Origin of the sequence: Morganella psychrotolerans (assembly GCF_001676055.1) — a bacterium.
GTDB classification, from domain to species: Bacteria; Pseudomonadota; Gammaproteobacteria; order Enterobacterales; family Enterobacteriaceae; genus Morganella; species Morganella psychrotolerans_B.
Window position 1 is genome coordinate 57672 of the sequence record NZ_LZEX01000005.1, and the last position, 57671, is coordinate 115342.

General features: G+C 48.8%; 55 protein-coding genes and 3 pseudogenes (2 of these 58 cut by a window edge). 38 read left to right on the top strand and 20 right to left on the bottom strand.

Annotated features, from left to right (window positions below):
- The 3 genes from AYY17_RS22130 to AYY17_RS05930 form a co-directional block, all read right to left on the bottom strand.
- Positions 1-529: the 5' end (the start) of a TonB-dependent receptor plug domain-containing protein gene (locus tag AYY17_RS22130; protein WP_235845301.1), read on the bottom strand. It extends 1367 nt beyond the left edge of the window; only the first 529 of its 1896 coding nucleotides appear in the window; it begins with the start codon at positions 527-529; its stop codon lies off the left edge, out of view.
- A gap of 47 nt (positions 530-576) precedes the next feature.
- On the bottom strand, positions 577-1935 hold the full coding sequence (locus AYY17_RS05925) for a surface lipoprotein assembly modifier (protein ID WP_067422171.1): 1359 nt from the start codon (positions 1933-1935) through the stop codon (positions 577-579).
- 174 nt (positions 1936-2109) lie between these two features.
- The gene (locus AYY17_RS05930; RefSeq protein WP_067422173.1) at positions 2110-2895 is read right to left on the bottom strand and encodes a Slam-dependent surface lipoprotein; all 786 of its coding nucleotides are present in this window, start codon (positions 2893-2895) and stop codon (positions 2110-2112) included.
- A 532-nt stretch (positions 2896-3427) separates the two neighbouring features.
- Between AYY17_RS05930 and AYY17_RS05935 the strand changes: the two genes are divergently transcribed.
- Both AYY17_RS05935 and AYY17_RS05940 read left to right on the top strand, forming a co-directional pair.
- Entirely contained in the window at positions 3428-3784 is a 357-nt protein-coding gene (locus tag AYY17_RS05935) for a hypothetical protein (RefSeq protein ID WP_235845302.1), read from the top strand.
- Between the two features lie 80 nt (positions 3785-3864).
- On the top strand, positions 3865-4629 hold the full coding sequence (locus tag AYY17_RS05940) for an N-acetyltransferase (RefSeq protein ID WP_067422275.1): 765 nt from the start codon (positions 3865-3867) through the stop codon (positions 4627-4629).
- Here AYY17_RS05940 and fdhD read toward each other — a convergent pair whose 3' ends face one another.
- Positions 4630-5460: a formate dehydrogenase accessory sulfurtransferase FdhD gene (gene fdhD / locus AYY17_RS05945; RefSeq protein WP_067422177.1), complete on the bottom strand. Its 831-nt coding sequence runs from the start codon at positions 5458-5460 to the stop codon at positions 4630-4632.
- A gap of 167 nt (positions 5461-5627) precedes the next feature.
- Between fdhD and fdnG the strand changes: the two genes are divergently transcribed.
- The 9 genes and pseudogenes from fdnG (at position 5628) to AYY17_RS22510 (ending at position 15987) form a co-directional block, all read left to right on the top strand.
- The gene (fdnG, locus tag AYY17_RS05955) at positions 5628-8675 is read left to right on the top strand and encodes a formate dehydrogenase-N subunit alpha (RefSeq protein WP_156656654.1); all 3048 of its coding nucleotides are present in this window, start codon (positions 5628-5630) and stop codon (positions 8673-8675) included.
- An 11-nt stretch (positions 8676-8686) separates the two neighbouring features.
- On the top strand, positions 8687-9628 hold the full coding sequence (fdxH, locus tag AYY17_RS05960; RefSeq protein WP_067399370.1) for a formate dehydrogenase subunit beta: 942 nt from the start codon (positions 8687-8689) through the stop codon (positions 9626-9628).
- A complete protein-coding gene (gene fdoI, locus AYY17_RS05965; RefSeq protein ID WP_067422181.1) occupies positions 9628-10278 on the top strand; it encodes a formate dehydrogenase cytochrome b556 subunit in 651 nt (216 codons plus the stop codon). The genes fdxH and fdoI overlap by 1 nt, the downstream gene beginning before the upstream one ends.
- Positions 10279-10608: 330 nt before the next feature.
- The gene (gene fdhE, locus AYY17_RS05970; protein WP_067422183.1) at positions 10609-11535 is read left to right on the top strand and encodes a formate dehydrogenase accessory protein FdhE; all 927 of its coding nucleotides are present in this window, start codon (positions 10609-10611) and stop codon (positions 11533-11535) included.
- A 33-nt stretch (positions 11536-11568) separates the two neighbouring features.
- On the top strand, positions 11569-12951 hold the full coding sequence (gene selA / locus AYY17_RS05975) for an L-seryl-tRNA(Sec) selenium transferase (protein ID WP_067422185.1): 1383 nt from the start codon (positions 11569-11571) through the stop codon (positions 12949-12951).
- A pseudogene (gene selB / locus AYY17_RS05980) lies at positions 12948-14811 on the top strand (selenocysteine-specific translation elongation factor). The gene selA and the pseudogene selB overlap by 4 nt, the downstream one beginning before the upstream one ends.
- A 25-nt stretch (positions 14812-14836) precedes the next feature.
- Positions 14837-15040: a hypothetical protein gene (locus tag AYY17_RS05985; RefSeq protein WP_067422187.1), complete on the top strand. Its 204-nt coding sequence runs from the start codon at positions 14837-14839 to the stop codon at positions 15038-15040.
- 46 nt (positions 15041-15086) lie between these two features.
- Positions 15087-15698 (top strand): GT-D fold domain-containing glycosyltransferase, encoded by a 612-nt coding sequence (locus tag AYY17_RS22505; RefSeq protein WP_268873000.1) that lies wholly within the window; start codon positions 15087-15089, stop codon positions 15696-15698.
- On the top strand, positions 15685-15987 hold the full coding sequence (locus tag AYY17_RS22510; RefSeq protein WP_162271102.1) for a GT-D fold domain-containing glycosyltransferase: 303 nt from the start codon (positions 15685-15687) through the stop codon (positions 15985-15987). The genes AYY17_RS22505 and AYY17_RS22510 overlap by 14 nt, the downstream gene beginning before the upstream one ends.
- 53 nt (positions 15988-16040) lie before the next feature.
- On the opposite strand, the gene AYY17_RS06000 is transcribed toward AYY17_RS22510, so the two are convergent.
- Together AYY17_RS06000 and AYY17_RS06005 are read right to left on the bottom strand one after the other, a co-directional pair.
- Positions 16041-16469 carry a TOBE domain-containing protein gene (locus AYY17_RS06000; protein ID WP_067422190.1) on the bottom strand — a complete coding sequence of 143 codons (429 nt, stop codon included), beginning with the start codon at positions 16467-16469 and terminating at the stop codon, positions 16041-16043.
- Positions 16470-16508: 39 nt separating this feature from the next.
- Positions 16509-17168 carry a helix-turn-helix transcriptional regulator gene (locus AYY17_RS06005; protein ID WP_067422192.1) on the bottom strand — a complete coding sequence of 220 codons (660 nt, stop codon included), beginning with the start codon at positions 17166-17168 and terminating at the stop codon, positions 16509-16511.
- Positions 17169-17257: 89 nt separating this feature from the next.
- Here AYY17_RS06005 and AYY17_RS06010 point away from each other — a divergent pair, with 89 nt between their 5' ends.
- The 3 genes from AYY17_RS06010 (at position 17258) to AYY17_RS06020 (ending at position 20690) form a co-directional block, all read left to right on the top strand.
- Entirely contained in the window at positions 17258-18664 is a 1407-nt protein-coding gene (locus tag AYY17_RS06010; protein ID WP_067422194.1) for an MFS transporter, read from the top strand.
- A 103-nt stretch (positions 18665-18767) separates the two neighbouring features.
- On the top strand, positions 18768-19727 hold the full coding sequence (gene accA, locus AYY17_RS06015) for an acetyl-CoA carboxylase carboxyl transferase subunit alpha (protein ID WP_067422196.1): 960 nt from the start codon (positions 18768-18770) through the stop codon (positions 19725-19727).
- 63 nt (positions 19728-19790) lie between these two features.
- Positions 19791-20690, top strand: a complete 900-nt coding sequence (locus AYY17_RS06020; RefSeq protein ID WP_067422198.1) for a LysR family transcriptional regulator — start codon at positions 19791-19793, stop codon at positions 20688-20690.
- Between the two features lie 73 nt (positions 20691-20763).
- Here AYY17_RS06020 and AYY17_RS06025 read toward each other — a convergent pair whose 3' ends face one another.
- Complete coding sequence (locus tag AYY17_RS06025) at positions 20764-21138, bottom strand: DUF411 domain-containing protein (RefSeq protein ID WP_235845303.1); 375 nt, start codon at positions 21136-21138, stop codon at positions 20764-20766.
- A 199-nt stretch (positions 21139-21337) separates the two neighbouring features.
- On the opposite strand from AYY17_RS06025, the gene AYY17_RS06030 reads away from it, so the two are divergent.
- The 5 genes from AYY17_RS06030 (at position 21338) to AYY17_RS06050 (ending at position 27001) form a co-directional block, all read left to right on the top strand.
- Positions 21338-22708: an MFS transporter gene (locus tag AYY17_RS06030; protein ID WP_067422200.1), complete on the top strand. Its 1371-nt coding sequence runs from the start codon at positions 21338-21340 to the stop codon at positions 22706-22708.
- Between the two features lie 16 nt (positions 22709-22724).
- On the top strand, positions 22725-23627 hold the full coding sequence (locus AYY17_RS06035; RefSeq protein WP_067422201.1) for a LysR family transcriptional regulator: 903 nt from the start codon (positions 22725-22727) through the stop codon (positions 23625-23627).
- Between the two features lie 34 nt (positions 23628-23661).
- A complete protein-coding gene (locus tag AYY17_RS06040) occupies positions 23662-24102 on the top strand; it encodes a hypothetical protein (protein WP_067422278.1) in 441 nt (146 codons plus the stop codon).
- Between the two features lie 117 nt (positions 24103-24219).
- Positions 24220-25212, top strand: coding sequence for a dicarboxylate transporter/tellurite-resistance protein TehA (gene tehA, locus AYY17_RS06045; RefSeq protein WP_067422203.1), 993 nt, complete (start codon positions 24220-24222; stop codon positions 25210-25212).
- Positions 25213-25600: 388 nt separating this feature from the next.
- Positions 25601-27001, top strand: a complete 1401-nt coding sequence (locus AYY17_RS06050; RefSeq protein WP_067422205.1) for a nucleobase:cation symporter-2 family protein — start codon at positions 25601-25603, stop codon at positions 26999-27001.
- Between the two features lie 81 nt (positions 27002-27082).
- Here AYY17_RS06050 and dinD read toward each other — a convergent pair whose 3' ends face one another.
- Complete coding sequence (gene dinD / locus AYY17_RS06055) at positions 27083-27907, bottom strand: DNA damage-inducible protein D (RefSeq protein WP_067422207.1); 825 nt, start codon at positions 27905-27907, stop codon at positions 27083-27085.
- 212 nt (positions 27908-28119) lie between these two features.
- Entirely contained in the window at positions 28120-28983 is an 864-nt protein-coding gene (locus tag AYY17_RS06060; protein ID WP_067422209.1) for a YicC/YloC family endoribonuclease, read from the bottom strand.
- A gap of 125 nt (positions 28984-29108) precedes the next feature.
- Here AYY17_RS06060 and rph point away from each other — a divergent pair, with 125 nt between their 5' ends.
- Together rph and pyrE are read left to right on the top strand one after the other, a co-directional pair.
- Positions 29109-29837, top strand: coding sequence for a ribonuclease PH (gene rph, locus AYY17_RS06065; protein WP_067369108.1), 729 nt, complete (start codon positions 29109-29111; stop codon positions 29835-29837).
- A gap of 80 nt (positions 29838-29917) precedes the next feature.
- Complete coding sequence (gene pyrE, locus AYY17_RS06070) at positions 29918-30565, top strand: orotate phosphoribosyltransferase (protein WP_067422211.1); 648 nt, start codon at positions 29918-29920, stop codon at positions 30563-30565.
- A 128-nt stretch (positions 30566-30693) separates the two neighbouring features.
- Here the strand turns inward: pyrE and slmA are convergent, their stop codons facing one another.
- The 3 genes from slmA to coaBC all read right to left on the bottom strand — a co-directional run bounded on the left by slmA (position 30694) and on the right by coaBC (position 33047).
- A complete protein-coding gene (gene slmA, locus AYY17_RS06075) occupies positions 30694-31287 on the bottom strand; it encodes a nucleoid occlusion factor SlmA (protein ID WP_067399426.1) in 594 nt (197 codons plus the stop codon).
- Between the two features lie 109 nt (positions 31288-31396).
- Positions 31397-31855, bottom strand: a complete 459-nt coding sequence (gene dut / locus AYY17_RS06080) for a dUTP diphosphatase (protein WP_067422213.1) — start codon at positions 31853-31855, stop codon at positions 31397-31399.
- Positions 31833-33047, bottom strand: coding sequence for a bifunctional phosphopantothenoylcysteine decarboxylase/phosphopantothenate--cysteine ligase CoaBC (gene coaBC, locus AYY17_RS06085; protein ID WP_067422215.1), 1215 nt, complete (start codon positions 33045-33047; stop codon positions 31833-31835). The genes dut and coaBC overlap by 23 nt, the downstream gene beginning before the upstream one ends.
- A 200-nt stretch (positions 33048-33247) precedes the next feature.
- Here coaBC and radC point away from each other — a divergent pair, with 200 nt between their 5' ends.
- The 7 genes from radC to mutM all read left to right on the top strand — a co-directional run bounded on the left by radC (position 33248) and on the right by mutM (position 39471).
- Entirely contained in the window at positions 33248-33922 is a 675-nt protein-coding gene (radC, locus tag AYY17_RS06090) for a RadC family protein (RefSeq protein ID WP_067422217.1), read from the top strand.
- A gap of 247 nt (positions 33923-34169) precedes the next feature.
- On the top strand, positions 34170-34406 hold the full coding sequence (gene rpmB, locus AYY17_RS06095; RefSeq protein ID WP_067399438.1) for a 50S ribosomal protein L28: 237 nt from the start codon (positions 34170-34172) through the stop codon (positions 34404-34406).
- A gap of 11 nt (positions 34407-34417) precedes the next feature.
- Entirely contained in the window at positions 34418-34585 is a 168-nt protein-coding gene (gene rpmG, locus AYY17_RS06100; RefSeq protein ID WP_067369117.1) for a 50S ribosomal protein L33, read from the top strand.
- Positions 34586-34819: 234 nt separating this feature from the next.
- On the top strand, positions 34820-35920 hold the full coding sequence (locus tag AYY17_RS06105; protein ID WP_067422219.1) for a glycosyltransferase family 4 protein: 1101 nt from the start codon (positions 34820-34822) through the stop codon (positions 35918-35920).
- 399 nt (positions 35921-36319) lie between these two features.
- Positions 36320-37444 (top strand): glycosyltransferase family 4 protein, encoded by a 1125-nt coding sequence (locus tag AYY17_RS06110; protein ID WP_067422221.1) that lies wholly within the window; start codon positions 36320-36322, stop codon positions 37442-37444.
- Positions 37445-37449: 5 nt separating this feature from the next.
- Entirely contained in the window at positions 37450-38625 is a 1176-nt protein-coding gene (locus tag AYY17_RS06115) for a glycosyltransferase (RefSeq protein ID WP_067422223.1), read from the top strand.
- Between the two features lie 36 nt (positions 38626-38661).
- A complete protein-coding gene (gene mutM / locus AYY17_RS06120; protein WP_067422225.1) occupies positions 38662-39471 on the top strand; it encodes a bifunctional DNA-formamidopyrimidine glycosylase/DNA-(apurinic or apyrimidinic site) lyase in 810 nt (269 codons plus the stop codon).
- On the opposite strand, the gene coaD is transcribed toward mutM, so the two are convergent.
- Genes coaD through waaA form a run of 3 tightly spaced genes read right to left on the bottom strand, consistent with a single transcriptional unit; the run spans position 39472 to position 42010 of the window.
- Positions 39472-39957, bottom strand: coding sequence for a pantetheine-phosphate adenylyltransferase (gene coaD, locus AYY17_RS06125; protein WP_067369131.1), 486 nt, complete (start codon positions 39955-39957; stop codon positions 39472-39474). It lies immediately after the preceding gene.
- Complete coding sequence (locus AYY17_RS06130) at positions 39954-40733, bottom strand: glycosyltransferase family 2 protein (protein ID WP_067422227.1); 780 nt, start codon at positions 40731-40733, stop codon at positions 39954-39956. The genes coaD and AYY17_RS06130 overlap by 4 nt, the downstream gene beginning before the upstream one ends.
- The gene (gene waaA / locus AYY17_RS06135) at positions 40733-42010 is read right to left on the bottom strand and encodes a lipid IV(A) 3-deoxy-D-manno-octulosonic acid transferase (RefSeq protein WP_067399535.1); all 1278 of its coding nucleotides are present in this window, start codon (positions 42008-42010) and stop codon (positions 40733-40735) included. Before waaA ends, AYY17_RS06130 begins: the two co-directional genes overlap by 1 nt.
- Before the next feature lie 225 nt (positions 42011-42235).
- On the opposite strand from waaA, the gene rfaQ reads away from it, so the two are divergent.
- From rfaQ to AYY17_RS06155, 4 genes are read left to right on the top strand one after another with little or no spacing between them, the layout of a single operon-like run.
- Positions 42236-43309, top strand: coding sequence for a putative lipopolysaccharide heptosyltransferase III (gene rfaQ, locus AYY17_RS06140; protein ID WP_067422229.1), 1074 nt, complete (start codon positions 42236-42238; stop codon positions 43307-43309).
- The gene (locus AYY17_RS06145) at positions 43306-44439 is read left to right on the top strand and encodes a glycosyltransferase family 4 protein (protein ID WP_067422231.1); all 1134 of its coding nucleotides are present in this window, start codon (positions 43306-43308) and stop codon (positions 44437-44439) included. The genes rfaQ and AYY17_RS06145 overlap by 4 nt, the downstream gene beginning before the upstream one ends.
- Entirely contained in the window at positions 44436-45557 is a 1122-nt protein-coding gene (locus AYY17_RS06150; protein ID WP_067422233.1) for a glycosyltransferase, read from the top strand. The genes AYY17_RS06145 and AYY17_RS06150 overlap by 4 nt, the downstream gene beginning before the upstream one ends.
- Positions 45558-45568: 11 nt before the next feature.
- Positions 45569-46546 (top strand): polysaccharide deacetylase family protein, encoded by a 978-nt coding sequence (locus AYY17_RS06155; RefSeq protein ID WP_067422236.1) that lies wholly within the window; start codon positions 45569-45571, stop codon positions 46544-46546.
- Here the strand turns inward: AYY17_RS06155 and rfaC are convergent.
- The 3 genes and pseudogenes from rfaC to rfaD form a co-directional block, all read right to left on the bottom strand.
- Positions 46543-47521 (bottom strand): annotated as a pseudogene (gene rfaC / locus AYY17_RS06160) (lipopolysaccharide heptosyltransferase RfaC). The gene AYY17_RS06155 and the pseudogene rfaC overlap by 4 nt on opposite strands.
- Positions 47506-48567 carry an ADP-heptose--LPS heptosyltransferase RfaF gene (gene rfaF, locus AYY17_RS06165; protein WP_067422239.1) on the bottom strand — a complete coding sequence of 354 codons (1062 nt, stop codon included), beginning with the start codon at positions 48565-48567 and terminating at the stop codon, positions 47506-47508. The pseudogene rfaC and the gene rfaF overlap by 16 nt, the downstream one beginning before the upstream one ends.
- Before the next feature lie 10 nt (positions 48568-48577).
- Positions 48578-49516 carry an ADP-glyceromanno-heptose 6-epimerase gene (rfaD, locus tag AYY17_RS06170; RefSeq protein WP_067422241.1) on the bottom strand — a complete coding sequence of 313 codons (939 nt, stop codon included), beginning with the start codon at positions 49514-49516 and terminating at the stop codon, positions 48578-48580.
- A gap of 259 nt (positions 49517-49775) precedes the next feature.
- On the opposite strand from rfaD, the gene AYY17_RS06175 reads away from it, so the two are divergent.
- The 4 genes from AYY17_RS06175 to AYY17_RS21510 all read left to right on the top strand — a co-directional run bounded on the left by AYY17_RS06175 (position 49776) and on the right by AYY17_RS21510 (position 54210).
- Complete coding sequence (locus AYY17_RS06175; protein ID WP_067422243.1) at positions 49776-51335, top strand: phosphoethanolamine transferase; 1560 nt, start codon at positions 49776-49778, stop codon at positions 51333-51335.
- A gap of 24 nt (positions 51336-51359) precedes the next feature.
- Complete coding sequence (locus AYY17_RS06180; RefSeq protein ID WP_067422245.1) at positions 51360-52295, top strand: hypothetical protein; 936 nt, start codon at positions 51360-51362, stop codon at positions 52293-52295.
- 24 nt (positions 52296-52319) lie between these two features.
- Complete coding sequence (locus tag AYY17_RS06185) at positions 52320-53300, top strand: hypothetical protein (protein WP_067422247.1); 981 nt, start codon at positions 52320-52322, stop codon at positions 53298-53300.
- 322 nt (positions 53301-53622) lie between these two features.
- Positions 53623-54210 carry a hypothetical protein gene (locus AYY17_RS21510; RefSeq protein ID WP_156656656.1) on the top strand — a complete coding sequence of 196 codons (588 nt, stop codon included), beginning with the start codon at positions 53623-53625 and terminating at the stop codon, positions 54208-54210.
- 213 nt (positions 54211-54423) lie between these two features.
- Here AYY17_RS21510 and AYY17_RS06195 read toward each other — a convergent pair.
- Together AYY17_RS06195 and envC are read right to left on the bottom strand one after the other, a co-directional pair.
- Positions 54424-55335 (bottom strand): annotated as a pseudogene (locus AYY17_RS06195) (divergent polysaccharide deacetylase family protein); the annotation flags it as partial.
- A gap of 33 nt (positions 55336-55368) precedes the next feature.
- The gene (gene envC, locus AYY17_RS06200) at positions 55369-56652 is read right to left on the bottom strand and encodes a murein hydrolase activator EnvC (protein ID WP_067422251.1); all 1284 of its coding nucleotides are present in this window, start codon (positions 56650-56652) and stop codon (positions 55369-55371) included.
- Positions 56653-57044: 392 nt separating this feature from the next.
- Here envC and AYY17_RS06205 point away from each other — a divergent pair, with 392 nt between their 5' ends.
- Positions 57045-57482: a rhodanese-like domain-containing protein gene (locus AYY17_RS06205; RefSeq protein WP_067422253.1), complete on the top strand. Its 438-nt coding sequence runs from the start codon at positions 57045-57047 to the stop codon at positions 57480-57482.
- 72 nt (positions 57483-57554) lie between these two features.
- Positions 57555-57671 carry the beginning of a protein-export chaperone SecB gene (gene secB / locus AYY17_RS06210; protein WP_067422255.1) on the top strand. Its footprint extends 363 nt past the window's final position, so the window shows 117 of its 480 coding nt (coding positions 1-117); it begins with the start codon at positions 57555-57557; the stop codon falls past the right edge of the window.

A 57671-nucleotide genomic window follows, 5' to 3' on the forward strand; every position in this document is an offset into this window, starting at 1 on the left:
CATCATTGATGGACAGTGTTTTCATGGCAACGCCGCCACCTACTGAGCTTTTCAGATGCGGATTAAGAGACGGACCTTTCTCTATTTCAATTTCACTGATAAGCATCGGGTCAAGGTAATTGCGGTTATTGGCACCGTTATACCCCCGGTAGACGGTTACCGCCTGCTCAGTGCCGTCGATAGTGACCGGAACACGTCCCGGCCCCTGTATACCACGGATATTTACATCCAGTGCATTGCCGTTACGGGCGTCGCCACTGAATACGCCGTTGGCACCTTTGAGAATATCGGCAGCAGAGGTACCTTTATAGCGCTCAATCTCTTCTTTAGTGAGGATCAGCGTGGAGACATTTTTGTCATAGATTTTGTCTTTGGCGCTGTCTGCTGCCGACTGTTCATTGCGGAGTGTAATTTCGCCCAGTTGCTGATTTTTTTCCTGAGCAGTAAATCCTGACTGCGGCATCAGTAAGACCGGCAGCAGTAATGTGAGTTTTTTACAGGGTTTATATGATGATGAATGCGAAGACATGACAATTCCCGGATAATAAGAAATAAAATACAAAAAAGAAAATGCAGTTAAAAAAGCCGTTCAAAACGCAGCATGATTTCAGTTTGCCGGTAGGTATAAAGCCACGGGATAGTGCTGTGGTTCCGGGTATGAATAAGAGAAAGCTGTGGTGAAATCTGTCCGGATGACGGCGGATAGAAGGCGAGTGTTGTACTGTACTGTTGTGAACGATCCTCCCTGGCGTGACGGTGTAGAGGGTGTATATGGTTGTAGCGTTTGCGGCTGTATACCGCATGGACAGACTGAGAAAAAAAGGGATGCCACAGATGGCTTAAACCGGCATGCAGTGCGGCCGTCCGGTAGTGTTTATAAGGGTCGTTTTTCAGGTGAACGGTAGCTTCCCCCTGCAGGTACAGTGTGGTAGCCGGGTGCGGACGCCAGGTAATCTGCGGCATCAGCTGATATTCTGTGCCGTTGTGTGAATGCAGCCTGGGCTGAAAGTGGTGTCGTTTTAGTGCCGCCCGCCCGCTCAGTGACCAGTGCGGGCTGAGTTGCTGATGCAGGTAAGTGTGTAACCCGTAATTGGCGGAGAAGCGTGTTCCGGCGGAGAAATGTTGTTCAAATACCGGTGTCAGTTGCCACAGGGTGTGACGATCCTGGTAGTGATATCCCGCTTTGGCGGTCATTGCCAGGGTATTTGGAACCTGATTGACGGCATCATAACGGGTGGCGGTATGGTAGTGCTGAGTCAGAAAATGAGAGCCGGTCAGCGCGGTGAGTTTGCGCAGATCCCAGTCACTGCGCCACTGCAATACGGCGTGAGGTTTTTGTGTAACCAGATTGGCATAGCAGGAGCCGTCCGGGTTGTAATGCAGGCAGTGTGCTCCGGGGTCAGGTGTCTGATAATAGTTATTATTGTAATGGCTGCCTGCGCTGAGCATAAGTGACCAGCTTAGCGCCCGGGACAGCTCGGTAATGGTACGGGTAATCTCCGGGTAGTGCGGGGATGTCACCGGCAGACGCTGGCTGAGTACCCTGAACAGTGAGAGTGCATTGCCGGTCTGGCGATCAGCCCGGTAGCTGCGGGCGAGCTCCAGCTGTGCGGTAAAAAAGTGAGGCTTTTGTTCCAGGATGGCTTGATATAACAAGATAGCCAGCCTGGGGCGCTGGTTCAAATACGCCAGCTTTGCCTGACTGAATAATATCAGTAAAGGATCAGCCTGATTTTCTTTCTGATAGGCGGATAAATAATGATAGATATTTTTCAGGTTATTTTGTTTCAGCGATAAATATAAATATTTTGCAGTAGTATCCCGGTTGATTATCGTTGTGTTTTGTTTGTTTGCCGATATAGATGCAGAAAATAAAAAAGAAATTAATAATAAGAATAAATTAAATCCGTAAAGTAACTTTATCTGCAACGACATAATAATATCCGGTAAGTATCAGGAACAGATACTCTGTTCCTGATAAAATGGTATACCCGTATTCATTCAAACTGCAGGTTCGTTGGCAGCACTCAGCCAGCCGGGTCACATACTAATGTATGCTCCTTGCCGCCTGCCTGAATCTTGAATGACGTTGGGTATATCAATAATGAATTACGACTTGGTGCCGCCGAACGCGATATTCTTCGCTTTATCATCACTGAACTCGGCATAGCCTGCTAACTGCTGTGCATCATCACCGAAGAAATGACCCTGAGAGGTTCCGTTAGTGGCCGGTGTATCTGTACCTGCACCCACGTTACTGACAGAGGCGGTTCCGTCAAATGCTGAACCGGTGATAACACCACTCATGCTGTAGTTAAGCGCCGTTGTGCTGAGAGCGCCGGTAAAGGTATTGGCATCAAAATCTGTACTGAGTGTGCCGCTGACCTGTTCACCGCTGTTGTACTGGCTGAGTCCTTTAATGCTGTATTGCGCGGTTCCCTCTGATGGCATAACCCCGGTGATATCTTTGCCGGCGTAATAGACCATATGGGAATCATCACTGAAATCAGTACCGGAAACCCATTCGCCGTAATAGACATCGGCATCAGCCACTTTGGCAAAATTAAAGGAACCCATATTCCCGTGTGATTGTGGAACCGAAGTGATAACTGAAACGCCGTTCTCATTTGGGGCGGCACGGTTTGGTCCCTGAAGTCCGGCAAAGCTTACCTTAGTACCGTCGTACAGTGCGGAATAGCCAATTCCCGGCTCACCGCCCGGTGACGGGTGACCACGTCCGCTGGAAGCTTCAGTTACACCAACAATGATATGCCCCCCTGTAACCGGGTTTACTGAGCTGCCATAACCGGCTTCAGCCTGTGCCTGTACTGCAGAAAATGCAGCGCAAAGGGTGACGAGTGTTGCCAGTGGGGTTTTAATATGTAATATCTTCATAACCTTACTCCTTGTCGTGGGATAAATTACATTGTTGATTCATTGCATAAAATGCATTTCCGGTGTTATTTCCGGAAGACGAATCAACGATAAAGGAGAAGTTTTTATCTGTAAATGAGAATTATTATCACCTGTTGCGTGTGGAATAATTTGATTTGAATGCTAATTAAATAACGGATTAAAAAATAACTCTTTTTTATTTTTATGACAGTTTTGTTTCAAAAAAATAAATGAAAATTTGTGATGCTTATTCAGGTTTGTTTATCATTGAAACCAGGTAATTAATTCGGCTATACAATTTAAAGGATTTTATTATTACTGTTTATTATCGAAATATATGATTCAAATGAAATAGTAATGCATTTAATTAATCTCTGTTATTCGGTTTGATTTTCTATTCATACATCATACTGTTTCGTATCATCCGGAAAATAAAGATAACCTTATGATTTATAATGCGATAAAAATATTGATATCGGCGATGCTTATTCTTACCAGTGGATTTTCGGCAGCAAACTGGCCTCAGACCAGTATGAATTCTGAACATTATCAGGTGATTACGCTGACACCGGATATGCCGGTGCCCGGGTCGGCAGATAATGACCCTCAGACACAGGGAATACGCCTGATTGGCTTGCGTCCGAAAGTGTCCGGAAGTTCGGAGTATGTTGAAGTGACCCGTCAATTTTCACCCGGAGCCACAAAGCACATCAGTTATAAAGGGCGGAAATACCGGGTGGTCGGGGATATTCACCGGGTGGATGAATTATCTGACAGCGGTAAGTGGGATAAAGGGCAATCTGTCGTGGTGGAGGAGTATTACGAGATTCTCGACAGCCGTGGAAAACGTACCGGTAAGGGGTTTCTGTTTTCCCGGCGCGGAGAGTGAAAAATACAAAGGTAACGTTAATTATTTCTGCTGAAAAACCGTTAATATATCCGCAGAAAACTATATCAGCGGAGAGTAACATGTCGTCAGTCCGGATCCTCAGTGTTGCGCAGTGTGATGAAGCATTGATGGACAGTGCAGAAGCACTGGTTGCGGAGCAATGGCCGTTATTTATGTTGTACAGCCCTGTCACAGAGCGTCACTGGGATGCATTATATAATAAGAAAAACATACCTTTTCAGCATGTTGCTGTCGCTGTGATTGCCGGCAAGCCGCAGGTCGTCGGGTTGCTGAGTGCCATTGCATTTTATTTTCCGGATAACGCGCCACTGACCGATTTGCCGGATGGCGGGTGGGATGCGGTCTTAACGCAGGGTGCGACAGAAACCCGTGAGCCGACATTTGTTTGTGCGCTGGCCGCCACTGTTGACCCGGATTTTCGCGGACGCGGCATTCCGGCACAGCTTATCAATGCACTGAAAACCGCGGTGATTGATGCGGGGCTGAAAGGGCTGGTGGTGCCTGTTCGTCCGACACGCAAAGCACAGTATCCGTTGCAGGATTTTACGGAGTATTGTCAGTGGCTGACCCCGCAGGGAGAGCCGTTTGACCCGTGGATCCGCACTCATGTCCGCCTTGGCGGTCAGATTATCAAACCGACGTTATGTTCAATGACCATTGCGGCCTCCGCAGAAACCTGGTCTGAATGGACCGGGATGACATTTATGCATGCCGGTCAGTATATTGTGCCGGGTGCTTTGGTGCCTGTTGAGGCAGACCCGGCGGCAGATCGGGTGGTATATCGTGAACCGAATCTGTGGATATATCATCCGTTGTCTGAATAATCAGTCGCGTAAACGTTCCGGGTGGGTATAAATGGTTGCCCGCCCTTTTTTACAGAAACCCACCAGTGTCAGGCGGCAGCGTTTGGCGGTTTCAATCGCCAGGGTTGTCGGGGCGGAGACGGCAAATAAAATTTCTGCCCCGCACTGCGCACTTTTTTGCACCATTTCATAACTGGCACGGCTGGAAACCAGCACCGCACCCTGTGTCCACTGTGCTTTTGCCCGTATCCCCAGTAATTTATCCAGCGCCACATGGCGACCCACATCTTCACATCCGCCCAGTAATTCACCTTCCGGTGAGATCCAGCCGGCAGCATGTGTACAGCCGGTCATTTTTCCGATTTCCTGAACCTGCGGCAACTGATTGAGCGAATCGTCGAGATGGCTCAGTGAAAATGTCTGAGTAAAATCAAGCTGTGTGACAGGGCGGAAAATCTCACTGATTTGCTCTGTGCCGCAGATACCGCATCCGGTACGCCCGGCCATATTACGGCGGCGATCTTTCAGTCCGGCAAAACGGCGTGACGATAATTCGACGTGGATCTCAAACCCGCCGTGGCAGGCATCCATAATATCAATACCGCGAATTTCATTGGCTGACTCAATGATCCCTTCGGAAAGTGAGAAGCCAATGGCGAAATCATCGAGGTTTTTCGGGCTGGCCATCATCACAACATGAGAAATGCCGTTATAGACCAGCGCAACCGGTGTTTCTTCTGCAACCCAGTCATCCTCGCAGTGTCCGATGGTTGTTTTTTGTTGCACACTTGTGAGGTGCGCACCACGAATTAGACATTTATGTAACGAATTTATGGAATCAATGTCATCCATCAGATGAATTCCCGTAATTAATAATACATAATAATAGTATGGGTAAAAATTTTACACCATCCTGCAGGCAATGAACCTGATCGCACCATCGTGTGCGGATAAAAAAAGAAAGTTCGCTGTTTTATATTTTACAGCGACATAAGAGCAATGTAACAGAGGAGATCCCCATGCAAGTCAGCAGAAGGCAGTTCTTTAAGATCTGCGCTGGCGGTATGGCGGGAACGACAGCAGCGGCACTGGGCTTCGCCCCGTCAGTCGCTATTGCCGGCTCACGTCAATATAAGCTTTTGCGCGCGCGTGAAACCCGAAATACCTGCACATACTGTTCTGTCGGTTGCGGGCTGTTAATGTACAGTCTGGGCGACGGAGCAAAAAACGCCAAAGAATCTATTTTCCACATTGAAGGTGACCCGGATCATCCGGTTAACCGTGGTGCGCTGTGCCCGAAAGGCGCGGGGCTTATTGACTTTATTCACAGTGAAAGCCGTCTTAAATACCCTGAGGTTCGTGAAGCGGGTACTAACGAGTGGAAGCGTATTTCGTGGAATGAGGCGTTTGATCGCATCGCACGATTGATTAAAGACGACCGCGATAACAACTTTATTGAAAAAAACAGCGATGGCGTCACCGTCAACCGCTGGTTAACCACCGGGATGCTGTGTGCGTCTGCCGCCAGTAATGAAACCGGTTTTGTCACCCAGAAATTTTCCCGCGCCCTCGGCATGCTTGCCGTGGATAACCAGGCGCGTGTCTGACACGGACCAACGGTAGCAAGTCTTGCTCCAACGTTTGGTCGCGGTGCGATGACCAACCACTGGGTTGATATTAAAAATGCCAACCTTGTTGTTGTTATGGGCGGAAACGCCGCTGAAGCGCATCCGGTGGGATTCCGCTGGGCGATGGAAGCTAAAATTCATAACAATGCCAAACTGATCGTGATTGACCCGCGCTTTACCCGTACGGCGGCGGTGGCTGATTTCTATACGCCAATCCGTTCAGGTACTGATATTGCGTTCCTGTCAGGTGTGATTAAGTACCTGATGGAAAATGAGAAAATTAACCGTGAATATGTTGAGGCGTATACTAACGCCAGCCTTATCGTGCGTGAAGATTATGCATTCGATAACGGGCTTTTCAGTGGTTATGACGCAGAAAAACGTCGGTATGATAAAACCACCTGGAACTACGAGCTGGATGAAAACGGATTTGCGAAACGTGATACCACGTTACAGGATCCGCGCTGTGTCTGGAATCTGCTGAAAGAGCACGTCAGCCGCTATACGCCGGATGTGGTCACCAATATCTGCGGAACGCCGAAAGAGGACTTCCTGAAAGTCTGTGAATATATCGGCGAAACCAGCGCGAAAGACAAAACAGCCTCTTTCCTGTATGCACTGGGCTGGACACAGCACACAGTTGGTGCACAGAACATCCGTACCATGGCGATGATCCAGTTGCTGCTGGGGAATATGGGGATGCTGGGCGGCGGTGTGAATGCGCTGCGCGGTCACTCGAATATTCAGGGATTAACAGATCTCGGTCTGTTGTCACAGAGCCTGCCGGGCTATCTGACGTTACCGTCTGATAAACAAACAACCATTGAAACCTATCTGGCGGCGAACACGCCGAAGCCGACGGTCCCGGGTCAGGTGAACTACTGGGGCAATTATCCGAAGTTCTTTGTCAGCCTGATGAAAACATTTTACGGCGACAAAGCGCAGAAAGAGAACAGTTGGGGCTTTGACTGGCTACCTAAGTGGGATCAGGGTTATGACGTTCTGCGTTATTTCGAGATGATGGATAAAGGGGAAGTCAACGGCTATATCTGCCAGGGCTTTAACCCGTTAGCGTCATTCCCGAATAAAAACAAAGTCGTTAAAGCACTGTCAAAACTGAAGTTTTTGATAACTGTTGATCCGCTGAATACCGAAACAGCCAACTTCTGGCAGAATCACGGCGAAATGAATGATGTTGATCCTGCCACCATTCAGACAACCGTATTCCGTCTGCCATCCTGCTGTTTTGCCGAGGAAAATGGTTCCATTGTTAACTCAGCCCGCTGGTTGCAGTGGCACTGGAAAGGGGCAGATGCCCCGGGCGAAGCTATCAGTGACGGTGAAATTCTGTCAGGTGTTTTCCATCGCGTCCGTAAGTTGTATGAATCGGAAGGCGGTAAGGTGCCAGAGCAGGTTCTGAATATGACCTGGGATTACTTCGACAGCGACAATCCGACGCCGGAAGAAGTGGCACAGGAAAGTAATGGTCTGGCACTGGTTGATCTGAAAGATGCTGACGGCAATGTGCTTGTGAAGAAAGGGGAGCAACTGACCTCGTTTGCACAATTACGTGATGATGGTACAACAGCTAGCGGATGCTGGATTTTTGCCGGCAGCTGGACACCGCAGGGTAACCAGATGGCGCGCCGTGATAATGCTGATCCGACCGGGTTGGGTAATACCCTTGGCTGGGCGTGGGCATGGCCGCTGAACCGCCGTGTGATTTACAACCGTGCATCAGCCGATCCTGCGGGTAAACCGTGGGATCCGAAGCGTCAGATTCTGGAATGGAACGGCAGTAAATGGACGGGGATGGATGTGCCGGATTACAGCAATGCTGCGCCGGATTCAGATGTCGGTCCGTTTATCATGCAGCCGGAAGGCATGGGTCGCCTGTTTGCTATCGATAAGATGGCGGAAGGTCCTTTCCCTGAGCACTATGAGCCGATTGAAACACCGCTCGATACTAACCCGCTGCATCCGGATGTGGTGTCTAATCCGGCGGCCCGTGTGTTTAAAGATGACTGGGCGCAGATGGGTAAAGCGACGGAGTTCCCGTATGTCGGAACAACCTATCGTCTGACAGAGCACTTCCATTACTGGACAAAACACGCGCTGCTAAATGCCATTACTCAGCCGCAGCAGTTTATCGAAATTGGTGAACGTCTGGCGAACGAGAAAGGCATCGTGCAGGGCGATACGGTAAAAGTCAGTTCCAAGCGCGGCTATATCAAAGCCAAAGCGGTGGTGACCAAACGTATCCGGACGCTGGATGTGGATGGTAAAAAAGTGGATACCATCGGTATTCCTATCCACTGGGGCTTTGAAGGTGTGGCAGTGAAAGGCTTTATTGCCAATACACTGACACCGTTTGTCGGGGATGCGAATACTCAGACGCCGGAATTTAAAGCCTTCCTGGTTAATGTGGAAAAGGTGTAAGGAGATAAATTATGTCAATGCAATCACAGGACATTATTCGTCGCTCAGCCACCAATTCCCTGACCCCCGCACCTCAGGTGCGGGATTTTAAGGAAGAGGTTGCGAAGCTTATCGATGTCACCACCTGTATAGGCTGTAAGGCCTGTCAGGTGGCGTGTTCGGAGTGGAATGATATCCGGGACAAAATCGGGACGAATGTGGGGGTGTATGATAACCCGCAGGATCTGACCGCCAAGTCCTGGACTGTCATGCGTTTCTCTGAAGTGGAAGAGAACGGCAAATTCGAATGGCTTATCCGTAAAGACGGCTGTATGCACTGTGCGGATCCGGGTTGCCTGAAAGCCTGTCCGGCGGAAGGCGCAATCATTCAGTATGCGAATGGTATTGTTGATTTTCAGTCTGAGCACTGTATCGGTTGTGGTTACTGCATCGCCGGGTGTCCGTTTGATGTGCCGCGCATGAATAAAGACGATAACCGTGTATATAAATGTACGCTGTGTGTCGACCGCGTTGAAGTGGGTCAGGAGCCTGCCTGTGTGAAAACCTGTCCGACCGGGGCGATTCATTTCGGCTCGAAAGAGGATATGCAGGCGCTGGCGGGTGATCGCGTTATCGATCTGAAAAGCCGTGGTTATGAGAATGCCGGTTTGTATGATCCGCAGGGTGTCGGCGGTACGCACGTTATGTATGTACTGCATCATGCCAACAAACCGCAGCTGTATCACGGTCTGCCGGAAAATCCGGAGATCAGTGCGACAGTGAAATTCTGGAAAGGCGCGTGGAAACCACTGGCAGCAGTTGGTTTTGCGGCAACCTTTGCGGCGGCAATCTTCCACTATGTGGGTATCGGGCCTAACCGGGTATCAAAACGTGAGGAAGAAGAAGCTCTGAAGGATATTCAGGATGTTCCGGCAAAGACTGAGCAATCAGCAGGTCAGGAGGAGCAGAAATAATGCAACAGGATGATAAAGAAAAAATTATCCGCCACAAACCCATTGCGCGTATCAATCACTGGGCGGTGGTTATTTGTTTTCTGTTCGTGGCCATCAGCGGGCTGGGATTCTTTTTCCCGTCTCTTAACTGGTTTATGAACATTCTGGGCACGCCGCAGTTATCACGTCTTCTGCACCCGTTTGTCGGTGTGGTGATGTTTTTATTGTTTGTGTTTATGTTTTTCCGTTATTTCAAACACAACTTTATCAACCGTGATGATATTGAGTGGGCGAAGCAGATCGGCAAAGTCATGAAAAATGAGGAAGCCGGGGATGTCGGTCAGTATAACTTCGGTCAGAAAGGGGTTTACTGGGTTGCCAGCATCTGTCTGTTCCTGCTTCTGCTCAGTGGTATTGTTATCTGGCGTCCTTACTTTGCGGAGTATTTTTCTATTCCGGTTATCCGCATCGCGCTGCTCGTGCATTCCATCTCAGCAATTGGTCTGATTATCACCATTATTGTCCATGCCTATGCGGCAATCTGGGTGAAAGGATCGGTTCGTGCGATGACGGAAGGCTGGGTGACACGCGGCTGGGCGAAGAAACATCACCCGCGCTGGTATCGTCAAATTGTGGCAAAAGAGCGCGAAGACGACAAAAAAGGTCAGTAACCTGTCCGGTTTTTATCGCGTAGCTACTCAGAAGGCAGGGATTTCCCTGCCTTCTGTCCGTAGTCAAACCGGCAGGGTTTGGCGACGGACAGCAAAGGTTGTAAAAATAAACCAGGAAAATCAATTTATTGATTTTCGGCTGATAACACATTGCAGGAAAAACCCCGTTTTATCCTGCAATGTCAGCAATCTTAAGGCAGGGATTTCCCTGCCTTTTCGACATTTTAAGGCTGCCGGTTCATAATGGCGTCAGCCCGGGTTTTGATCTATGCTGACCGCTGAATTTGCCGGACCGGCTTATCCTCTCCATTCAGAAGAAGAGCAATTATAATGAGTATCCGAATTGTATCCAAAGAAGAGCTGGGACAGGCTCAGAAAAGTGAAAAAGGGATTGGCTTTATCCCCGCTGTTTTATTTCCTAATCTGAAAAATTTATATCAGCGCCGTGCTGAGCGTTTTGATCAACTGGCAAAAGATAATCCGTTTGCGGACTACCTTGAATTTGCGGCAGAAATTACCCGTGCCCAGCAAAAAGCGCTGTATGACAATCCGCTTGAAATGGATATGGACGCGCTGATGGCAACGAATAAACCGGGCAAAGCACTGCTCGATTGCCGTACGTTTGAGCGCAGTACTCACTGGCGTAAACTGCTGAAAAGTATTATTGCCGAGCTTCTGCCGGTTGCTCCGGAGCACACCCGTCCGACCCTCGAAAATCTGGACAAAGCCTCTGAAAATGAACTGGAAGACATGGCAACTGCCCTGTTTAATCAGACGTTTTCTGCGGTATCACCGGATAAATCTGTGTTTATCTGGGCTGCACTATCGCTTTATTGGGCACAAATGGCGTCTGCTATTCCCGGCAAAGGCCGTGAAGAGTACGGCGAGCACCGCCAGTTCTGCCCTGTCTGTGCGGCGATGCCGGTTTCAGGGGTGATCCAGATTGGCACGACCCAGGGGTTGCGCTATCTGCACTGCGGATTATGTGAGACTGAGTGGCATGTGGTCCGTATCAAGTGTACTAACTGTGAACAGACACGTGATCTGAACTACTGGTCGCTGGACAGTGAACAGGCTGCTGTGAAAGCAGAAAGCTGCGGCGATTGCGGCAGTTACCTGAAAATTTTATCTCAGGAAAAAGATGTCAATGTTGATGCAGTAGCAGATGACCTTGCCACCCTGATCCTGGATGCCCGTATGGAAGAAGAAGATTTTGCCCGCAGCAGTATCAACCCGTTCCTGTTCCCGAACGAATAAATCAGTCCGTCATTATCACGAAGTGAGCCCGCTATGAATGAACGTGCGTTATACAGTCAGATACCCGCCATCGACGGATTACTCCGCGAAGACGGCATTGCAGCCCCGGTCGCATTATACGGACAGACGTATATCGTCAGTGTGCTGCGGGAGATGCAGGATGACGCGCGCGGCTCAATTCGTGATAAGCAGCAGTTACCGGACTGGCACAGTAGCTGGGCGGATGAGCTGTCCCGTCGCCTGGACAGTGAACGGGAAGCGTTGCGCCCGGTCATTAACCTGACCGGTACTGTGCTGCATACCAATCTGGGGCGCGCATTACAGGCGGAAGCTGCCATTGAGGCGGTTACCAACGCCATGCGCTACCCGGTGACACTGGAATATTCACTGGATGATGCCGGACGCGGGCACCGCGACAGTATTGTTGCAGAACGCCTGTGTCAGCTGACCGGCGCAGAAGCGGCCTGCATCGTCAATAATAATGCCGCGGCGGTATTGCTTGTGCTCGCAACAATGGCAGCCGGGCGGGAAGTGATTGTTTCCCGTGGTGAGCTGGTGGAGATCGGCGGTGCATTCCGTGTGCCGGAGGTGATGAGCCAGGCAGGGTGCTGGCTGGTTGAAGTAGGTACCACAAACAGAACACATCTGCGTGATTATCAACATGCCATCAGTGAGCAAACAGCGCTGCTGATGAAAGTACACACCAGTAATTATCACATCGAAGGTTTTACGGCTGAAGTGAATGGTCAGGAATTGGCAGCACTCGGATTGGAGCATGCTGTTCCGACTGTGATTGATCTCGGCAGCGGTGCGCTTATCGATATGACTCAGTGGGGTTTGCCGGAAGAGCCGATGCCGCAGCGTTATCTGGAGCAGGGCATTGATATTGTGACATTCTCCGGTGACAAATTACTGGGCGGTCCTCAGGCCGGGATTATCCTCGGCAAAAAAGAGTGGATTGATGCTATTCAGCAGCATCCGCTTAAACGTGCCCTGCGGGCAGACAAAATGACACTGGCGGCACTGGATGCCACGCTGCGTCTGTACCGCCGTCCGGAAAAACTGGCTCAGACACTGCCGTCATTGCGGCTGCTTACCCGATCCGCTGACGATATTTATGATATGGCACAACGGCTTTTACCGAAAATTCAGGCATATTATGGCGATGATTGGGTTATTCGTACAGAATCCTGCTCGTCGCAGATTGGCAGCGGCTCTCTGCCGGTGGAAAGACTGGCGGGCTGGGCGCTGACGTTTACCCCGCAAAACGGAAAAGGCAGCGCCTTAGCCACCCTGACGCAATCTCACCGCCGGTTAGCCACACCGGTTATCGGGCGGGTAAATGACGGGCGTCTGTGGTGGGATCTGCGCTGCCTTGAAGATGAAAACCGACTTTTACAGGCACTGTTACCATGATTTTTGCAACGGCCGGTCACGTTGACCACGGAAAAACTGCTCTGATTCAGGCGGTTACCGGAGTAGATACCACACATTTGCCGGAAGAAAAAAAAACGCGGCATGACAATCGATCTCGGCTACGCTTACTGGCCGCAGGATGATGATACTGTTATCGGATTTGTGGATGTCCCGGGACATGAAAAGTTTCTCGGCAATATGCTGGCCGGTATCGGCGGGATCCGCCATATCCTGCTGATTATTGCCTGTGATGACGGCGTGATGGCGCAAACCCGCGAGCACTTAGCTATCCTGCGTCTGGCAGGACGCCCGCAGCTTTCTGTTGTATTGACCAAAGCTGACCGTGTTGAGGCCGCGCGCGTTGAAGAAGTGCGTCAGCAGATAGCTGAATTGCTGCTGTCAGAAGGCTGGCCGGAAAGCCCGGTCTTTGTCACCTCATCACAGACAGGAGAGGGGCTTGATGCCCTGCGGGCGCATCTGCGGCTGCATCATCAGCAACAGTCATCTGACTGCCGGACAGAAAAACGTTTCCGCATGGCAATCGACCGGGTATTCAGTGTCAAAGGTGCGGGATTGGTTGTCACCGGCACGGCGCTTGCCGGGCGTATCAATACCGGGGAAACCTTGTGGGTCACCGGCAGTGATAAACCGGTTCGTGTGCGTGGTATTCATGCACAGAACCGCGCGCAGGCACAGGCGCAGGCCGGTGATCGCATTGCTATCAATCTGAGCGGGGATGTCAGCAAAGAAACCGTCTCCCGTGGTGACTGGCTGCTGAGTGAAAAACCGGTACAGGCAGCACATCGCGTGCTGGCTGAAATTGAATCGGATGAAGGGCTGAAAAGCTGGCAGCCGGTTCATATTCATCACGGCGCGAGCCATATTACCGGGCGCGTTTCACTGATCAGTGAAGAGAATACCCGTCCGTTGCTGGCTGAAATTACGCTCGATACCCCGCTCTGGCTGGCGGAAGAAGACCGGCTTATCCTGCGCGATATCAGTGCGCAGCGCACCTTGGCAGGGGCGCGGGTGCTGAATCTGTACTCTCCGCGTCGCGGAAAACGTCGTCCGGAATTTCTGACATGGTTGTCGGAGCGGGCAGCGGCACAGGATGATAAGGCTGTTTTATTGTGTGAACTGCCACGCGGGGAAGTTTCTCTGCCGGTTTTTGCATGGGCGCGGCAACTGACAGCAGAAAAACTGACCACCTGTACGGACGGGCTGAATTTACTGATTAATGATGGCATTGCACTTTCCGCGCAGCGTGTTGAGACGGCAAAAGCCATTCTGCTGGCGACACTGGCGGATTATCACCCGGCTCACAGTGACCAGATGGGCGTTGGACGTGAACGCCTGAAACGGATGGCACTGCCGACATTGTCTGATGCCATTGTTTTCCCGGTGATCGCACAACTGCTGACAGAACAGTTAGTTATCCGGACACGGGGCTGGCTGCATCTTCCGGGACACGGATTAGCATTTGATCCGGCGCAGGAGCAGCTCTGGCACAGTGCAGAACCGTTATTTCAGCTTGAGCCATGGTGGGTACGGGATCTGGCAATTAAACTGAGTATTGATGAAACTACTATCCGGCAATTTCTGAAAAAAGCCGCACAATTAGGTCACATTATGGCTATTGTGCCCGATCGCTATTATCATCGCGAACAAATTACCGAATTTGCGCAGGTCATCCGTACTTATAATCAATCACATGATGAAGGTATTGGTGCTGCACAGTTTCGTGATCAGTATGCTATGGGACGTAAACTCGCAGTACAGATTCTGGAATTCTTTGACCGCACAGGTTTTACCCGTCGCAGAGGCGACCGGCATGTTCTGCGGGACGAAGGACTCTTTTAAATTTTATTTTGAAAAGGATTTCTAAATGAAAATGGATTTGAACGATTTTGTTGAAACATTTAATAAAAATAAATACCCAAGCTATTATGTAAAAGAAGCAAAAATGTATGGCTCGGATATCGCTTATATTGATATTGTAACCAGTGTTTTTAATATAGCTCTTGATATTGATCTCAGCGGAAATGTTTTTCTCATATTCAGGGATAGAGAGTCAATGACATTTTTTTAATTATTATCTGAAGCGAAATTTTGAAATTCAGACAATGATTTATGAGATGAAAACAAATAATTATACATTTGGCAATCGGTTAATTGAATATAAGGATATTTATTCAGTAGTAAATGATGTTATCAATGAGGTCGTTATATTTAATAATGATATTTCTGATGAGGTTTATACCACAAAGCAAGCTAAATCAAATGAAAGAATAGAGTCATTATTATTACAGGATTTAAAGAATAAAGTCTGGAATGATATGTACCATGTATTTAAGGGGAAACGACTATCTGTACTGGAAACCGTAAAGTGGCTAAAAGATAATAATTGCGGTGTCAGCCGGTTTGGTGACGGTGAGTTGATGGTTATGCTTGAAGAAAGCATCTGTTTTCAGAAAACAGAAAAAAAATTGATGTATGAACTACGTGAGATTAGTTCCGGAAAACATAATATATTAGTGTGTTATCCGGATTGTTTTGCGGAACAAAGTTATTGGGAACAATTTTGGTCTCAGTACTGGTTTCGGTGTAAGTTTTTTATCGATCAACCTGTATATGGAAGCCTCTGTATCAGTCGCCCTGAAGGGTTTTATGAGTTTGGTTCTGAGCTATCCGATGCCTGGATGGATTTATGGAACGGAAAAAAATGTGTGTATCGTGACCGGTGCTAATTCAAGGCTGAATCCAGAACACTATTTATTTTCTAATATAAAAACAAAAGATATTATCTTTACAAAAAATAAAGATGCGTATGACGAAATAGATTTAATTACATCACAGTGTATGCAAAAAAATAATGTTGATCTATTTTTGATAGCCCTGGGGCCTACAGGGACTGTATTATCCTCCCGACTTTCAGATAAAAATAAAATCGCACTGGATATTGGGCACCTGACAAATAGTTATGATACCGCTTTTAATGGTAAACCTGTACCCGAATTATTACCTATAGGTTTTTGAGTATATTAAATCGGACTATGAAAACAGACCATATTAAATGGTCTGTTCTTTTATCAGGCTTTGGTCGCTAAAATAACGCTGGATGCTTTTACCAGTGCGATAACGTGATTACCTTCGTGTAATTCCATTTCATCACGGCTCTCATTAGTAATAACCGCCGTCAGCGGCAGGCCTTTCTCTGTTCTCAGATGAATAGTGCTGTTTACCGCACCATTAACAATTTTACTGATTTTACCGGAAAACTGATTACGGGCAGAAAAACGCAAACCACAGTCCGGATTTGCCAATACAACCCACGGCGCTTTAATTATCGCCACGGCTTCTTTTCCTTCGCGCAGCTCTAATACGTCACAGCTCTCTTTGGTTATCACTGTGGTCAGTACTTCGCCGTGCTCAAGCGTCAGTTCCACTTCATTATTCACAGCACCTGCAACAATGCGGGAGACTTTGCCGGTAAGCTGGTTACGTGCAGAGATTTTCATTGTGTGGCCTCTTTCTTTTTAGTGCATTAACTGAAATGGTTAATCTTCCTGTTGTATCACACGATATACGCAGCGGCGAGAGCCGGTGAGTAAATACTCGACGCGCTCCACGTTTGCGTGTAAAACGGACTGAAACAGCACCAGTTCAGCACGACAGAATCCCTGACACATACGGGCAGCCGAGCAGATCGGGCAGTGGTTTTCAATGATAAGCCAGCTGCCTTCCGGCTCCTTTTCCCACTGTGCCATATACCCTTCATCTGTGCGGATAGCGACCAGGCGGATAATTCGTTCTTCCAGTGTCTTTGCGCCCTGCATTTTTTCAGCATAATCGCGGCGTGCTTCATTTTCCCGGGCGGTAATTATTTTACTGATCGCATCTTCACCCAGTTCATGGCGGATGGTGGTCAGAATTTTGACTGTCAGTTCGGCATGGCAATCCGGAAAACGTTTATTACCGAGCGCAGTCAGGTACCAGAGCTGGATTGGGCGACCGACACCGCGGCTTTCGGATTGCGCTTCGACCATGCCGTCTTTTGCCAGTTTGGCAAATTGCTGACGGGCAGCTTCACCGGTTGTGCCAAGATGCTCTCCTGCGTCTGCAGCCTGCATCGGACCATGCTTTTTCAAGAGGATAAGTAACTTTTCACCAACAGATTGTGCGGAACTCAGGTTGCTTTCCAGGTTATTTCTTGACATATTCTGTGCCCGGTATCTAATATTCCAAGTAATTTCTTGTTTAATTTACCGTATTCAGCAAAATATCACAAGATTAAAAGGATGGTTCTATGTTGCCCGATGACGGTCGCTGGCGTGATCTTTTCTCAGGAAAAAACGCAGCAATTTCAATAGCTCTTTCACTGGGCGTGGTTATACATGCCGTAAATATTTTAATGGCAACAACTATTCTGCCCTCCGTTGTTGAGGATATCGGCGGACTGAATTTGTACGCGTGGAACACGACTCTGTTTGTTGCCGCATCAATTGTCGGATCCGTTTTTTCTGCCCGGATACTCTCGGTTTATGGTGCACGTGTTGCGTATCTGCTTGCCGTCATTGTCTTTTTTGCCGGCAGCCTGGCCTGTACCCTGGCGCCGCGCATGGACATTATGCTGCTCGGACGGGCGGTTCAGGGATTTGGTGGTGGTGTTATGTTCGCACTGTCTTACGCGATGATCAATTTAGTTTATGTCCCGGCGCTGTGGCCTCGTGCGATGGCATTGATTTCCGGTATGTGGGGCGTCGCAACACTAGTAGGTCCGGCAGTGGGTGGTATTTTTGCTGAGTTAAACGCGTGGCGTTATGCGTTTGGTGTGATGTTACCGCTGATGGTTGTTTATGGGCTCTTTTTGCTTACTATTATGCCGAAAAAGCAGAAAACAACAGAAAATGAGCCCGGTCAGCGCCTGCCTTTGATTCAGCTGACACTGCTGACTGCGGCAGTACTGATTGTTTCTGCGGGTAGCCTCAGTCCGGATGTGACGCTGAATGTGTTTGGTGTGGTGGCAGCATTACTGTTACTGATCCTGCTTGCGGTGGTTGAGCAGCGCAGTTCATCCCGTTTATTACCCCGCAATACATTCCGCCGCGGCAGCCATCATGCGGCGCTGTATATCACTATCTCCCTGCTGGCTATCGGCATGACCTGTGAAGTGTTTGTGCCGTATTTTCTTCAGCGTCTGCACGGGCAGTCACCACTGGCATCCGGTTATATGAGTGCGCTGATGGCGGCAGGCTGGACAGTCAGTGAGATAATCAGTGCCGGCTGGAAAGGCGCAAAAATGCGGGCAAGTATTCTGCTTGGTCCGTTGTTTGTCCTGGCGGGGCTGGTGTTACTGGCCCTGACGCTGTCTGTGCCGTCGGCGGGAACATGGGGCATTATGTCACCGATCCTGCTGGGGTTATCCCTGGTCGGGTTTGGTATCGGTTTTGGCTGGCCGCACCTGTTAACCCGTATTTTACAGGTTGCCGCGACAGAAGATAAAGAAGTTGCCGCCGCATCCATCACCACCGTACAGCTTTTTGCCACCGCACTCGGAGCCGCGCTTGCGGGCATGATTGTTAACGTCAACGGCTTCAATGACGGAACCCTTACAGGGGTAATGTCATCGGCTTACTGGCTGATGATGCTGCTGGCAATTGCACCGCTGATTGCTATCTTTACCGCCCGCCGTTGTGCCGCTATCTCTTACTGATTATCCCGTTTTTGATATGAGTTTATGCCGGAACAGTGTCTGTATTCTGTTCCGGTCTTTTTTTACACTAACCGGATGTTTTCTGTCAGGGTAGAAGTCAGTTATGTCTCAGTATCATCTTGCATTTGAAAAGCCAATCATTGAACTGGAAGAAAAAATCGAAGCACTGCAGTCGTTTAAAGCGCGCAGCGGTGATTTGGGTTTTGATCCGGATGACGAAATTGCCTGCCTGCGGCAAAAATGTGAAAAACTGACGCAATCAATCTATTCCGATCTGGGGGCATGGGAGATAGTGCAGCTCGCCCGTCACCCGCGCCGGCCTTATACCCTGGATTATATTAATCTTATTTTTACCGATTTTCAGGCGCTTGCCGGTGATCGTGCTTTTGCTGATGATAAAGCCATTGTCGGCGGACTGGCGCGTTTGTCCGGTAAACCGGTGATGGTTATCGGGCATCAGAAAGGGCGGGATACCAAAGAAAAACTGCTGCGTAATTTCGGGATGCCCTCACCGGAAGGCTATCGCAAAGCGCTGCGCTTAATGAAGATGGCGGAACGTTTTCATATGCCGGTACTGATTTTTATTGACTCTGCGGGTGCGTACCCGGGGATCGGGGCAGAAGAGCGGGGACAGGCAGAAGCGATAGCCCGCAACCTGCTGGAGATGTCGCGCTTAAAAACCCCGGTCATTTGTACTATTACCGGAGAAGGCTGCTCGGGCGGTGCGTTGGCAATTGGTGTCGGGGATCGCATCAATATGTTGCAGTACAGTACCTATGCGGCGATTTCACCGGAAGGCTGTGCCTCCATTTTGTGGAAAAGTGCCGACAAAGCACCGATGGCAGCGGAAGCCATGGGAATGACCGCTCCGCGTCTGAAAGCGTTGGGAATTATTGATACGGTTATTGAGGAGCCCGCCGGTGGTGCGCACCGGGATCATCAGAGTGCCGCAGATAAACTGCGTGAACAGTTACTCAGTGACTTGCGTGAATTATCCGCGCTGCCGGTGGATGAACTACTGGAACAGCGATATCAGAAATTACTGTCTTTTGGTCATTGCTGAGGACGGATTAGCCTGTTTGTGATAAGAATAGAGGAACGAATTTATCATGAAGAGGATGCGGTTGTGGCGCTCGACCTTAATTTACTCCCGGTTTTTCTGGCGGTTGCGGAACAGGGCAGTTTTACGGCGGCATCTGTCCGGCTCGGAATGCCGTCATCCAATGTCAGCCGCGCCATAAAACAACTGGAAACGCAGACCGGCTGCCGTCTTATTGAGCGCACGACCCGGCGTATGCGCCTGACAGCGCAGGGGCAGCAGTTATTTCAGCGTGTCAGACAAACAGACGAAATGCTGCGCGAAACATTGTCACAAATCCGTGATGCCGACGCACTGACCGGGAGCTTCCGGCTGACTGTTCCGGGTGAGGGCGGCGGGGAAATACTGGCTGCCATAATTGCCCGGTTTGCGGTAGCACATCCGGAATTACAGATCCGCTGTGATACCCGGCTGACACCGGCAGATATTATCAGTGATGATATTGATTTGTTGCTGACTTATCAGCGGGGAGGAATGGCTGACAGCAGTTATCACAGCCGCCTTATTCAGTCGTGGCCGAGCGTGGTGGTCGCCGCGCCTTCATTGCTTGCCCGCACCGGCATACCGGAATCCCCCTCTGATTTAACCAAACTCCCCTGTATTTCCAGCCTGAGTGCCCTGAACGGACAGCCGTGGATTTTCTGTAAACCTGACGGCAGTTTGTTTTCTTTGCGGATCAACAGCCATTACCAGGTCAACGGTGCGATCCTGGCAGGGGCCGCTGCCATTGAAGGGGTTGGTTTTGCGATTTTATCGCGCCACCTTTGTGAGCCGGCTATCCGCGAAGGTAAATTACAGGTGATCCGGTTCAGTGAAGAACCGGCATCTATCGAGCTGAGAGCCGTGTATGCCAGCCGCCGTGAGTTATCACCTGTTATCGACCGTTTCTTGCATTTTCTCGATATTTCGCTGCAAAATATCAACTGATTACGTGGTCAGTAACTGCGGAAAACTGTCTGTTTACCGGCGGCATCATATGCAATCACATCATACGCCTCTTTCATGTCTTTATATTCCATGCCGAGGCTGCCGGTCGGCATGCCCGGCACAGAAATCCCTTTTGCGGTTTCCGGCAGGGTATCAATAGCATCCAGCTGTCGGCCGGAACATGACCAATCACATATTTGCCATTGAGTGTAGCGAGGTGGCAGCTCATCAGGTTCATGGATGCGCCTGAATCGATCATCATTTTCTCAAGCTGAGCCTGCGGAACAATATTGGTTTGTACATCATAACCGGCTTTTTCCACGCCATCAGCCCACTGCCCGCAGCAGCCGCAGGTCGGCGATTTATACACAGTGACAGTGCCTTTTGCAGCCATCGCACCGGCTGAAAGTGTGGTGAATAAAGCGAGTGCCAAAACGGATTTGTTCATGAATATTCTCTGTAATTAATCGGATAATATTGATGAGATTAATGGTTTCCCTAAGGGGAAGGTCAAGACAGGGAACGTATAGTTGGATAGAGAAGTGTAAAGGTGGCGTTTGGTGCAACTGAGGTAACCGGTTGACGCATCTTCATTCTGTTTTTTTGCCGTATTACGATAACTCAGGGTTATATAATACGGGTGTGCTATGGAAAAAATTCATAATGTAAAACAGTATCCGATGGCGCTGGCATTGCCGGTGTTTATGGCATCAATGAACAGCAGTATTGTGAATGTGGCGGTGCCCTCACTGATTGAGGCATTTGATACACCATTCAGTAACATACAGTGGGTTATTGTGGTGTATCTCATTTCACTGACCAGCGCAGCGGTTGTCACCGGACAGGTCGGGGACAGAATTGACCGGCGGAAAGTGCTGTGTACGGCGGTATTTCTGTTCACACTCGCCTCTGCATTGTGTGGTCTCGCACCAACGGTGTTGTGGTTGATCGCCGGACGGGTGCTCCAGGGCATTGCTGCCGCGATGATGATGAACAGCACAATGGCACTGATTGCAGGTATGCGCACGGGACAGTCCGGCGGAAAAACCATGGGGTGGATTGGCGCACTTTCTGCCATGGGAACCGCTGCCGGACCGGCCTGCGGCGGCTGGCTCACCGGGCAATGGGGCTGGCCGGCGGTGTTTTTCATCAATGTCCCGGCGGGGATCGCGGCGCTCTTCTTTATTATCCGTTTCGTTAAGCCACAGCCGGTTTCATCCGGTCAGCGTCTTCCGGTAAACCGTACCGGCATTTTATTGTTGACACTTATCATTGCAATGTATTCATCCGGTATGATTATCAATGACGGAATGTGGCGCCTGCTGTTACTGGCAGCGGCGTGCGGCGGGGTACTGTTGTTCCTGCAGACTGAGCGGCGGACAACAAACCCGGTATTCCCTGTGGCGCTGATAAAGCAGCCTGCATTAATCACAGGGATGACTCTCAGTATTCTTGTTTCGACTGTTATGATGGCGCTGCTGGTCGCAGGTCCTTTCTGGCTGATGCACCAGCTTCATTTGTCGCCTTTACAGGCAGGACTGATGATGTCGTGCGGCCCTTTGGTTGCCGCCTTTACCGGGATCCCTGCCGGAAAACTGACAGATAAAATCGGTGCAGATAAAGTGGTTGTTTATGCGCTGATCATGATGACAGTTGGCTTTTCATTATTCACTCTATTGGGCATTGTGCCCCGCGCTGTTCTTTATCTGATTTTTATCGCGATTATTACCAGCGGATATGCCGCATTTCAGGCGGCAAATAACTCCTCCATTCTTTTCCGGATCGATTCACAGGAAAAAGGGCTGCTGGCGGGGTTGATTAATCTCTCACGTAATACCGGGCTGATAAACGGTGCAACGCTGATGGGAACCCTGTTTTCAGTCTCTGCGGGTTCGATTTCTCCGGGGAATGTGGCTGAGGAAAATATTGGGCACGGTTTTATATTGACGTTCGGGGTCGCCACCTGCTTAATGCTGATATCAACGGGTATTGCGCTGCGGTATTTACGCCGGCGCTGAATACGGAGCAACGGCTATGCTGAATATGGATCTTAATCTGCTGGCGACATTAAATGTGCTGCTGACGGAGGCCAATATTACCCGCGCTGCACAAAAGCAGGGCATGAGTGTCTCTGCAATGAGCCGTGCGCTGACCCGCCTGCGCGTGGTTCTCAATGACCCGCTGCTGGTAAAATCCGGGCGTTTCATGGTGCTGACACCTTATGCCGCCTCTGTCCGGCCCCGGGTAACACAGCTGATTGAACAGATTGAGCTGGTATTCAAAACGCCGGATGTACCCGATTTTATACAACTTAATCAGCAATTTACCTTGCGCGCATCAGCCGGTTTTGCTGAAAACTCCGGTGCATTACTGCTGGCCCGGATGCGGCAGGATGCGCCCGCTGTTACATTGCGTATTATCAGCAAAGAAGAAAAATATGGCAGAGGATTAAAAGAGGGAAAGCTGGATGCTGAAATTTCAGTCGTCAGCAATAATACTGAGCAGGAAATGAAAAGTCGTCTGCTGTTTTCAGACAAAATGGTCGGTGTGGTGAGTAAGACGCACCCGCTGACGCAGTTACCTGTGACGGCTGAAAATCTTCAACAATATGAATTTATCGGTATTGATCGCCGGGCACCGGGAGAAAGAACACAACCGGTATGTTGCATGAGTGGATCCGGTATTGCAATCAAGCCCGCCGTAATGCTGGTTTCCGGTTTTTCTGCGGCAATTGCGATAGCGGCAATGAGTGACCTGGTTGCCGTTGTACCAGCGCAGTTTACCGCTAATTTACGCAAGAACCTGTTTAGTTTCCGGTTGCCTTTTCCGGCTGAGGGACTGAATTTTTCATTATTATGGCATCCGCGCACTGATAATGACCCGGTACAAAAATGGTTCCGTGAATGTATTTTGCAGGTTTGTCGCGGGGATGAATAACACGGTTTTTTCTGATGAGGTGACAACGAATATAATGACAATACATCTGACAATCCAGATTATGGCCGCCGAAACAGTCATTTCAGCACCTTCCGGTGTAGTACGGATCCCTGTGGGTGACAGTGTTATTGATGGGTTTATGTTTCAGCATTCACCTGTAACGCCTTATGAAGCTGAAGTCGCCATTGAGCACATTGAGAACAGCATTATTCCTGTCCGGGCAAAATTGCCTGCCGGTGAGCTGATGTTGCATTGTGCGGATCGGCGGCTGAATTATTTATTCTACGGTGATAAAACAGATTATTTATTAACAACAGAAATAGAATGCGCCTTTAATGAGGTTGTTAATGTGATAAACGGCAGCCCGGTATCATCGACATCAATACCTTCGGATAAACAATTTACCGCATTTTTGCTGATCATCCGCGAGATTACTCATCATTGGGGGCTGGATGGTCTAATGCAGGATAATTGACGCCCTATAACATGCATATAGAATGACTCTTATCAAAATAAATTATAATATTTGTATTATTATTTCATGGTTGGCTGGAGACAGCCGAATATTGCATGATAACTGAGTTGAGTAAACATGAGCATATCCTTGATAAATAATATTAAATCTACAGCATCCCGGTTTTCTGCCGGTTATTTAGGTATGGTGCTGGGATTGATCGGCACCGGCATGGCATGGCGTTATGCCGCGGCAGAACAGGGCTATCCGGCGATCATCGGTGAAATGATTATCGGTGCGGGGTGTATTGTCTGGTTGGTGCTCGTGTCTCTTTTTATTATCAAAAGTCTCTGTTTTACTGAGCGTGTAACCGATGAATTCCGCCACCCGGTCGCCAGCGGTTTTTCCAGTTTATTGCCGGCAACCACCGTTTTGGTGGCGATGGGGCTGACACCTTATCTGCCGCTGTTTGCGAGCGTATTGTTCGGAATTGGTGCAGTCGCTCAGTTGGCTTATGCGGCCTGGCTTACCGGTTCCCAGTGGAAGGGGGAATACCCGAAAGCAGCGACAACCCCGGTGCTCTATCTTCCGACTGTTGCTAATAATTTTATCTGTGCAATGGCCTGCGGAGCGTTGGGTTATACCGATCTCGGCATTCTGTTTTTCGGGGCCGGGGTCTTTTCCTGGCTGAGTCTGGAGCCGGCTATTCTCAAGCGGATCCGTAGTGACGGGCTGATGGATGAAAAATCCAGGCTCTCGTTCGGTATCCAGCTTGCACCAGCCCTGGTTGCGTGCAGTGCCTACCTTGCTGTTAATCATAACCATATTGATTTCTTTGCTAAAATGCTGCTCGGCTACGGGCTTTTACAGCTCGTGTTTATGATCCGCCTCATTCCCTGGTTTACACAGCAGACATTCACATTGTCCTTCTGGAGCTTTTCATTCGGTGTCTCCGCGCTGGCGAAATCCTCGCTGAATATCAGCATGTCTTCAGATAATAAATTTATTCATCTGCTGGCATTCACACTGTTTATTTTTTCCAATGCTTTCATTCTGCTGCTGGTGGTTAATTCCCTGCGTTTATTGGTTAAAACCCGGCTCAGTCGTTCCGGTATTCCAGGACAAGATTAATTATCAGGATAATCAGTGAGATATCAAAATACAGTAATTACCGGTTATCAATTTGATTAATTATCAACCACTATTGTCAAAATGATATTATCAGCTCAGAGCTGGTTTTTGGTTTTCCCGGTTCTTTTGGCAATCCCCGGTCTGTATCAGTATAAATAGTGAACAATTTCACAAATCAGATTAAAACTCCGTTATCAATCACACTTTATTCCCTTTCCTGTCGCTGAACCCTTCTTCTGGTGTGGTTATTGCTTTAACCATCAGAGCAGTCCGTACTATCTGTGCTATAGCGGATTGTCATGGATTGAAAATAAAAATCACAATAAAACAAATAGTTAAAAATGAGTTCAGAGTTCAGATAGTCAAATTCACTTACAGGAGAGAAGAGATGTCTGATCAACAAAGTACGACGTCAGACCTTATCTACCAGCTCGAAGACAAGCCCCCGTTTTTACAGGCAATTATTGGTGCCGTAACACATTTACTCGCTATTTTTGTTCCGATGGTCACACCGGCTCTGATTGTCGGTACGGCACTGCAATTATCACCGGAAACTAATGCATATCTTGTTTCAATGGCGATGATTGCCTCCGGAGTGGGGACCTGGTTACAGGTGAATCGCTACGGAATGGTCGGCTCGGGCTTATTATCCATTCAATCCGTTAACTTTTCATTTGTGACCGTGATGATTGCCATAGGAACCAGCATGCGGGCTGATGGTATAAGTGAAGAGTTACTGTTATCCACCATTTTTGGTATCTCTTTCGCCGGCGCATTTTTAGTTGTGGGATCGTCTTTTATCCTGCCCTATTTGCGCCGTGTCATAACCCCGACAGTCAGTGGTGTTGTGGTTCTGATGATCGGGCTGAGCCTGATTAAAGTCGGTATTATTGATTTCGGCGGCGGTTTTTCAGCCAAATCATCAGGGACATTCGGTGATTATCAGAACATCGGTGTCGGATTATTAGTACTGCTGGTGGTAATTGGTTTTAACTGCTGCAAAAGCCCGCTGCTGCGCATGGGCGGGATCGCTATCGGGTTGATTGTCGGTTATATCTGCGCACTGTTCCTTGGAATGGTTGATTTTAGTCAGATGAGTAAAGCGGCATTTATCACCATCCCTGTTCCGTTCAAATATGGATTTTCATTTAATTTCGGGCATTTTCTTGTTGTTGCGATTATTTATCTGTTAAGTGTGCTGGAAGCGGTCGGGGATTTAACTGCCACCGCGCTGGTTTCCGGGCAGAAAATTCAGGGGCAGGAATTTCAGTCCCGTCTGAAAGGCGGCGTGATGGCAGACGGAATTGTCTCTGTTGCTGCATCTGCTATGAGTTCGCTGCCGTTGACAACCTTCGCACAGAATAATGGTGTCATCCAGATGACCGGCGTGGCATCCCGGCATGTGGGGAAAATTATTGCGGTGATTCTGGTGGTTCTCGGCTTATTTCCCGGTATTGGCTGGTTTTTCACCACCATTCCGGCGCCGGTCCTGGGTGGCGCGATGACACTGATGTTTTCCATGATAGCCATCGCCGGTATCCGCATTATTCTGTCAAATGGTTTGCGCCGCCGCGAAACCCTGATTGTTGCAACCTCTCTGGGACTGGGGCTGGGTGTGTCTTATGACCCCGCAGTATTCCATGTTCTGCCTCCGTCGCTCTATGCACTGGCAGAAAACCCGATTTGTATCGGGGGGATCACTGCTATTATTCTCAATCTAATCATCCCCGTCAGTAAGGAAGCCGAACCTGATGATGTGGAGGAAATAGCACCGGAAAAAGAGATCTGACAAAAAAACCGGTCAATACAGTGTATTGACCGGCTCATTGATGTGCTCTGAGTTACTGTGAAACGTTACCCGATGTTGAATTTATTTTTTGGGGACTTTCTTCACTGCTGATTCTAACTGCTTAATGCTCTTTTCCGGGGAAGGAAGATCCTCGGGCATGGTTCCGCCCAATTCATGAATAGTGTCCCTTACTTTTCTGCCCACCTCGAAATGAGTTTGGTTTGCGATTGTTTTATTTTTTACGTTATCCCGTCTTAATTTTTCTTCTGCCTGTGTTGCTCTAAACAGATTGGCTGCTAATTCGGTTGACCCCATATGGTCTAAAATCCGCTGTGAGTCTTTTAGTCCCTTACGCCGATGTATTCCTTTATGATCCAAGCCACCGTACAGTCCCTTGTACCCGTGGTTCTGAAAGACAGCAAAATCAATGCCGGTTTCCACACCTGCTTGTTGGGCGGTTTCAACTAATAATTTATTGTGTTCTTTCAATTCATTGCGCAGGAACAGGCGCTTTTCATCCTCTTTCAGACGCTTGAATTCTTTATTATCAGATAGCTCTTGTCGCCTGGTCTGAAGAGCAAAATATGTTTGCCCGGCAGCAATAACCGGTTTACTTGGATCGCCATTTTGCACAACGAGATAGCAGGCATAACGAGATAGTATTACATCCTTAAGCTTTCTTTGAGCACCCGAACCAATATTGACCATATCGAGGACATCCTCGAAATGGTCTTCAATATTATGACCGCTATGCAAACAAGCCTCTTTAGCCCGGTCTAATACTGGCGTGAAATGACGATATTCAGAGTACTCGAGAAGTTTTGATAGTTCTCGTGCAGACCAAAATTCGATACCTGACTCATCAATTTTCTTTATTTCTTCGAAGGGCTGGTGGTGACGATCCATGTATCAACCTCGCGTGTTGGTTTCTATGTCGAAATCTGGCTGGAAAATATAGCTTTATATAATATAAATACCGTTATCTCAGCCAAAAAACCTAATTGTACACACCAATCATGGGCTATTGTGATTTATTCTGTGATCCTCTGATAACAAAAAAGCCAGCTAATACAGGGTATCGGCTGGCTCGTTGATGTGCTCTGATTTACTGTGAAACGTTACTCGATGTTTTGGATCTGCTCGCGCATTTGCTCGATTAAGACTTTCAGTTCAATGGCGGAACTGGTGATATCGGCATTAATAGATTTTGAGGCAAGGGTGTTTGATTCGCGGTTAAACTCCTGCATCATAAAGTCCAGACGGCGACCGACGGCTTCTTTTTTCTTCAGGATGTTATGCGTTTCTTTCACATGTGCATCCAGGCGATCCAGTTCTTCGGCGACATCGATACGTTGTGCCAGCAGGATCAGCTCTTGTTCCAGGCGGTTCGGATCGACCTGAACCTGGGCATCATCCAGCTTGCCCTGAATGCGCTCGCGCTGCCATTGCAGGATATCCGGCATCTGTGCGCGGACTTTACGTGCTTCTTCCGTCACACCGTCCAGGCGCTGTTCGATTAAGACTTTCAGTGCCGCACCTTCGCGCTCACGGGCATCAATAAAGGATGTAATTGTTTCATCCAGTGCCGCCAGCAGCTCTTCACTGATCGCATCCAGATCCTGCTCCTGAGCCGACATCACTCCCGGCCAGCGCAGAATTTCCAGCGGATTGATTTCACCTTCGTGACTGTAATTTTTTACCCAGTTTGCGGAGGCAACGAGCTGTTTTGCCAGCTCTTCATTCATACTTAGCACACCTTGTGCGGCGCTGCTCAGTTCAAAACGAAGGTTACATTCCACTTTACCGCGTGTCAGACGCTGGCGCAGGCGCTCGCGGATCACCGGTTCCAGGCTGCGCAGTTGTTCCGGCAAACGGATGTAAGTTTCAAGGTAACGCTGGTTAACGGAGCGGAGTTCCCATGCGGCATTTCCCCACGGGCGTTTAACATCCTGACGGGCAAACGCAGTCATACTACGGATCATAATATCTGTCCTGATAATGGATTTATTGTTCTGATTATAGCGCTCTTATGTCGTTAAGGCATAGGCATTCGCGGGTTTAAGCCGTATAATGCGCGCCCAACAGTTAACTGAACCGGAGAATCACTATGAGTCAGTCATCACGTCCCGCAGGCCGCGGAACAGACCAGGTGCGTCCTATTACAATCACCCGTCATTATACCAAACACGCTGAAGGCTCTGTGCTGGTGGAGTTCGGTGATACTAAAGTGTTATGTAATGCCTCCGTTGAAGAAGGCGTTCCGCGTTTCCTGAAAGGTCAGGGACAGGGGTGGATTACGGCGGAATACGGCATGTTGCCGAGAGCGACTAATTCGCGGAATGCGCGCGAAGCAGCCCGTGGCAAGCAAACCGGTCGTACCATGGAAATCCAGCGTCTGATCGCCCGTTCATTACGTGCAGCGGTTGATCTGAAAAAGCTGGGCGAGTTTACTATCACACTTGATTGTGATGTTATCCAGGCCGACGGCGGTACACGCACTGCCGCTATCAGCGGTGCATGTGTTGCGCTGACTGATGCACTTAATCAGATGGTTGAGAAAGGTCAGCTGAAAGCCAGCCCGCTGAAATCAATGGTTGCTGCGGTTTCCGTGGGAATTGTGGATGGTGAGCCGCGCTGCGACCTGGAATATGTCGAAGATTCCGCCGCTGAAACAGATATGAATGTTGTTATGATTGATGACGGACGAATGATTGAAGTCCAGGGAACGGCAGAAGGTGAGCCGTTCAGTCATGATGAATTGCTGGCTTTACTGGCACTTGCCAGAGGCGGGCTGGATACTATTTTCGCCGCCCAGAAGGCGGCATTAGAAAATTAATCAGAAGGCGACGTGATAGTCGCCTTTTTTATACCTGTCATTTACCGGACAAAACCAGAAACCAGAGTCAGGAGATATCGATGAAAGCTTATCAGCGCGAATTTATTGAACTTGCGATGAAAAAACAGGTACTGAAATTTGGTGAGTTTACGCTGAAGTCCGGCCGGAAAAGCCCCTACTTTTTTAATGCCGGGCTATTTAATACCGGCCGGGACTTAGCGTTGCTCGGGCGTTTTTATGCATCGGCATTATGTGACAGCGGTGTGCAGTATGATGTGGTGTTCGGACCTGCCTATAAAGGTATTCCGATAGCAACCACCGCTGTTGTTGCACTGGCGGAGCATCATAATATTGATATGCCTTATTGCTTTAACCGCAAAGAAGCCAAAGATCACGGGGAAGGCGGAACGCTGGTCGGCAGTCCGCTGAGCGGGCGTATTATGGTTGTGGATGATGTGATTACTGCCGGAACCGCAATTCGTGAATCAATGGAAATCATCAGACAAAATAATGCCACTCTCGCGGGCGTTATGCTGAGCCTGGATCGTCAGGAGAAAGGACAGGGTGAGTTATCTGCGGTTCAGGAAGTGGAAAGAGATTACGGATGTCAGGTGTTTTCTATTATTACACTGAATGACCTGGTCAGTTTCCTGGCGGAAGATCCACAGATGAGTGAGCATCTGTGTGCGGTCCGTGCATATCGTGAACAATACGGAATTCAGGTCTGATACTGATTTTTGAAAAAAAAGCCCGCGCCCAATAGATCGGGCGGGGTGAGTAGTCTAACTAAAAAACGGGACTGCTACCGGCGGCTCTGAGTGCGGGAATATAAATGACTCCGGGTTTTCTGCCGGTATTACTGTAACTGTGCGAGAAGCAACGGCCAACGGACATCAAATTCCTGTGTCGGACGGTATTTAAATTCTGAGCGAACAAAACGCGATAACATACCTTCGCAGAAAGCGAGTAACTGAGATGCTAACAGGCTTTCATCATAAGTAAAACCACCACCGTCACGGATCCGCTTTTCTTTTAAAACCTGACGTAACTGGGCTTCGATACGCTCATATAGCTGATTAATACGGCTTTGCAGTTTATCCTGCTCAAACATCAGTGCGTGACCGGTCATGATTCGGGTCAGCCCCGGATTTTTTTCTGAAAACCCCAGGATCAGCATCAGAATAAGTTTTATCCGTAAAATGGTATCTTTCTCATCCTGAAGGATAAGGTTTATCCGCGAAATCAGTGAATCTTCAATAAAGACGATCAGGCTGTCGAACATCTTTGTTTTGCTGGAAAAATGCCGGTACAGCGCAGCTTCTGAGACGCCGACACTGGCGGCAAGTTTTGCGGTTGTTATCCGCTGGCTGCCGTCGCCGGACTCAAGCATCAGCGCAAGTGCCTGCAGAATTTCCTCGCGCCTGTTTTTCTTTTTTGTACTTTCTGCCATATCAGATAACACCCCTGCTTTAATGCAAAAACAAACCGGTCATCCGATAACCGCGCCTTTATTCAGCGCGATTATCAGAACGGCACCGGATATCACGGCGTTATTAGTATTATTGACGGCCTGAATGGCCGAATCCGCCGTCACCGCGTTCGCTTTCAGTGAACTCACTGACAATATTGAATTCAGCCTGAACAACAGGAACGATAATCATCTGTGCAATACGTTCGCCCGGTTCAATGGTAAAAGCTTTATCACCACGGTTCCAGACAGACACCATCAGCTGTCCCTGATAGTCAGAGTCAATGAGCCCGACCAGGTTACCCAGCACAACACCATGTTTGTGACCCAGGCCTGAACGCGGCAGAACCATTGCCGCCAGTGACGGATCAGCAATATGCACCGCTAATCCGGTTGGCAGCAGCAGTGTCTGACCGGGAAGCAACTCGGTTGCTGCGTCCAGACAAGCACGTAAATCCAGCCCGGCAGAGCCCGGGGTGGCATATGCCGGTAACGGAAATTCCCCGCCGATGCGCGGGTCAAGGATCTTAATGTCGATTTTTTTCGTCATAGTGTTTCAGTATTTCGTCCAGTAAGTGGTGGCTGAGCTCTGATTTGCTCATGTTCGGTAAACTTATATCGCCGGTGTGCCAGTATAAATGAAGGGCATTGTTGTCACTGTTAAAGCCTTGGTTTTCAACAGAAACATCGTTAGCGCAAATCATATCGAGTTGTTTTTTTGCCAACTTGCCGCGTGCGTATTCTTCCACATTTTGGGTTTCAGCTGCAAATCCAATCACAAACGGACGATTTTTGGTCAGTGCACCGACACCTGCAATCACATCAGGGTTTTTCACCATGGTAAAGGTTATTTCATCACCCTGTTTTTTAATTTTCTCACCGGAAATCTCTTTGGCACGATAATCAGCAACGGCGGCACAGCCGATAAAAATATGATGGTCGGGGGCGGCAAGCTGCGCGGCATCATTCATTTCACATGCGCTGACAACATCAATACGTTTAACACCCGGTGGTGTCGGCAATGTGACAGGACCTGTAATCAGGGTAACATCTGCGCCGCGCGCAGCGGCTGAGCGCGCAATAGCAAATCCCATTTTACCGGAGCTGTGATTACTGATGAAGCGGACAGGATCAAGGGCTTCACGTGTGGGTCCTGCGGTAATCGCAAGGCGGATACCGGCCATATCCTGTTTTTGCTGAAAATGATGTTCTGCTCTGGCGACAATCTCTGACGGATCGAGCATACGTCCCGGACCGACATCACCACAAGCCTGGCTGCCGCTGTCCGGTCCCCAGACAGCGAAACCAAGCTGTTCAAGGTGTGCCAGATTTTCCTGTGTGGTTTGTGCGTTATACATCTGCTGATTCATGGCCGGCGAAACGGCAATAGTGGCATCGGACGCCAGGCAGATAGTTGTGACCAGGTCATTTGCCATACCGGCACTCAGGCGGGCGATTAAATCTGCCGTGGCAGGTGCCAGAATAATGAGATCAGCCCATTTTCCGAGTTCGATATGTCCCATTGCAGCTTCGGCAGCAGGGTCAAGAACACTTTCCGCCACCGGGAAACCGGAAACGGCCTGAAGTGTTAAAGGGGTAATAAACGCGGTTGCCGCGGGGGTCATAGTGACACGGACAATAGCGCCCCGGTCACGGAGACGACGGACAATCTCAGGTGTTTTATAGGCCGCGATACCACCGCTGATGCCCAGAACAATCTGTTTTCCTGTCAGTGCAGACATTGTGCTTTATCCGGTTATTATTTGGAGATACGCGATTTTACCACAACCTCAGCGTATAGGTAGAGTGCTGTTTATTTATCCAGCTAAATAAACTTTTTTCTTCGGCGCCGCTCGCAAAAATCACGGTTTTTTGGCACAGAAATGCGGCAAGCCACCATACTTTTATCTGCAAAAAACGAAAAAGAGCAGGTGGTGTGGAGATGGATAACCCGATTATAAACGCAGATTTAATGCCGAGAGAGAAACTTATCGCCTATGGCGCCTCTGTGCTGAGTGATTCAGAGTTACTGGCTATTTTTTTACGGACAGGCAATCGTGAACTGCCGGTCAGGCAGTTTGCTGAATATTTATTAGATGTGTTTGGTTCATTGCACCGGTTGCTGACGGCGGGCTACGATGAGTTTAAGCCCCTCAAGGGTATCGGGGACAGTAAATACTGTCAGATGCAGGCCATTGTTGAGCTGTCACGGCGTTTTTTCAGCAGCCAGTTTCAGGAGATGCAATTTCTCAACAGCGCCTGTTCTGTCAAAGCGTATCTGCATCAGTTGATTATGTGGCAGGAGCGCGAGGTGTTCGTTGTGTTGTTTCTGAATAATCAGAATCAGCTGATTCGTTATGAGGAAATGTTTTCCGGAACGGTAAACTGTGTGGAGGTTCATCCCAGGGAAATTTTGCGTCTTGCACTCAAAGTGAATGCAGTCTCTGTTATACTGGCGCATAATCACCCTTCCGGTAATGAAAAACCCAGCCGGGCTGACCTTCTGCTGACAAAAAAGATTGCGCAGGTGTGTGAGCTGGTGGGGATTGGCGTGTTGGATCACCTGGTCGTCGGGAAATTCAATACGTTTTCATTTGCGGAACATGGGTTGATCTGATCAGTTTTTTTCGCATAAACACGCGATCTTTACTGTTCGGGTCTTGAGCGTTTGCGCCGGAAAGCGTATACTACGCCACCTTTGAGGATCTTGGGTTTGGCGAGAAGAGCCTATCTCAGCAAATTTTTGCTGGTTGACAGAGCACTTTCCCGGCGAGTCAAAAGTACGCTGAGATAGGCTCCTAAGCCTGACGAGGCAGCCTCACCCAATACAAAGCTCGAGCTGATTAGATTTTTGGAGAATAGACATGTCCCGAGTCTGCCAAGTTACTGGCAAGCGTCCGATGAGTGGTAACAACCGCTCACACGCATTAAATGCGACCAAACGTCGTTTTCTGCCGAACCTGCACTCTCACCGTTTCTGGGTTGAGTCTGAGAAGCGTTTCGTGACTCTGCGTGTATCTGCTAAAGGTATGCGTATCATTGACAAGAAGGGTATTGAGACAGTGTTAGCTGACTTACGTACCCGCGGTGAGAAGTACTAAGGAGCTGAAAAATGGCTAAAGGTATTCGCGAGAAAATTAAACTCGTTTCTTCTGAAGGTACAGGTCATTTCTATACCACTACGAAGAACAAACGTACAATGCCTGAGAAACTGGAACTGAAGAAATTCGATCCGGTTGTTCGCAAGCATGTTCTGTACAAAGAAGCAAAAATTAAGTAAGTTTTGCTTTCTGATTGAAAAAACCCAGCTTCGGCTGGGTTTTTTATTGTCTTCAGCAAGATGGTGTCATTTAATGACAGGTTGTACTGATATAATCCGGATTATTTTGCTTGTATGCCCTTATTCATTCAAACTACAGGTTTGTTGGCTGCATCCTGAATGACGTCGGGTATACCGGAAAAGATGTTGTCAGCACAGATAATGTTCATTACCTTAAAAAGAGAACTAACCTGAATGGATAAACATCCTTTTGCTATCCTCCATACTGAATCATCCTGCGGCTGGGGCGGGCAGGAAATACGGATCCTGACGGAGTCTCAGGGGATGATCAGGCGGGGATACCGTGTCGTTATTGTGTGCTGCCCGGATTCGGAAATATTGCGTCAGGCTCCCCGCTACGGGGTGGACGCTGTTGCGTTACCTATTTATAAAAAGCGCTGGACTGCACTGAAGTCGATGCGCCACTGGCTGAAACGACACGGCAGAGAGTTCGGTGTTATTAATACACACAGTTCAACCGATACCTGGCTTGTTGCTGCCGCCTGTGCAACGCTGACGGGAATGCCGCCTGTTGTCCGGACACGCCATGTATCCACTCAGGTATCGACATCTTTTATCACACGCTGGTTATATCTGCGGGCTTGCCGCCATATTGTTACCACGGGTGAAAAATTACGTCAGCACTTACATTCTCACAACAGATATCCGCTGTCGCACATGACATCCGTTCCCACCGGGATTGATACGGAACAATTTTTTCCGCAGGATAAACATGTAGCCCGCCGGCAATTGGGGATCCCGGACAAACGCACGATTGGTATTGTTGCCACAATGCGTACATGGAAAGGACATAAATATTTGCTGGAAAGCTGGAAAACATTGCACACAGAATATCCGGACTGGCAGATACTTTTTGTCGGGGACGGACCACAGCGTAAAAATCTGGCACCGATGGCGGAGTCTCTGAATTTATCAGAATCAGTGATTTTTTTAGGAAACCGTGACGATGTTCCGTTATGCCTCAATGCAATGGATATTTTTGTCTTACCCTCATTTGGTAATGAGGGTGTTCCGCAGGGGATCATGCAGGCAATGTTGTGTGAGTTACCTGTTATTTCCACAACGGTTGGCGCGATCACGGAGGCTGTCATTGATAATGAAACCGGGTTTATTGTTGAGCCCCGTAATGTTGAGCAACTGACAGATAAACTGCGTCAACTGATAAATGACGATGCGCTGAGATTAAAAATGAGTCAGGCAGCATTATGTCATGCAGAAAGAAACTTTAATATAAACAATATGCTGGATAAAATGGAAAATATATTAAAGGGATAGGATTTATCTTATCAGAGGCGTAGTATTCGTCTTGTTTATCAGAAAGCGCTGCTGGTTTTAATAATAATACGATATTTATACTGTACCTAATATAAATGCAGAGGATGTTAATTAACAAGGATGCGACAATAAATCATAATGCATTGATTTTAATGTGTTTTGTTATTTCTTGCTATTTCGGTACGACATTTATCAATAATTATCTGATTTATAATAACCATAGTGGTGAGTAGCAGGTTAAATATTTGAAAAGATTAACCCGCGCAGAAGGTTTGATGATATCTTACAAGAAGATATATACATTACCGGAAATACCGGAAAAACACATCCGACATGTTAGTCGTTCTCATTTATAGCGATATTGGCTATATGGCAGGCTGAGGCAAGGTAAGCGGAAATATGAAGATCGGTTTTATCGATGTGACAGTAACTATGTCATACGGCGGGATACAGACCGCTGTATGGGAATTAGCAAAGGTACTGTCTGATGAAGGTCACGAAGTCCATATTTTTGGCGGAGAGGGAGATATCCGGCCGGAACTTGGCGGACGTCCGGTGAAAATTCATACTTTTCCGTATATACCCCGCAAGCGGGTGCTGAATATCGGCAGTCGTTTTCAGAAAATAACGGAACGTTATTCCTTTGCCCGTCACGCGCGCCATCAGGTTCAGAAAGAGAACCTTGACTGGATTATTCTGACCAAGCCATTTGATTTTTTCTGGCCCCGCCTTTTACCAAAAGAAACAAAAACAAAGTTTTGTTTTATGAGCGGCGGTACCAGTTTTTTTCGCGGAGATCGCAAACTCAGCCAACGGCTGGATGCATGGGTGGCGTGCAGTCATTTTAATGCCTGGCAGATTCAGCATCATTATAAACAGTTTCCGTCCGTTATTTATAACGGTGTGGATACCACCCGGTTTAAGCCGATGGAAACCACGGTGCGCCAGACACTGGGTATTCATGATGATACCTTTTTGGTGGCATTTGCAGGTCGGTTAGTCGGCTGGAAAGGTGTCCGCTATGCGGTGGATGCCATCGCATTATTAAAAAATGATAATATAAAGCTGCTGGTCATTGGTGCGGGTGATGATTTACCTGCGCTACAGCGGCGGGCGACAGAAAAAGGTGTTCAGGATTGTGTTATTTTTCATCCGCCTGTGAGTCATGATGAATTACCGGCATGGTATGCTGCTGCAGATGCGGGTGTCTTTCCGAGTATCGGAGATGAGGCATTCGGGATTACCATTGCAGAAGCAATGGCGTGTGGCAAACCGGTGATTGGCAGTTATATCGGCGGAATTGCGGAAGTTATCGGAAACGAAGAACAAAGCGGTCTGCTTGTTCCGCCGGGAAATGCACAGGCCATTGCAGATGCAGTGAAGCAGCTGTATATGTTGCCTGACAGAGGGAAGGAAATGGGAGAGAATGCGCGCTTACGCATTGTCGGGCGTTATACCTGGCAGCATTCAGCCCACAGGCTTCTCAGGGTATTAAATGCAAATAATGATGAAAAACGAAGCTGAGCATTATGAAGATTGCTTATATTGATCCTTATCCTGTACCTGCTTACCGTGTCGCATCATTGCAAATTGTCCAGATGATTGATGCGATGGCACGCCGGGGATGCTCCGTTGAAATGGTATCGCCTCAGTCGTCCGTATCCGCAGACACTATTCTGGGACGCGCGATTGATGCGCGCGTCAGCTTCACCGGACTGAAAAATATCCGGAAAACCTGGTTTTTTCCGTTTAACAGTCAGAAAGTATTTAATTATCAGGTTTCTGCGTGGCTGAAAAAAAATCCGGTGGATGCCGTGTTCACGCGCAATCTGAAAATGGCATATTATTTGCTGAATAAGCATCCGGGCATTCCCTGCTTTTTTGAAAGCCACGAGGTTTTTTCTCAGTCATTCAGGGAGTCTCACGACCTTTCCGGCATTAAAAATCAGCGGAAACTGGCAAAGTTACTGAAAACAGAATCCATTGTTTATCGCGATGCGTCTGCGGTATTTGTCAAAACAGCGCTGATAAAAGTAGATGCACAGGCACTTTATAAGACAGATACTCCTGTTTATATCACCTCGAATGGTGTTGATTTACTGGCTGCCGGTGCGGTCACGGGTACGGTAAATTCAAAACAGAAAGACGCCAAAACGAATTTATTGTATCTGGGGAGCCTTCATCCCTGGAAAGGACTGCCGACAATTATTCACGCATTACCTGCGCTGGAGAATGTCACACTGAATGTTGCGGGTGGAAAACCCGAACAGATAGCAGAGCTGAAAGCGCTGGCTGAAACCTTAGAGGTTGCTGATCGTATCTGTTTTATGGGATATGTTGAGCCGGTTAACCGGTTTCAGGTTATCGCTGACGCGGATATCTGCGTGTTACCGCTGACAGACAGCAGTATGGGGGGGCGATATACTTCCCCGCTTAAACTATTTGAATATATGGCAATGAAAAAACCGGTTGTTATCTCTGATTTACCCTCCATCCGCAGTATTACCGGGGATGATATGGTTAATTTTGCCAAAAGCGGGGATGCCGCCAGTTTTGCAGGTACTATCCGCCGGATTATTGATGAACCTGCCAATGCAGCGCGTAAAACGGATTGTGCGTTTTCGTTTATTCTTGATAAATTTAACTGGGATAAATGTGCGGATGAGACACTTAATCTGATCAGTAATTCACTGTCTGCAAAATAACCCCTCCTTAAAATATAACCTGCTTGCGGAGTGTGTATGCCTGAATTACCAGAGGTCGAAACCAGCCGGCGCGGTATTGAGCCGCACCTTGTCGGTAACACTGTGCGCTATGTTGAAGTCAGAAACAGACGTCTGCGCTGGCCGGTGTCAGAGCAGATTGAACGCCTGAGTGACCGGCCTGTTCTCAGTGTACAGCGCAGAGCAAAATACCTGCTGATTGAATTACCGGAAGGGTGGATTATCATCCATCTGGGGATGTCAGGCAGTTTGCGGATCCTGTTGGAAGAGACCCCGGAAGAAAAACATGACCATGTGGATATGGTGATGGGTGACGGTAAAATTTTGCGCTATACCGATCCGCGCCGTTTTGGTGCCTGGCTGTGGGCTGATGATTTGGCAACCTGCTCCGTACTGGCACACCTCGGACCGGAGCCGCTGACGGATGAATTTAATGCACAATATCTGTTTGAAAAATCCCGTAAACGAAATACGCCGGTCAAAAGTTGGCTGATGGATAATAAAATTGTGGTCGGCGTCGGTAATATCTATGCGAATGAATCGCTGTTTATTGCACGGATCCACCCGTTACGGGCAGCGAAAGATCTGACCGAAGCAGAAACAGAGCGCCTGGTGGCGACAATCAAACAGGTATTGACGGAATCAATAAAACAGGGCGGAACTACGCTGAAAGACTTTTTACAGTCAGACGGAAAGCCCGGTTATTTTGCACAGGAATTATTTGTCTACGGAAAACAGGGTGAATGTTGCCCGAATTGCGGGAAACCGGTTGAAGTGGTGAAAGTCGGACAGCGGAGCACATTTTTCTGCCCCGCCTGTCAGCACTGATCAGCTTTTTCCCAGTTTTTTCAGCATTGCCTGTGCAACCGGCTCAGGCAAAAATGTAGACACATCACCATCATGCAGTGCCACATCTTTAATTAAAGATGAGGAAACAAACGATAAATTCTGTGAAGGCAGCAGAAACACACTCTCCAGCTCACTGGCAAAATGGCGGTTCATATTCGCGAGCTGCCACTCGTACTCAAAATCCGCAACAGAACGAACACCCCGGATAAGGACATTGGCGTTTTGTTTCTTCGCAAAATTTGCCATCAGTTCTGAAAAGCCGACCACTTCCACATTCGGAATATGGGTGCAGACTTTCTGTGCCAGCGCGACCCGTTCATCAAGGGTAAACATCGGGTTTTTACGGCTGCTGTCAGCGATAGCCAGCAAAATGTGATCAAACATTTTTGCAGCACGTTCAAGAATATCGATATGCCCGCAGGTGATTGGATCAAAGGTACCGGGGTAAATTGCGCGTGTTTTCATGATGCGGACTCATCTTTTTTGCCCATCGACCACAAGGCTGCGTACTTATTAAAGGTATATTGAGCGTTAACAAAAGCCAGTATAACGCCTTGTTTACCATCGAGAAACCCGGCTCTTAACAGCCAGGTTTTACAGAATGCACCGCCGGTATGTGTCAGGACAGAGAGAAACGAACAGCGTTGACCTGCCTGATAACGGGCCTGTGCCCAGTCTCCTGCGTAACGCAGCTGCTTTTGCTGAAACTCAATTAAATCGCGGCAGGTCAGGTGCAATACATCCCCTTTCAGTGTGATGATATTTGCGCCCTGCGTATTCACGGATTCATGAACCGCATTGTCGTTATACTGATATTGATCCCGCGGATAAAGCCGCAGGACATGATCCGGATACCAGCCGCTGTGCTTCATAAAACGTCCGAGAAACAAATTACGCCGGGCGAAACGGTAAACCGTATTCAGTTGCGGCGCACTCAAAGCCTGTTCAATTGATTGTTTTAATTCCGGCGTGACCCGTTCGTCGGTGTCCAGCATCAAAATATAGTCGCCGGTGGCATACTGTTGCGCAAGCTGACGCTGGCGTCCGAAACCCGGCCAGACCAGGTTCTCATATACCTGTGCCCCGGACTCACGGGCAATTTGCGCAGTATTGTCCTGACTGCCGGAATCCAGCACGATAATTTCATCCGCCAGACCTTGTACGGAAAGCAGGCAATCGCGGATGACATCGGCATTATTTTTGCTGATCATCACGACAGAAAGACGTTTTATCTCCGGCATCAGTGCCCCCGTTGTGGCAGATACGGACTGAGCAATTGCAGCAGACGGTGAAGTGCGCCCTGATTTTCATGGAGAACCTCAGCGGCATGGCGACCGCAGTACAGGCGATAATCTTCATCATCCAGCAAATTACAGACAGCGTCACTGAGGCTTTTTTCATCCGTAACAGTGATCAGCGCATCAGCCTGCTGTAACTTGCCGCAAATATTATTGAAATTAAAGGTATGCGGTCCCATCAGTACCGGAAGTGCATGTGCTGCGGCTTCCAGCGGATTATGTCCGCCGCGCTCAACCAGGCTGCCGCCGACAAACGCAATATCTGCCAGTCCGTACAGAAGCATCAGTTCGCCCATGCTGTCACCGACGACAACTTGTGTTTCCGGCGCAGGTATGGTGTTTTTACTGCGCATCACATAGGTTAACCCAGCTTTTTCTGTCAGTTCACGGGCTTTTGCAAATCGCTCAGGATGACGGGGAACAAGGATGAGTAACAGATTCGGATAGCGGGCGAGCAGTGTTTTGTGGGTATTGAGAATAATATCTTCTTCGCCTTCGTGAGTGCTGGTTGCTATCCAGACCGGACGGCGGGCAGCCCACTGACGGCGCAATGCCACTGCTTTTGCGGCCAGTTCGGGAGTGACGGAAATATCAAATTTCAGGCTGCCGGTAACGTGTAACTGCTGGCGGCGCAATCCCAGCGCAATAAAGCGATCACCATCTTCCTGATTTTGGGCAGCGACCAGGGTTATCCGGTTTAAAATAGTTTTGACAAAATTGGCGACTTTCTGATAACCCGCGGCTGATCGCGCGGAAAGACGGGCATTCGCAATAACCAGCGGAATTTTGCGCCGGTGCAGCTGCGTTATCATATTCGGCCACAGCTCGGTTTCCATGACAATCACCAGACACGGCTGAACAGTATTAATAAACCGTTTCATGGAGCCGGGTAAGTCATAAGGCAGATAGACATGGAAAACATCATCACCCAGTGCGGATAATACACGCTCTGAGCCGGTTGGTGTCATGGTGGTAACCGTGATGGGCAGGGTCGGATAATGGTGGCGCAATGCACGGACAAGGGGAACTGCGGCGAGAGTTTCACCCACAGACACCGAGTGCAGAACAATGCCGCCGACACCGGTTTTCCCTTTACAGAAACCATAACGTTCGGCCCAGCGCTTGCGGTAGGCAGGAGAACGGCGGCTGCGCCATAACAGACGTAACCAGATAAGAGGTTGAATGAGGTAAAGTAATACCTGGTATACGCGCAGTAACATTTTATCAGTTTCGCAGATAAGATTGCGGTAATAATAGCATAAAACTAACACGAATAGCGCATTAAAAAGCATAAACCCGGTGTGGATAATGGCTGGTTTACTGCTATCCGGCACATCACTCTGTGATGATCTGTTAATACTCCGGCTATTTATTTATGGTACGCTGTAGCTCTGATTTTTACGGATAATCTCCCTGATTTCTGCCAGATAATGAATGGAACGCCTATGCAAACAGCATCCGCCCCGGTACAGCGTATTTTAGTGATAAAGCTCCGTCATCACGGAGATACCCTGCTGATAACACCTGTAATTAATACTTTGAATGCTAATTATCCGGATGCTGAGGTCGATGTCCTGCTGTATAAAGAAACTGCGCCTGTGCTGAGCAGCCATCCCGGGGTCAGCCATATTTTTTCGATGGACAGGCAGTGGCGTAAAGAGGGGCTGAAGCGGCGTATCGGGCATGAATGGCGCTTGCTTAAATCATTGCGGCAACGCCGGTATGACATTGTGATTAATCTGGCCGATCAATGGTACAGCGCCATTGTTACCCGGTTTACCGGTGCCCGGATACGGGTGGGGCTGGACTTATGGAAACGGCAAAGTATTTTCTGGAAAAAATGCTATACCCTGCTGGCGGATACGTCTCAGGAAGAGTCCATGCATACGGTTGAGCAGAACCTGAACGGACTGACCCCGCTGAATCTGCCGGTAACGGATAATACGGTCACCATGGCTTACTCAGAGGCTGACCGGCAGCAGACAGAGCAACTGTTGCAGAGTAAACATATCACCGGCGATTATATTGTGGTGCAGCCGACATCCCGCTGGTTTTATAAATGCTGGGAAGAGGACAAAATGAGTGAGGTGATTCAGGCGCTGGCAGATGACGGGCATCAGATTGTGCTCAGCAGCGGCCCGGATCCCCGTGAATTACAGATGGTGGAGACAATTCTTGCACCTTGTACTCAGGCGGTGGCGGAAGGCAAAATTGTGTCTGTTGCCGGTGAACTGGCGCTGCCGCAACTTGCGGCACTGATTGACCGGGCAAAACTGTATATTGGTGTAGATTCTGTCCCGATGCATATGGCCGCCGCACTGAAAACGCCGATGGTGGCACTGTTTGGTCCGACAAAACTGATTTTCTGGTCCCCCTGGCAGGCAACCGGCAGGATAATTAAAGCCTCGGATTACGGCGACCAGCCGGATCCGGATGAGGTCGATACCAGGGCTGATGATCGCTATCTGGGCGCAATACCGGCAGATGTGGTGATTGCCGCAGCACGGAGCTACTTATGAAAAATCTGCGTTTAGCGATTGTCCGCCAGAAATATCGCCCTGACGGCGGCGCGGAGCGGTTTGTTTCCCGCGCTCTGGAAGCATTGGATAAGCAAAACCTGGAGCTGAATGTGATCACCCGCTCCTGGCAGGGAGCAACAGCACCCGGCTGGCATATCCATGTGGTCAATCCGGTAAAATGGGGACGTATCAGCCGTGAACGCGGGTTTGCCAATGCGGCCCGCGCCTGCTGGCAGGCAGAAAAATTTGATATTGTTCAAAGTCATGAGCGCATCGCCGGATGCGATATTTATCGTGCGGGCGATGGTGTTCACCGTCGCTGGCTGTTACAGCGGGCGCGGGTTTTGCCGGGCTGGCGGGCTAAATTATTGTTTGCCTCACCGTATCACCGTTATGTGATGAAAGCAGAACAGGCGATGTACCACGATGTGCATTTTAAGCAGGTAATTTGTAACTCTGAGATGGTAAAAAAAGAGGTAATGGAAGACTTTGGGCTTTCTGAATCACAGATTACTGTTATCTATAATGCAATTGATTCAACCCGGTTTTATCCGGCGACGGAAGAAGAGCGTCTGCGGTTGCGCCGGGAGCAGGGTATTCCGGCGGCAGCAAAATGCCTGATTTATGTCGGTTCCGGGTTTGAGCGCAAGGGACTGGCCGCGGCGATCAAAGCCGTCAGCCGTAATAATGATACCCGGTTGCTGGTTGCCGGGCAGGATAAAGATGAAAAAGCATACCGTCAGCTGGCGTCGTCACTGGGTTGCGCGGATCGTATCCATTTTCTCGGTATGCAGAAACAGACATTGCCGCTCTATCAGATGTGTGACGGGTTACTGCTCCCGACTCTGTATGATCCGTTCCCGAATGTGGTTCTGGAAGCGATGGCCTGCGGATTACCGGTGATCACCAGTACAACCTGCGGCGGCGCTGAATTTATTACGCAGGGTGAAGAGGGATTTGTCTGTGATGCCCTTGATATTGACGGGCTGGCTGATGCTGTTGCACAGCTGCCCTGTAATCATCTGAACAATGCGATGTCTGAACGTGCCCGGCTGCGGATTTTACCGCATACGCCGGCGGCACTGTCACAGCAACTGATAGATCTCTACGGGCGCGTACTGTCGACATGAAACAGCATATCTTATTTATTATTGACGGATTACCCGGCGGCGGTGCAGAAAGAGTCGTACTGCGCCTGAGTCAGGGGTTAGTTCAGGCAGGCTATGATGTCACGCTTCTGGCACTGAGTGCTGTGCGGGATTATGAGATTCCGGACGGTGTAGATTATCAGGTTTGTGAAGATACCTATCACGGGCTGTTCCGGCGTCAGACAGAAATAAAACGCCGTGCGGCAAAAATGGATACCTTGTTATCCGCTCTGTTTGCCTGCAAAGGTATTCCGGCGCTGGTGGTGTCGAATTTACATAAAACAGACCGTATTGTGGTGCAGTCCCGTGTACTTGCCGGGCTAAATGTCTGGTTTTGCCTGCACGGAATGTATTCCGCGAGTTATCTGGGCAATAAAACCGGCCTTCGCCGGGCGCTGAAGCAGGCTAAAATCCGCAAAGTGTATGACGGGCGTAATATTATCGGCGTGTCTGATGCGGTCTGCCGTGATGTGTGTGACACGGTGGGTGTAAAACCCGCGCGGTGTGTGACTATCTATAACCCGTTTGATGTAACGGATATTCAGCAGCAGGCGTCGGCAGAAAACCCGTATCAGGGACAGGATTATATGATCCATCTCGGGCGTTTTCACGAAGTGAAACGCCAGGACCGGCTGCTTGCCGCATTCGCTCTGGCTGATTTACCGTGTAAATTACTGCTTGCGGGGCAGGGCTCCCCGGATGCCACACAGGCACTGAAAATGCAGGCGACAGATTTAGGGCTGGAAAACAAAGTTGAATTTATAGGTTTTCAGACCAACCCGATGCCGCTTATCCGTGGGGCAAAAGCCGTGTTATTAAGTTCTGATAATGAAGGGTTGCCGACAGTACTGATTGAGTCATTAATGTGTGATACGCCGGTTGTCAGTACGCATTGTCCGGGCGGAGTCAGTGAAATTATGGTGGGTGAGCTGGAAAATTATTTATCTGCACTGACCCCGGAGAGCCTGGCAGAAAAAATTCGCCTGGTGTATGAATCTCCGCCGGTTATCACGCCGGCGATGTATCAGAAGTTTGAGCAGCAGACGATAATTCAGCAGTACTGTGATTTAATTCAGCCCGTTCCCGGGAAAAATGTGTGAGGAATACAACCATGACGAAGCCCGCATTTATCATCACCCTGGATACCGAAGGGGATAATCTCTGGGAGTCCGGTCCGGTCATCACCACGCAGAACACCCGTTTTTTGCCACGATTCCAGGCACTATGTGAAAAGTTCGCGTTTAAACCCGTCTGGCTGACTAACTATGAAATGGCAGCAGATGATGCCTATATTGAATTTGCACAGGATGTGATTGCGCGGCAGACCGGGGAAATCGGTATGCATCTGCACGCATGGAACAGCCCGCCACTGAAAGCACTGACCACGGATGACGATCGTTTTCAGCCGTACCTGATTGAATTTCCTGACGATGTGATGAAAGAAAAAATCAATGTCATGACATCCCTGCTGGAAGAAAAACTTCAGACTAAAATGGTCAGCCACCGTTCAGGTCGCTGGGCATTCAATGAAAAATACGCACAGTTGCTGGCTGAGTTTGGTTATCTGACGGATTGCTCTGTTACCCCCGGCGTAAACTGGGCGTATACATCAGGCGCACCGGCACCGCTCGGCAAAGGCGGCACAAATTACCTGAATTTCCGGGCTGATGCGTATTTTATGGATCTCAATGATATCAGCCGTGCGGGCAATTCAGCACTGTTACAGGTACCTATGAGTATTCAGAACCGCCATTCGCCGCTGATGAACAGCCTGAAACAGTTTTATGACGGATTGCGCGGTAAAAAGCGCTCGCCATCCGTTAATTGGTTAAGGCCAAAAGGCGGCAATCTGCTGCAGATGCAACAGGTGGTGGATACCTGTCTGGCACAAGGGCATGACCATATTGAATTTATGCTGCATTCGTCTGAATTTATGCCGGGCGGCAGCCCGACATTCAAGGATGAAGCGGCGATTGATGCGCTGTATGACGACCTGGAGCAGCTCTTTGCCTATATTGCACAACGGGCGGAAGGCATGACACTGGCGGAGTTTTATCAGCGGAAACTGACGCAGCGCACTGCGTCTTAGCGCATACCGTGTGCAGTCATGGCGGCGAGGACATCATCTGCCGTCACTGATACTAAATCGCCGTCCGGTGAAGTCAGCGCAAACTGACCTTTGCCATAGCCACCGATAAGCCCCGGGTCTGTCGGGCCGTACAGGGTAATATTCGGTTTATCCAGTGCGGCGGTCAGGTGGCTCAGCCCGGTATCAACCGAAATCACACCTTCAGCCCCGGCAATTTCAGCAGCAACTTCAGCCAGTGATAATTTAGGCAGCACATGCACATGCGGAAAACCATCCGCCAGGCGCAGTGCGCGCTCTTGCTCATGTGGCGCACCCCAAGGCAGCCGGATATGCAGACCGCTGTCTGTCAGCTGTGAAAACAGTGCCCGCCAGTGAGATTCCGGCCAGTGTTTGGCATCACGGGTTGTGGCATGCAGACAGACAAGATAGGGCGCAGAGTCTGTTGTGGTTGTGCTGTTATTCAGAAAGTGGGTGGCAATTGAATAATCACCCTGAATCTCCGGTTTTTCATAACCCAGACTCAGAGCAAAAAGCCGGCGGATGCGCTCAACAGCATGTTGTTGTTTACTGACGGCGTGTTTTACATCATAAAAAAAAACTGGCCAGTGGCTCGCGGATACTGTGCCGGTCATAGCCGTGTTTGCGTCCATGCGCCAGCCGAGTCACCAGCAGCGCACTCTTGATAAGCCCCTGGGCATCAATCACCGCATCATAATCACGGGATTGTATGGTTTCTCTGAACTGACGGCGTTCCTGGCGGATATCGCTGCGAAACCAGTTTTTCCGCCAGCGGCGGATAGCAACAGGGATAACGCGATCGACGGCCGGGTGCCAGCCCGGGATCTGTGCAAAGCCTTCTTCCGCAACCCAGTCAAATCGGATACCGGGGATCGCCCGCGCGGCATCAGTCAGTGCGGGCAATGTATGCAGCACATCGCCCATGGAAGAGGTTTTGACAATTAACACACGGTGCATGGCGGAGTGCTCTTGAGTAAATCATCGAGTTCTGACAGAACACGTTCCGGCTGAATATCGACCAGACTCTGATGGTATCCCTCGTGCGCATCGCCTTTGCGGACCTTGTGATAGCCGGTGATAAGGCGGATAACGCGGGCTTTTTCTGACAGCGGCGGCGTGAAATCCGGGCTGCTCGGACCATATAAAGCGACCAGCGGGCGATCCAGTGCTGCTGCCACATGCATCAGACCGGAATCATTAGAGATAACAGCGTGGCAACCTGCGATCAGGTTAACCGCCTGTTCCAGCGAGGTTTTCCCTGCGAGATTCAGACAGTTACCACGTTGTTCATCACTGAGCCCGGCAAGAATATCTTCTCCGGCGGCGTGATCTTTTTCTGAGCCGAACAGGATGATTTGAAAATCACGCTCATCAATGAGTTTTTTGGCTAATTCACCGTAGTGATAATGCGGCCAGCGTTTGGCGGGACCGAATTCCGCACCGGGACAGAACCCGATAACCGGGCGGTGATCGCCGATATTAAATGCCGCCATACTTTCAGCGATATCTTCATCGCGCACCACCAGCTTCGGCCATAGCAACGGCTGCGGGATAGCCCCGGCATCCGGCACATCTGTCTTGTCGTACGCGAGTGCAACATAGCGCTGAACCATCAGCGGGAAAGCCGGTTTATCAAGTTTCCGGTGATCGTTAAGCAGCCCGTAACGCATTTCACCCAGCCAGCCGGTACGTACCGGAATTTTTGCAAAAAATGGTACCAGGGCTGATTTGAATGAGTTTGGCAGCACATAAGCACGATCATACTTATTATCACGCAGGGCATGACCAAGACGCCGGCGCTCGCCAAGGGCAAATGCACCGTGACCCAGCGGCATGGCGATTGCTTCATCCACTTCCGGCATTTTTTCCAGCAGCGGACGGCACCACGCAGGAGCCATCACATCTATTGTTGCCTGCGGATAACGTGTTTTCAGGGTACGGTAAAGGCTTTGTGACATCATCATGTCACCGACCCACGATGGCCCGATCACCAGAATTTTCATGTGTGTTTACTTAATTTCCCTGATTTAACCAAATCATGTATTCGTGAACACCTTCGGCAACGGTTTTAAATTTGCCGGGATAGCCCGTCGCGCGCAGGTTAGTTAAATCTGCCTGCGTATATGCCTGGTAACGGCCTTTGAGTTTTTCCGGGAATTCAATGTAATCAAGCGTACACTGACGATTACTGTGGAAACCGGTTACTGCATCAGCGACAGCCTGAAATGATTCCGCACGACCGGTACCGCAGTTAAAAATCCCTGATTTGGCATTTTTCCAGAACCACAGATTAACGGCAGCAACATCACCCACATAGATGAAATCGCGCAGGAAATTTTCGCTTCCTGAGAATAATTTCGGGTTTTCACCGTTTAAAATCTGGTTGTTAAGATGGAAAGCGACGCTTGCCATGCTGCCTTTATGACCTTCGCGCGGACCATAGACATTAAAGTAACGGAATCCGCAGATCTGTGACTCTGCATCCGGCAGAACATCGCGGACATGCTGGTCAAACAGGAACTTTGAATAACCATATACATTTAATGGTTTTTCAAATTGGCGATCTTCAATAAAGTTATCGCTGCGCCCGCCGTAGGTTGCGGCAGAAGAGGCATACAGGAACGGAATGCGGCGATCCAGGCAATAATCCAGCAGCTCTTTGGAGTATTGATAGTTGTTATCCATCATATACTTGCCATCCCACACGGTTGTGGAAGAGCACGCACCTTCATGGAAAACAGCCTCGATATCCCCGAAATCATCCCCGGCAATAATACCGGCGATAAAATCTTCTTTATCAATATAATCGGTGATATCGAGATCAACCAGATTCACAAATTTTGTGCCGTCTTTCAGGTTATCTACCACTAAAATATCAGTGTAACCGTCATCGTTAAGTGCTTTTACAATATTGCTGCCGATAAATCCGGCACCGCCGGTGACAATAATCATCACGCATTCCTCTGTTCGGGTTCATTTAAGAAAATGAAAAAATCACTGATCCCATAATAGCATTGAAGCGCGGGAGACGTGGATGAAAAATTATATCCGCACCGCAATGCGGGTATACAGATTAAATTCAGCTTAAAAAAAACCACCGGTAAAAACCACAATCCGGCAAAGTATTGCAAATTCAGGTATTATTCAGCGTCTTTACTCTATTTTTCGGGAACGATTACGCTTGTGAAAATAAGCCGGTCCAAATAAGCCAATGAAAAAAATCTGCCTGTTATTAATTGCCCTTCTGATAGCCGTTTTGTTTTATACGGATGCGAATCAGGGCGCCGCGCACAGCATAAAAACGGCGTTATTTACCCTTTTATTCTTGCTGACCTGCGGATTACTGACCCGGTACAGATCCGGGAAGATAATCGCCGCAATACTGGTGCTGTTTTTCTGTGCGGTACAGGGAATGCGGATTTTTTTATGGCAGGAGTATCAGTCTGCGTTCAGTGAGGCACTGGCAGAAACGTTCCTGGCAACCACAACGGATGAAGCGCAGGCAATGTCTTTGATGTACTGGCCGTATCTGCTGGTATTTCTGTTTATCACACTATTGTTTTATGTGTTCTGCCGGGCAATCGGACGCTGCTTTTCTGTCCGGACACTGCGCTGTGCGGGCGGGCTCTTCCTTGTGTATCTGGTTGTCAGCGGGTCACTGTATTATTTTAACGGTAAATCCCGCTCGGATGATTTTGTCTGGGGAGAAACACTGACCAAACACACCCCGTTCTATGACCTGGGGGAATTCTTCCGTGTGCAGCACATGCAGAAAATGGTCAATGACGTGAAAACGTACCAGCCTGATTTTCATTATGACGTCGTAAATGATGAGATTGAAAACTATGTCCTGGTGATAGGTGAATCGGCGCGCCGCAGCGATTTGAGTCTATACGGACGGGCGGAGGACACGACACCGCTGGCTGTAGCACAGCAAAAAAATATGCTGGTGTTTAATCAGGCGGTATCCCCTGCGCCGGTGACGATTTTATCCGTCCCGGTGTCTGTCTCTAATATTCCCCTCGGACAAACCGGACATTTTTCTGATTATGCAGACAATATTCTGACCCTGGCACAATCTGCCGGGCTGAAAACGCACTGGTACAGCAACCAGGGCGTCGGCGGGCTGGGTTACGGGCTGATTGCGGCGATCTCTTTCCGCGCGCAAACGTCACGCTGGAATGACAGTATGGTGGATGACCGGACGTTGCTGCCGGATCTTGATGCTGCATTGAAACAACCCGGGCGTAAACTGATAGTTCTGCATATCTACGGCAGCCATTCACCGGCCTGTAAGCGGGTAGCAGACAAAATTGTTATCCCGTTCACCGGAGAGCGGGAAGAAGACTGCTACCTTAATTCTGTTTATTATACAGATGAATTGCTGGGCGAAATTACTTCCCGTCTGGCGGACAGCCGTTCATCCATGCTGTATTTTTCTGATCACGGGATGATCCGCAAAACCGACGGCGGCGGGGAAACGGAGTATGCCCACGGAATAGCTTCGCCGGTTAAAGCCGCTTTTGATATCCCGATGTATATCTGGTACAGCGAAAAACTGACCGGTAACTATCCGCGCGGTGAAAAAATAAATGCACTTTACTCCGGCAGCTCAGATTACTGGCTTATCAGCGACTGGCTGGGGTTACGCCAGCACGACAAGCAGCGGTGTGCTTCTCCGTTATCTGACTGTTATCAGCCGCCACAAGATATTCAGGTAATGGACGGTAACAAAGTTCTGCATAATTATAGTAGTCTGAAGCCTGAATAATTCATCTGTATTAAGAGAAAAATAATGAACCAACCGACTTTTTTCCGCCTGCCGCTACTGTTTGTTCTGAGTTATCTATTGATAATGATGGGGAATCTGATCCTCAATATTTATCCGCAGGTCAGTAATCACGGAGAAACAATATCACTGTGGAATTATTTATCCCCTGTTTTGGGGCACCATTTTATTCAGATGACCGGGCAATTTGCGCTGGTTTCATTATTTTTTTATCACACGCGGATAACGCTGCTGAACCGGAAATCAGTTCTCGGGGTTATCGGGCTGGCGATTTTTCTTTATGCCGTAAACTATGCTCTCGCCATGCTGAAAATGACAGTAATACGGTCTGTTCTTCAGGATTATGGTCCGGATAAATTTGATTTTTCACTGCTTATAAAATTGGTAAGCCTGGCAGATTTATTGATTTATCTGGTGTCATTCTTAGTGTTGTATCTGGCGGTTCGTCTGACGGCTGATCGCTATATTAAGAACACACAGCCATTCCTGCTGACAGCGGAAACATCACCGGTTATTTATGGCGTATTATTCAGCACAGGTATGGTGTACCTGATGTGGTTAATTTCGCTGAGTGCATTTTCGATGATAGCAGGCAATCTTTCGGGGATCAGTCCGAAAATGCTGACACAAAGTATACTGAGTGTTGCGATTAACCTGATTATTTCCGGTGGTGTTATTTTCCTGTGTATCCGCAAAATCTTCCCTGTAAAAGAGAGTACGCTGCGGGTTCGTGAGCTGACTATCTCTGTTATTACCACGGTAATATTGAGTATTGTGTTAATGATTGCGATCGCTGCAATATTTATATTCATTCTGATGGGTGATAATTTTTATCTGAGCGCGGTCAGGCTGGAAAACGGATTTATCGGATGTGCTGTGGTATCTGCTGTACTTATATTGTTGCTCAGCCGGAAAGTTATTCGTTTCGTATTCCGGACTTAATGGACAAATTCAGGGATGTGACAAATGAAGGATTCAGTACCGTCAGACGGAATGTCATTTTTCCGTCTGCCATGTGTATTTACGGCCACCTGGATGATTGCCGGGGCTATCTGGATTTACCAGATCCTGCCGGCCATCTTCAGTAATGCATACTATATTTTACCTGTATTTCAGTTAGAAACCTATTCTGAATGGGTTGTTTACGCCCCGCTTTTGTTTATATTCACCTCTTTTTTGTTTTATTACCGTCACCTTTGCCGGACAGACAGCCGTTCACTGATCCTTGTGGCGGGCATGGCAGTTATCTGGTTTATTGTGCTTAAACTTGCCGGTCTGATGCAGCTTACGGTGCTCGCAAACCTCGGTCGCGATCAGCCATATATGGCACCGCCGCCGGTACTGGCGATTTACGGGCTGTATCTTTTAAAACTGTTGATTACGATGGCGGCACTCTGGCTTATTGCCACAGGAATGACCCGTTCCCGGGTTAAAACCGATGCGATATATAAAATAGCCCCCCATAATAACGGGATAGTTCATAATATCCTGCTGACATCGCTGACTGTTTATCTCTGCGCGCTGCTCCCGTTAATTCTTCTTTTCTTTTATGTCAGTCTTTTTGGCGGGGAAGCAATATTGCAGGAAATTATTATGTTATTTACGATCGGGCTGAGAAATATATTGCCTGATCTGCTGGTACTGGCGGGAATATTAATCACCGCACTGTATGGTGCATTCGGATACAACGGGGAAAAATTACGCACCAGACGGTTATTATTAACCGGTTTAGCGGGTGGGTTGATTGTATTTCTTATGAGCAGCGGCGCAATATATGCGGTGCTGTCCTCATCTTATATCCGGGAATACCGGGGACCGGACTCGGTGGCTATTTTGCTCCGTATCGCCGGGTATGCATCAATGGTCATTGCCGCACTGGTTATCCGTTATATGGTGAAACGGATTTTCCGGGCGGGTAAGGATGTATCGCATGCTGAAAACAACTGATGTTACTTTTTTCCGCCTGCCGTTATTATTTGTTCTGGTGTATTGGCTTGGTGAGGGTGTATTTCTGTCACTTCTTATCGCAAAGATACCTGCCGAAGTTTCAAAATACACTTTAGTGTTATGGAATATCAGAAACATTGTTGCTCATACCTTGTTTCTATTTCCGGTTATTTCGTTGATATTTTGGCAAATGAGCTTGAACCGGATTCACCGTAACAGCATGATCTTTGTTGTGGTGACGGGATTGTTATATACCGCTGTGAATAAAGTCGGCAGTGTTCTTCTGATCTCTGGCTGGTTGCTCCCCAGGGTAAATAATATTATGTCAGTATACCCGGCCTCATGGGTTATAGAGACGGCAGATGTGGTTCTCCGCCTGATGTTGCTGGTCGTAATGGTGGTATTGATTTACTGCCTGCATCGATTTTTTATCCGTAATAATCACCGTTTTATCCTGACAGAACAGAATACCGGTAAAATCCTTTTATTATTAATGGTTTGTTGCATGACGTATCTATTGCAGCGGTTGCCGTGGTGGGTGACTATGATATTGCACATTGCTGATATCCACCCTATAGGTGCTGAGGAATATGCCAACCAGATGCAATTACCTGGGTTGGCTATCATTGCGGCTATTCTGTTTATCACATTCCGGGCGACCTTCGGTTTTTACGGTGAAAAATTGGCGGTCATCCGGTTGATTATTACAGCGTTAGTGAATAGTACGATTATATGGGTCACTATAATACTGATGTTTTTTCTCTTTAAGGTGATTGCCGCAGGAACGGAACTCACCCGTGGAGATACTCAGCTTATTCTATCGGGGGCATTTGTTGCCGGTACTTTGCTGTCACTGTGGTTTTGCCGCGGTATCACCCGGTCTGTTTTCCGCCGCATGCATGTCAACTGATGCTTTTGTTACCGGCGGCACAACCGTTGCCCCCGGTTTTTCAGCCGGAACGGTTTCCGGCTCAGCATCTGTTTCTGCTTTTGGTTTAGTTTCCGGCTCAGAGCCCGGTTTAGTTTCTGATTTAATTTCCGGTACAGGCGCAGGCGCCGGCTCTGCTGCCGGTGGTGCCAGTGGGATCTCAGACAGTACAGCTGCGGTTTTGCCGGTTAATTGCTGCTTCAGCGCCGCTTCGGTCAGAAGATTAATATAGGCGGTATAAAACTCCCCGCTCAGTACCGGCAGCCCTTCACACTGTTCTGTCATCGGCGTCAGCCATGGTTTTTCAGGCTCAGCCGGTTTCTGTTTCTCTTTTTCTTTTTCAACCGGTTTCACTGGTTTCACCGGCAGCGGTCTGACGGACGACGGTTTTCCTGCATGCGTCAGCATATAGCCCGGCGAAACCAATTCAATATCGGGCGGCAGCATCGGTACCAGCTTGTGCAGCGCACGGACTGTCGAAGGATGCGGGTGCCCGATAGCAATTACCGAACCTTGCTTACGCGCCAGTGCAACCGCGCGGTTAAGCTGTTTGCGGGTCTCTTCTTCAGTCTGGACATTATCCAGAAATACCTGGCGGCGCAGTACCCGGACAGGCTTACTTTGTGCCGCCTGCGTGGCTTTTGTACTGCCGATGGTCACACTGTCGAGGAAATAAAAACCGGAGCCGGAAAGGGATGTCATCACATGTTGCATGGCGGTGAGATCAGAAGTCATCGCGCTGCCCATGTGGTTGTTCATCCCGACGGCATAGGGAACGCGGGCAATAGCGGCTTTAATGAGCTGATCAATTTCAGCGGCACTCATTGACGGGCGCAATGTATCCCGCTCCAGAGGTTGCTTACTTATAGGTGCCATCGGCATGTGGATCAGAATCTCCCGACCCTGGCGATGCGCTTTTTCTGCCATTTCCCGGCCAAAAGGGGAGTTCGGCAGGATAGCGATTGAGACTTGCGGCGGCAGTTCCAGGATGCGGTTATCATCCTGTTTGCGGTAACCGAAATCATCGATAACAATCGCGAGTTGTGCCGCACCGGCAGAAACTGCTATCAGTGACGATGTTATAAAAAGTAACGATGTCAGTAAGATACGTTTTGTTTTCTGCCGGTAAGTCACAGTGTGCTATCTCCCCAGCCAGGGCTGCGGATTAACCGTCCGTCCCTGGCGCCGGATTTCAAAATAGAGGCCCGGTCTTTCCTGACCCCCGCTGCTGCCCACCAGTGACACCGGCTGACCAGCTTTCACCTGGTCACCGACATTCACCAGCGCGCTCTGGTTATATCCGTAAAGGCTCATATCCCCTTTACCGTGCTCAACCACCACAACAAGACCATAGCCCTGGAGCCAGTCGGCCAGCAACACCCGTCCGTCAGCAACCGCTTTAACCTGCGTGCCTTCCGGCGCGCCGATCACCATACCTTTCCAGCTCAGTTCGCCGGAAATACTGTCACCAAAGCGATGGAGAACCGGACCGCGTACCGGCCACATGGCCTGACCTGCCGGGCGACCCAAACCACCGGTACGTGACATCAGCGAGCGCTCGTCCTGAGTCGGGGTATAAGTAGATCCTTTTTTCTTCGCCTGCGCCTGTTTTGCCCGGACCTTCGCGGCTTCGCGGGCTTCGCGTTCAGCACGGGCTTTGGCTTCCCGCTCCGCTTTGGCTATTTTATTGCGCAGCTGACTTTCGTTTTCCCGCATCACCAGCAGATCTTTCTGATCTGCTTTCAGGGAACTTTCCAGCTTGGTCAGTGTTGATTTCCGCGCGCTTTGTGCGGTATCGAGTTTTTTCTTTTCTGTCTGTTGCTTGCCGAGCAAATTACTCTGCTCAGCCCGTTTTTTCTGTTCTTCCTGACGCTGAGAGTGGAGCTGTCTGGTAGTCTCTTCCAGCTCCGTAATGGTTTTTTCCCGCGCCGCACCAATATAGGTGTAATAGGCAAGGATTCGTTCTTCGCGCTGGCCTTCATCACCTTTGAATATCAGTTCAATACCCTGATGGCGGCCCTGACGGAATGCGGCATCCAGCTGTTTTGACAACAGTGCCCGTTGCGTTTTCTGTTTTAAATCCAGCTGTTTGATGTCTGCACCCAGAGTGGTGATTTCACCATCGAGTTTTTTCAGGCCTTTTTGGGTGGAATACAGCTCACGACCGGCAACGGCGATATCACTCTCCTGCTTTTTAAGCTGGCCTAACAAATCTGTCCGTTTGCCTTGCTGCTCTTTGACGCTTTTTTCTTTTTCTGCAATATTGAGCTGTAAATTTTTCAGCTCATTTTTACTGGCATCTGCGGATGGGGTATTGGCTGCAAAAACAGCAAAGGAGGCTGGTAACAGCAGGGCTGCCAGCAATATACGGATGCCGTGAATGACCCGGCGTGAATCTCTGCGGAACACGTTCTTATGCGCCAATTTATCCGACCTTGCCGTTGTGCCAAAGAAACGATCATATTTAACTATTGTATACCCAACCAACCTGCACGTTGCATGAATAAGGGTATAAACTGCAATTATTCCATGCTATTTAGGGCGTTACCAGCCTTGTTCTCCCATATTTACACTTCAGCACAATCACCGGGGAGATATTTCCTGTGAATTTGTTGCGTTAGTTTTTTACCTTAACGGGAGATCAATGGTAAATTACAGGGTCTGTCCGTCGGGAAAATGTATTTTCGCGGCACGTGCCGCAAAATTAAGATGAAAACGGCAACATCCCGGGCAAGATTGGCTGTATTTGACCTGACTCACAGGTATACTTCTGCCCTTTGATCTTTGTTATTAACTAACGGGAGTTATTGTCCCCCATGCTGCAAGAAATTATGCCATTTGTTAGTAAGCACCCGATTATCAGCCTTGTGTGGGTTGCGTTACTGGTTGCTGTTATTTTACTGACCTTCAAAGGAATGTTTTCCAAAGTGAAAATCATTCCCCGCTCCACAGCTATCATACTGATTAATAAAGAAGAAGCGATTGTTGTGGATACCCGTACACGGGACGATTTCCGCCGTGGTCATATCATTGATGCGGTGAATCTGACTCCGTCAGAAATTAAAGATAATAATCTTGGTGAAGTGGAAAAACACAAAAGCCGTCCGGTTATTTTGGTTTCTGCCAATGGTATGGACCTGGGTAAACCGGCTGAAAGCATGATTAAAGCCGGATTTGAACGTGTGTTTGTGTTGAAAGATGGTCTCTCCGGCTGGACCGGTGATAACTTACCGCTTTCCCGCAGTAAAAAGTAATCCGGCAAAGGACGTTTGAATTAACACCCTTTGTAACTCAAACTATTTATATGGATATCAAAAGGTAACATTATGTCAGAACAACCTAATACAGAAATGTCTTTCAACATTCAGCGCGTTTATACCAAAGACATCTCTTTTGAAGCGCCGAATGCACCTGCAGTTTTCCAGCAGGACTGGCAGCCGGAA

Coding starts and splice junctions, on each gene's coding strand:
- AYY17_RS05925 (WP_067422171.1), bottom strand. CDS start 1,935: ATGTCGTTGCAGATAAAGTTACTTTACGGATTTAATTTATTCTTATTA.
- AYY17_RS05930 (WP_067422173.1), bottom strand. CDS start 2,895: ATGAAGATATTACATATTAAAACCCCACTGGCAACACTCGTCACCCTT.
- AYY17_RS05935 (WP_235845302.1), top strand. CDS start 3,428: ATGAATTCTGAACATTATCAGGTGATTACGCTGACACCGGATATGCCG.
- AYY17_RS05940 (WP_067422275.1), top strand. CDS start 3,865: ATGTCGTCAGTCCGGATCCTCAGTGTTGCGCAGTGTGATGAAGCATTG.
- fdhD (WP_067422177.1), bottom strand. CDS start 5,460: ATGGATGACATTGATTCCATAAATTCGTTACATAAATGTCTAATTCGT.
- fdxH (WP_067399370.1), top strand. CDS start 8,687: ATGTCAATGCAATCACAGGACATTATTCGTCGCTCAGCCACCAATTCC.
- fdoI (WP_067422181.1), top strand. CDS start 9,628: ATGCAACAGGATGATAAAGAAAAAATTATCCGCCACAAACCCATTGCG.
- fdhE (WP_067422183.1), top strand. CDS start 10,609: ATGAGTATCCGAATTGTATCCAAAGAAGAGCTGGGACAGGCTCAGAAA.
- selA (WP_067422185.1), top strand. CDS start 11,569: ATGAATGAACGTGCGTTATACAGTCAGATACCCGCCATCGACGGATTA.
- AYY17_RS05985 (WP_067422187.1), top strand. CDS start 14,837: ATGAAAATGGATTTGAACGATTTTGTTGAAACATTTAATAAAAATAAA.
- AYY17_RS22505 (WP_268873000.1), top strand. CDS start 15,087: ATGAAAACAAATAATTATACATTTGGCAATCGGTTAATTGAATATAAG.
- AYY17_RS06000 (WP_067422190.1), bottom strand. CDS start 16,469: ATGAAAATCTCTGCACGTAACCAGCTTACCGGCAAAGTCTCCCGCATT.
- AYY17_RS06005 (WP_067422192.1), bottom strand. CDS start 17,168: ATGTCAAGAAATAACCTGGAAAGCAACCTGAGTTCCGCACAATCTGTT.
- AYY17_RS06010 (WP_067422194.1), top strand. CDS start 17,258: ATGTTGCCCGATGACGGTCGCTGGCGTGATCTTTTCTCAGGAAAAAAC.
- accA (WP_067422196.1), top strand. CDS start 18,768: ATGTCTCAGTATCATCTTGCATTTGAAAAGCCAATCATTGAACTGGAA.
- AYY17_RS06025 (WP_235845303.1), bottom strand. CDS start 21,138: ATGAACAAATCCGTTTTGGCACTCGCTTTATTCACCACACTTTCAGCC.
- AYY17_RS06030 (WP_067422200.1), top strand. CDS start 21,338: ATGGAAAAAATTCATAATGTAAAACAGTATCCGATGGCGCTGGCATTG.
- AYY17_RS06035 (WP_067422201.1), top strand. CDS start 22,725: ATGCTGAATATGGATCTTAATCTGCTGGCGACATTAAATGTGCTGCTG.
- AYY17_RS06040 (WP_067422278.1), top strand. CDS start 23,662: ATGACAATACATCTGACAATCCAGATTATGGCCGCCGAAACAGTCATT.
- tehA (WP_067422203.1), top strand. CDS start 24,220: ATGAGCATATCCTTGATAAATAATATTAAATCTACAGCATCCCGGTTT.
- AYY17_RS06050 (WP_067422205.1), top strand. CDS start 25,601: ATGTCTGATCAACAAAGTACGACGTCAGACCTTATCTACCAGCTCGAA.
- dinD (WP_067422207.1), bottom strand. CDS start 27,907: ATGGATCGTCACCACCAGCCCTTCGAAGAAATAAAGAAAATTGATGAG.
- AYY17_RS06060 (WP_067422209.1), bottom strand. CDS start 28,983: ATGATCCGTAGTATGACTGCGTTTGCCCGTCAGGATGTTAAACGCCCG.
- rph (WP_067369108.1), top strand. CDS start 29,109: ATGAGTCAGTCATCACGTCCCGCAGGCCGCGGAACAGACCAGGTGCGT.
- pyrE (WP_067422211.1), top strand. CDS start 29,918: ATGAAAGCTTATCAGCGCGAATTTATTGAACTTGCGATGAAAAAACAG.
- slmA (WP_067399426.1), bottom strand. CDS start 31,287: ATGGCAGAAAGTACAAAAAAGAAAAACAGGCGCGAGGAAATTCTGCAG.
- dut (WP_067422213.1), bottom strand. CDS start 31,855: ATGACGAAAAAAATCGACATTAAGATCCTTGACCCGCGCATCGGCGGG.
- coaBC (WP_067422215.1), bottom strand. CDS start 33,047: ATGTCTGCACTGACAGGAAAACAGATTGTTCTGGGCATCAGCGGTGGT.
- radC (WP_067422217.1), top strand. CDS start 33,248: ATGGATAACCCGATTATAAACGCAGATTTAATGCCGAGAGAGAAACTT.
- rpmB (WP_067399438.1), top strand. CDS start 34,170: ATGTCCCGAGTCTGCCAAGTTACTGGCAAGCGTCCGATGAGTGGTAAC.
- rpmG (WP_067369117.1), top strand. CDS start 34,418: ATGGCTAAAGGTATTCGCGAGAAAATTAAACTCGTTTCTTCTGAAGGT.
- AYY17_RS06105 (WP_067422219.1), top strand. CDS start 34,820: ATGGATAAACATCCTTTTGCTATCCTCCATACTGAATCATCCTGCGGC.
- AYY17_RS06110 (WP_067422221.1), top strand. CDS start 36,320: ATGAAGATCGGTTTTATCGATGTGACAGTAACTATGTCATACGGCGGG.
- AYY17_RS06115 (WP_067422223.1), top strand. CDS start 37,450: ATGAAGATTGCTTATATTGATCCTTATCCTGTACCTGCTTACCGTGTC.
- mutM (WP_067422225.1), top strand. CDS start 38,662: ATGCCTGAATTACCAGAGGTCGAAACCAGCCGGCGCGGTATTGAGCCG.
- coaD (WP_067369131.1), bottom strand. CDS start 39,957: ATGAAAACACGCGCAATTTACCCCGGTACCTTTGATCCAATCACCTGC.
- AYY17_RS06130 (WP_067422227.1), bottom strand. CDS start 40,733: ATGCCGGAGATAAAACGTCTTTCTGTCGTGATGATCAGCAAAAATAAT.
- waaA (WP_067399535.1), bottom strand. CDS start 42,010: ATGTTACTGCGCGTATACCAGGTATTACTTTACCTCATTCAACCTCTT.
- rfaQ (WP_067422229.1), top strand. CDS start 42,236: ATGCAAACAGCATCCGCCCCGGTACAGCGTATTTTAGTGATAAAGCTC.
- AYY17_RS06145 (WP_067422231.1), top strand. CDS start 43,306: ATGAAAAATCTGCGTTTAGCGATTGTCCGCCAGAAATATCGCCCTGAC.
- AYY17_RS06150 (WP_067422233.1), top strand. CDS start 44,436: ATGAAACAGCATATCTTATTTATTATTGACGGATTACCCGGCGGCGGT.
- AYY17_RS06155 (WP_067422236.1), top strand. CDS start 45,569: ATGACGAAGCCCGCATTTATCATCACCCTGGATACCGAAGGGGATAAT.
- rfaF (WP_067422239.1), bottom strand. CDS start 48,567: ATGAAAATTCTGGTGATCGGGCCATCGTGGGTCGGTGACATGATGATG.
- rfaD (WP_067422241.1), bottom strand. CDS start 49,516: ATGATTATTGTCACCGGCGGTGCCGGATTTATCGGCAGCAATATTGTA.
- AYY17_RS06175 (WP_067422243.1), top strand. CDS start 49,776: ATGAAAAAAATCTGCCTGTTATTAATTGCCCTTCTGATAGCCGTTTTG.
- AYY17_RS06180 (WP_067422245.1), top strand. CDS start 51,360: ATGAACCAACCGACTTTTTTCCGCCTGCCGCTACTGTTTGTTCTGAGT.
- AYY17_RS06185 (WP_067422247.1), top strand. CDS start 52,320: ATGAAGGATTCAGTACCGTCAGACGGAATGTCATTTTTCCGTCTGCCA.
- AYY17_RS21510 (WP_156656656.1), top strand. CDS start 53,623: ATGTCAGTATACCCGGCCTCATGGGTTATAGAGACGGCAGATGTGGTT.
- AYY17_RS06205 (WP_067422253.1), top strand. CDS start 57,045: ATGCTGCAAGAAATTATGCCATTTGTTAGTAAGCACCCGATTATCAGC.